The organism is Arenimonas soli (assembly GCF_014643775.1).
Classification (GTDB): domain Bacteria; phylum Pseudomonadota; class Gammaproteobacteria; order Xanthomonadales; family Xanthomonadaceae; genus Arenimonas; species Arenimonas soli.
Genome location: NZ_BMKC01000004.1, coordinates 110,861 through 167,916, shown reverse-complemented (window position 1 = coordinate 167,916; position 57,056 = coordinate 110,861). Strand labels below are relative to the sequence as shown.

General features: G+C 69.6%; 45 protein-coding genes (2 of these 45 running past the window's edge). 30 read left to right on the top strand and 15 right to left on the bottom strand.

The annotated features are described in order from the left end of the window. From IEX13_RS13970 to glmU, 6 genes are all read left to right on the top strand, one after another. Positions 1–260, top strand: partial view of a F0F1 ATP synthase subunit delta gene (locus IEX13_RS13970; RefSeq protein WP_188665760.1) — the 3' portion only. It extends 271 nt beyond the left edge of the window; 260 of the gene's 531 nt are visible here — the last part of the coding sequence; its start codon lies beyond the left edge, outside the window; its stop codon occupies positions 258–260. A 58-nt stretch (positions 261–318) separates the two neighbouring features. Then, positions 319–1,863, top strand: coding sequence for a F0F1 ATP synthase subunit alpha (gene atpA, locus IEX13_RS13965; protein ID WP_188665757.1), 1,545 nt, complete (start codon positions 319–321; stop codon positions 1,861–1,863). A 38-nt stretch (positions 1,864–1,901) separates the two neighbouring features. Beyond that, the gene (gene atpG / locus IEX13_RS13960; RefSeq protein WP_188665754.1) at positions 1,902–2,765 is read left to right on the top strand and encodes a F0F1 ATP synthase subunit gamma; all 864 of its coding nucleotides are present in this window, start codon (positions 1,902–1,904) and stop codon (positions 2,763–2,765) included. Positions 2,766–2,805: 40 nt separating this feature from the next. Beyond that, complete coding sequence (atpD, locus tag IEX13_RS13955; protein ID WP_188665750.1) at positions 2,806–4,215, top strand: F0F1 ATP synthase subunit beta; 1,410 nt, start codon at positions 2,806–2,808, stop codon at positions 4,213–4,215. A 12-nt stretch (positions 4,216–4,227) separates the two neighbouring features. Further along, the gene (locus IEX13_RS13950; protein ID WP_188665746.1) at positions 4,228–4,650 is read left to right on the top strand and encodes a F0F1 ATP synthase subunit epsilon; all 423 of its coding nucleotides are present in this window, start codon (positions 4,228–4,230) and stop codon (positions 4,648–4,650) included. A 136-nt stretch (positions 4,651–4,786) separates the two neighbouring features. Further along, complete coding sequence (glmU, locus tag IEX13_RS13945) at positions 4,787–6,154, top strand: bifunctional UDP-N-acetylglucosamine diphosphorylase/glucosamine-1-phosphate N-acetyltransferase GlmU (protein WP_188665744.1); 1,368 nt, start codon at positions 4,787–4,789, stop codon at positions 6,152–6,154. Here the strand turns inward: glmU and IEX13_RS13940 are convergent. From IEX13_RS13940 to IEX13_RS13915, 6 genes are read right to left on the bottom strand one after another with little or no spacing between them, the layout of a single operon-like run. Beyond that, positions 6,151–7,467, bottom strand: coding sequence for a sensor histidine kinase (locus IEX13_RS13940; protein WP_188665742.1), 1,317 nt, complete (start codon positions 7,465–7,467; stop codon positions 6,151–6,153). The genes glmU and IEX13_RS13940 overlap by 4 nt on opposite strands. Before the next feature lie 5 nt (positions 7,468–7,472). Next, the gene (locus tag IEX13_RS13935; RefSeq protein WP_188665740.1) at positions 7,473–8,834 is read right to left on the bottom strand and encodes a sigma-54-dependent transcriptional regulator; all 1,362 of its coding nucleotides are present in this window, start codon (positions 8,832–8,834) and stop codon (positions 7,473–7,475) included. Between the two features lie 15 nt (positions 8,835–8,849). After that, positions 8,850–10,076, bottom strand: coding sequence for an ABC transporter permease (locus IEX13_RS13930; RefSeq protein ID WP_188665738.1), 1,227 nt, complete (start codon positions 10,074–10,076; stop codon positions 8,850–8,852). Between the two features lie 12 nt (positions 10,077–10,088). Continuing rightward, complete coding sequence (locus IEX13_RS13925; protein WP_188665737.1) at positions 10,089–11,411, bottom strand: ABC transporter permease; 1,323 nt, start codon at positions 11,409–11,411, stop codon at positions 10,089–10,091. 10 nt (positions 11,412–11,421) lie between these two features. Next, positions 11,422–12,144 carry an ABC transporter ATP-binding protein gene (locus IEX13_RS13920; RefSeq protein WP_188665735.1) on the bottom strand — a complete coding sequence of 241 codons (723 nt, stop codon included), beginning with the start codon at positions 12,142–12,144 and terminating at the stop codon, positions 11,422–11,424. Between the two features lie 34 nt (positions 12,145–12,178). Then, positions 12,179–13,447, bottom strand: a complete 1,269-nt coding sequence (locus IEX13_RS13915) for an efflux RND transporter periplasmic adaptor subunit (protein WP_188665734.1) — start codon at positions 13,445–13,447, stop codon at positions 12,179–12,181. Between the two features lie 221 nt (positions 13,448–13,668). Between IEX13_RS13915 and glmS the strand changes: the two genes are divergently transcribed. Together glmS and IEX13_RS13905 are read left to right on the top strand one after the other, a co-directional pair. Then, positions 13,669–15,492, top strand: coding sequence for a glutamine--fructose-6-phosphate transaminase (isomerizing) (gene glmS / locus IEX13_RS13910; protein WP_188665732.1), 1,824 nt, complete (start codon positions 13,669–13,671; stop codon positions 15,490–15,492). Positions 15,493–15,502: 10 nt separating this feature from the next. Further along, the gene (locus tag IEX13_RS13905) at positions 15,503–15,679 is read left to right on the top strand and encodes an oxidoreductase-like domain-containing protein (protein WP_188665731.1); all 177 of its coding nucleotides are present in this window, start codon (positions 15,503–15,505) and stop codon (positions 15,677–15,679) included. Position 15,680: 1 nt separating this feature from the next. Here IEX13_RS13905 and IEX13_RS13900 read toward each other — a convergent pair whose 3' ends face one another. Then, positions 15,681–17,936 (bottom strand): amidohydrolase family protein, encoded by a 2,256-nt coding sequence (locus tag IEX13_RS13900; RefSeq protein ID WP_188665730.1) that lies wholly within the window; start codon positions 17,934–17,936, stop codon positions 15,681–15,683. Between the two features lie 272 nt (positions 17,937–18,208). Between IEX13_RS13900 and IEX13_RS13895 the strand changes: the two genes are divergently transcribed. Both IEX13_RS13895 and IEX13_RS13890 read left to right on the top strand, forming a co-directional pair. Beyond that, positions 18,209–18,733 carry a hypothetical protein gene (locus IEX13_RS13895; protein ID WP_229668564.1) on the top strand — a complete coding sequence of 175 codons (525 nt, stop codon included), beginning with the start codon at positions 18,209–18,211 and terminating at the stop codon, positions 18,731–18,733. 130 nt (positions 18,734–18,863) lie between these two features. Continuing rightward, positions 18,864–19,442 carry an LOG family protein gene (locus IEX13_RS13890; protein WP_188665729.1) on the top strand — a complete coding sequence of 193 codons (579 nt, stop codon included), beginning with the start codon at positions 18,864–18,866 and terminating at the stop codon, positions 19,440–19,442. Between the two features lie 4 nt (positions 19,443–19,446). On the opposite strand, the gene IEX13_RS13885 is transcribed toward IEX13_RS13890, so the two are convergent. Both IEX13_RS13885 and IEX13_RS13880 read right to left on the bottom strand, forming a co-directional pair. Continuing rightward, positions 19,447–19,836: a TfoX/Sxy family protein gene (locus IEX13_RS13885; RefSeq protein WP_188665728.1), complete on the bottom strand. Its 390-nt coding sequence runs from the start codon at positions 19,834–19,836 to the stop codon at positions 19,447–19,449. A 24-nt stretch (positions 19,837–19,860) separates the two neighbouring features. Continuing rightward, positions 19,861–20,349, bottom strand: a complete 489-nt coding sequence (locus tag IEX13_RS13880) for a GAF domain-containing protein (RefSeq protein ID WP_188665726.1) — start codon at positions 20,347–20,349, stop codon at positions 19,861–19,863. Between the two features lie 86 nt (positions 20,350–20,435). On the opposite strand from IEX13_RS13880, the gene bioD reads away from it, so the two are divergent. The 5 genes from bioD to IEX13_RS13855 all read left to right on the top strand — a co-directional run bounded on the left by bioD (position 20,436) and on the right by IEX13_RS13855 (position 27,208). Further along, a complete protein-coding gene (gene bioD / locus IEX13_RS13875) occupies positions 20,436–21,146 on the top strand; it encodes a dethiobiotin synthase (RefSeq protein ID WP_229668563.1) in 711 nt (236 codons plus the stop codon). Between the two features lie 157 nt (positions 21,147–21,303). Further along, positions 21,304–22,479 (top strand): efflux RND transporter periplasmic adaptor subunit, encoded by a 1,176-nt coding sequence (locus tag IEX13_RS13870; RefSeq protein WP_188665723.1) that lies wholly within the window; start codon positions 21,304–21,306, stop codon positions 22,477–22,479. 15 nt (positions 22,480–22,494) lie between these two features. After that, complete coding sequence (locus IEX13_RS13865) at positions 22,495–25,608, top strand: efflux RND transporter permease subunit (RefSeq protein ID WP_188665720.1); 3,114 nt, start codon at positions 22,495–22,497, stop codon at positions 25,606–25,608. After that, on the top strand, positions 25,605–26,234 hold the full coding sequence (locus IEX13_RS13860; RefSeq protein ID WP_188665718.1) for a TetR/AcrR family transcriptional regulator: 630 nt from the start codon (positions 25,605–25,607) through the stop codon (positions 26,232–26,234). The genes IEX13_RS13865 and IEX13_RS13860 overlap by 4 nt, the downstream gene beginning before the upstream one ends. Before the next feature lie 74 nt (positions 26,235–26,308). Continuing rightward, positions 26,309–27,208 (top strand): SDR family NAD(P)-dependent oxidoreductase, encoded by a 900-nt coding sequence (locus tag IEX13_RS13855; RefSeq protein WP_188665716.1) that lies wholly within the window; start codon positions 26,309–26,311, stop codon positions 27,206–27,208. Between the two features lies 1 nt (position 27,209). On the opposite strand, the gene queD is transcribed toward IEX13_RS13855, so the two are convergent. Together queD and IEX13_RS13845 are read right to left on the bottom strand one after the other, a co-directional pair. Then, positions 27,210–27,569 (bottom strand): 6-carboxytetrahydropterin synthase QueD, encoded by a 360-nt coding sequence (gene queD / locus IEX13_RS13850; RefSeq protein WP_188665714.1) that lies wholly within the window; start codon positions 27,567–27,569, stop codon positions 27,210–27,212. Between the two features lie 31 nt (positions 27,570–27,600). Then, positions 27,601–28,134 carry a hypothetical protein gene (locus IEX13_RS13845; protein ID WP_188665712.1) on the bottom strand — a complete coding sequence of 178 codons (534 nt, stop codon included), beginning with the start codon at positions 28,132–28,134 and terminating at the stop codon, positions 27,601–27,603. 220 nt (positions 28,135–28,354) lie between these two features. Between IEX13_RS13845 and recC the strand changes: the two genes are divergently transcribed. The 5 genes from recC to IEX13_RS13820 are packed head-to-tail and all read left to right on the top strand — an operon-like array spanning position 28,355 to position 40,182. Continuing rightward, positions 28,355–31,786 (top strand): exodeoxyribonuclease V subunit gamma, encoded by a 3,432-nt coding sequence (recC, locus tag IEX13_RS13840; protein ID WP_188665710.1) that lies wholly within the window; start codon positions 28,355–28,357, stop codon positions 31,784–31,786. Next, positions 31,783–35,304, top strand: a complete 3,522-nt coding sequence (locus IEX13_RS13835; protein ID WP_188665707.1) for a UvrD-helicase domain-containing protein — start codon at positions 31,783–31,785, stop codon at positions 35,302–35,304. The genes recC and IEX13_RS13835 overlap by 4 nt, the downstream gene beginning before the upstream one ends. Continuing rightward, a complete protein-coding gene (gene recD, locus IEX13_RS13830; RefSeq protein WP_188665704.1) occupies positions 35,301–37,019 on the top strand; it encodes an exodeoxyribonuclease V subunit alpha in 1,719 nt (572 codons plus the stop codon). Before IEX13_RS13835 ends, recD begins: the two co-directional genes overlap by 4 nt. A gap of 41 nt (positions 37,020–37,060) precedes the next feature. Next, the gene (locus IEX13_RS13825; RefSeq protein WP_188665700.1) at positions 37,061–38,125 is read left to right on the top strand and encodes an aromatic ring-hydroxylating oxygenase subunit alpha; all 1,065 of its coding nucleotides are present in this window, start codon (positions 37,061–37,063) and stop codon (positions 38,123–38,125) included. After that, complete coding sequence (locus IEX13_RS13820; RefSeq protein WP_188665695.1) at positions 38,125–40,182, top strand: oxidoreductase; 2,058 nt, start codon at positions 38,125–38,127, stop codon at positions 40,180–40,182. Before IEX13_RS13825 ends, IEX13_RS13820 begins: the two co-directional genes overlap by 1 nt. A gap of 50 nt (positions 40,183–40,232) precedes the next feature. Here IEX13_RS13820 and IEX13_RS13815 read toward each other — a convergent pair whose 3' ends face one another. Next, entirely contained in the window at positions 40,233–42,143 is a 1,911-nt protein-coding gene (locus IEX13_RS13815) for an alpha/beta hydrolase family protein (protein ID WP_188665694.1), read from the bottom strand. 117 nt (positions 42,144–42,260) lie between these two features. On the opposite strand from IEX13_RS13815, the gene acnD reads away from it, so the two are divergent. The 4 genes from acnD to IEX13_RS13795 all read left to right on the top strand — a co-directional run bounded on the left by acnD (position 42,261) and on the right by IEX13_RS13795 (position 47,907). Beyond that, a complete protein-coding gene (acnD, locus tag IEX13_RS13810; RefSeq protein WP_188665691.1) occupies positions 42,261–44,870 on the top strand; it encodes a Fe/S-dependent 2-methylisocitrate dehydratase AcnD in 2,610 nt (869 codons plus the stop codon). Between the two features lie 4 nt (positions 44,871–44,874). Next, entirely contained in the window at positions 44,875–46,065 is a 1,191-nt protein-coding gene (prpF, locus tag IEX13_RS13805) for a 2-methylaconitate cis-trans isomerase PrpF (protein WP_188665688.1), read from the top strand. A gap of 67 nt (positions 46,066–46,132) precedes the next feature. Beyond that, a complete protein-coding gene (locus IEX13_RS13800; protein WP_188665685.1) occupies positions 46,133–47,170 on the top strand; it encodes a hypothetical protein in 1,038 nt (345 codons plus the stop codon). Between the two features lie 47 nt (positions 47,171–47,217). Next, positions 47,218–47,907, top strand: a complete 690-nt coding sequence (locus IEX13_RS13795) for an SDR family oxidoreductase (protein WP_188665682.1) — start codon at positions 47,218–47,220, stop codon at positions 47,905–47,907. Between the two features lie 53 nt (positions 47,908–47,960). On the opposite strand, the gene IEX13_RS13790 is transcribed toward IEX13_RS13795, so the two are convergent. Beyond that, positions 47,961–48,458 (bottom strand): DUF3293 domain-containing protein, encoded by a 498-nt coding sequence (locus IEX13_RS13790; protein ID WP_188665679.1) that lies wholly within the window; start codon positions 48,456–48,458, stop codon positions 47,961–47,963. 74 nt (positions 48,459–48,532) lie between these two features. Here IEX13_RS13790 and IEX13_RS13785 point away from each other — a divergent pair, with 74 nt between their 5' ends. The 6 genes from IEX13_RS13785 (at position 48,533) to IEX13_RS13760 (ending at position 56,125) form a co-directional block, all read left to right on the top strand. Beyond that, positions 48,533–50,899 (top strand): alpha/beta hydrolase fold domain-containing protein, encoded by a 2,367-nt coding sequence (locus tag IEX13_RS13785; protein WP_188665676.1) that lies wholly within the window; start codon positions 48,533–48,535, stop codon positions 50,897–50,899. An 86-nt stretch (positions 50,900–50,985) separates the two neighbouring features. Continuing rightward, positions 50,986–51,660: an ABC transporter ATP-binding protein gene (locus IEX13_RS13780; protein WP_188665673.1), complete on the top strand. Its 675-nt coding sequence runs from the start codon at positions 50,986–50,988 to the stop codon at positions 51,658–51,660. Further along, a complete protein-coding gene (locus tag IEX13_RS13775) occupies positions 51,644–52,654 on the top strand; it encodes an HlyD family secretion protein (protein ID WP_188665670.1) in 1,011 nt (336 codons plus the stop codon). The genes IEX13_RS13780 and IEX13_RS13775 overlap by 17 nt, the downstream gene beginning before the upstream one ends. Continuing rightward, positions 52,651–53,616, top strand: a complete 966-nt coding sequence (locus tag IEX13_RS13770; RefSeq protein WP_188665667.1) for an HlyD family secretion protein — start codon at positions 52,651–52,653, stop codon at positions 53,614–53,616. Before IEX13_RS13775 ends, IEX13_RS13770 begins: the two co-directional genes overlap by 4 nt. Next, positions 53,613–54,875 (top strand): efflux RND transporter periplasmic adaptor subunit, encoded by a 1,263-nt coding sequence (locus tag IEX13_RS13765; RefSeq protein ID WP_188665664.1) that lies wholly within the window; start codon positions 53,613–53,615, stop codon positions 54,873–54,875. Before IEX13_RS13770 ends, IEX13_RS13765 begins: the two co-directional genes overlap by 4 nt. Continuing rightward, entirely contained in the window at positions 54,872–56,125 is a 1,254-nt protein-coding gene (locus tag IEX13_RS13760) for an ABC transporter permease (RefSeq protein ID WP_188665661.1), read from the top strand. Before IEX13_RS13765 ends, IEX13_RS13760 begins: the two co-directional genes overlap by 4 nt. An 18-nt stretch (positions 56,126–56,143) precedes the next feature. Here IEX13_RS13760 and IEX13_RS13755 read toward each other — a convergent pair whose 3' ends face one another. Both IEX13_RS13755 and IEX13_RS13750 read right to left on the bottom strand, forming a co-directional pair. Then, a complete protein-coding gene (locus tag IEX13_RS13755) occupies positions 56,144–56,815 on the bottom strand; it encodes a Fe2+-dependent dioxygenase (RefSeq protein ID WP_188665658.1) in 672 nt (223 codons plus the stop codon). A 30-nt stretch (positions 56,816–56,845) separates the two neighbouring features. Beyond that, on the bottom strand, positions 56,846–57,056 hold the 3' portion of the coding sequence (locus tag IEX13_RS13750; protein ID WP_188665655.1) for an Acg family FMN-binding oxidoreductase. It continues 755 nt past the right edge of the window; only the last 211 of its 966 coding nucleotides appear in the window; the start codon falls outside the window, past its right edge; the stop codon is at positions 56,846–56,848.

Sequence of the window (57,056 nt, the reverse complement as noted above, 5' to 3'; positions counted from 1 at the left end):
TCGCGGGCCTGTTCGACCAGCTGCGCGCCGACGCCGAGCGGGTGGTCAAGGCCACCGTCACCTCCGCCCAGCCGCTGGACGCCGCTGAACTGGAGATGCTGCGCAGCTCGCTGCGCAAGCGCTTCGGTCGCGAGGTCGAGCTGGCGACGGCGGTGGACGCCGGGCTCATCGGCGGCGCGGTCATCGATACCGGCGAGGTCGTTATCGACGGCTCGCTCCGCACCAAGCTGGCGCGCCTCGGCGCGGCGCTGGCGAACTGAACACGATTTTCCTTTGAACCAAGTGCCGGCCCAGGCCGGACGACCCAGGGATACCCCCATGCAGACGCTCAACCCGTCCGAAATCAGCGAACTGATCAAGTCCCGCATCGAGAAGGTCAAGCTGACCGCCGAAGCCCGCAACGAAGGCACCGTCACCTCGGTGTCCGACGGCATCGTGCGCATCCACGGCCTGGCCGATGCGATGCAGGGCGAAATGATCGAGCTGCCGAACAGCACCTACGCGCTGGCCCTGAACCTCGAGCGCGACTCGGTCGGCGCCGTCGTCCTGGGTGACTACGAGCACCTGCGCGAGGGTGACGTGGCCAAGACCACCGGCCGCATCCTGGAAGTGCCGATCGGCCCCGAGCTGCTGGGCCGCGTCGTCAACGCCCTGGGTGAGCCGATCGACGGCAAGGGCCCGATCGCCTCGTCGCTGACCGCGCCGGTGGAAAAGGTCGCGCCCGGCGTGATCGAGCGCCAGTCGGTGTCGCAGCCGGTGCAGACCGGCTACAAGTCGGTCGACGCCATGATCCCGATCGGCCGCGGCCAGCGCGAGCTGGTCATCGGCGACCGCCAGACCGGCAAGACCGCCCTGGCCATCGACGCCGTGATCAACCAGAAGGGCACCGGCATCAAGTGCGTCTACGTGGCCATCGGCCAGAAGGCCTCCACGATCGCCAACATCGTGCGCCGCCTGGAAGAAAACGGCGCCCTGGCGCACACCATCGTCGTCGCCGCTACGGCGTCCGAATCGGCCGCCATGCAGTACATCTCGGCCTACTCGGGCTGCACCATGGGCGAATACTTCCGCGACCGCGGCGAAGACGCGCTGATCGTTTACGACGACCTGTCCAAGCAGGCCGTGGCCTACCGCCAGATCTCCCTGCTGCTGCGCCGCCCGCCGGGCCGCGAAGCCTACCCGGGTGACGTGTTCTATCTCCACTCCCGCCTGCTCGAGCGCGCGGCCCGCGTGAACGAGGACTACGTCGAGAAGTTCACCAACGGCGCCGTCAAGGGCAAGACCGGCTCGCTGACCGCGCTGCCGATCATCGAAACCCAGGCCGGTGACGTTTCGGCGTTCGTGCCGACCAACGTGATCTCGATCACCGACGGCCAGATCTTCCTGGAAACCGACCTGTTCAACGCCGGCATCCGCCCGGCCGTGAACGCCGGCATCTCGGTGTCGCGCGTCGGTGGCGCGGCCCAGACCACGATCATGAAGAAGCTCTCGGGCGGTATCCGCATCTCGCTGGCGCAGTACCGCGAGCTGGCCGCGTTCGCCCAGTTCGCCTCGGACCTCGACGAAGCCACCCGCAAGCAGCTCGAGCGCGGCCAGCGCGTCACCGAGCTGATGAAGCAGAAGCAGTACGCGCCGATGTCGATCGCGCAGATGGCGCTGTCGATCTACGCCGTCAACGAGGGCTACCTGGACGACGTGCCGCTGAATAAGGTGCTGGCGTTCGAAGAAGGCCTGCACGCGCACATGACCAACACCCAGGGCGACCTGGAGAAGAAGATCGTCGAGTCCGGCGCCTGGGACAAGGACATCGAGGCGTCGTTCAAGACCCTTATCTCCGAGTTCAAGGCCACCGGCAGCTGGTAAGCCAGTCGAACCAGGCACAACGCAGCTAAGGAAGAAACATGGCAGGCGGCAGGGAAATCAAGACCAAGATCAAGAGCGTGCAGAACACCCGCAAGGTGACGCGCGCGCTCGAGATGGTCTCGGCGTCGAAGATCCGCAAGGCGCAGGACCGCATGAAGCAGTCCCGGCCCTACGCGCGACTGATGCGCCAGGTGATCGGCCACATCGCCAAGGCCAACACCGAGTACGTGCACCCGTTCATGGTCGAGCGCCAGGACGTCAAGCGCGTCGGTTACATCGTCGTGTCCACCGACCGCGGCCTGTGCGGCGGCCTGAACTCGCAGATGTTCCGCCGCATCCTGGCCGACATGCGCGAGTGGCAGGAAAAGGGCGTCGAGATCGACGTCGTGTGCATCGGCCAGAAGGCCACGGTGTTCTTCCGCCGCCTGAAGGTGAACCTGATCGGCTCGGTCACCCACCTGGGCGAAAAGCCCGAACTGGCCAAGCTGGTCGGCGTCATCAAGGTGATGCTCGACGGTTACACCGAAGGCAGGCTCGACCGGGTCTTCCTGAGCTACAACGACTTCATCAACACCATGGCGCAGAAGCCGCGCCAGGACCAGCTGCTGCCGCTGCCGCCGTCGGAATCGCTCGAGACCCGTCACGACTGGGACTACCTGTACGAGCCGGACGCCCAGGCGGTGCTCGAACACGTGCTGACGCGCTACGTCGAATCGCTGGTCTACCAGGCCGTGCTGGAAAACCTTGCTTCCGAACATGCGGCGCGCATGGTGGCCATGAAGTCGGCCTCCGACAACGCCAACAAGCTGATCGGCGACCTGCAGCTCGTCTACAACAAGGCGCGCCAGGCTGCGATCACCCAGGAAATCTCCGAAATCGTCGGCGGCGCCGCTGCAGTTTGACGCGACGCCCCAACCCAGTATCAGAACCGAGGAAACAGCAATGAGCCAGGGCAAGATTGTGCAGATCATCGGCGCGGTCGTGGACGTCGAGTTCCCGCGCGTGGATGTGCCGAAGGTCTACGACGCACTCAAGGTCGAAGGCACCGACATCACCCTCGAAGTCCAGCAGCAGCTGGGCGACGGCATCGTGCGCACCATTGCGCTCGGTTCCACCGACGGCCTCAAGCGCAACCTGGTTGCCATCAACACCGGCAAGGCCATCTCCGTGCCGGTCGGCAAGGAAACCCTGGGCCGCATCATGGACGTGCTGGGTCGCCCGATCGACGAAGCCGGTCCGGTCGACACCAAGGACAAGTGGGAAATCCACCGCGCCGCGCCGAGCTACGAGGACCAGTCCTCGGGCAACGAACTGCTGGAAACCGGCATCAAGGTCATCGACCTGATGTGCCCGTTCGCCAAGGGCGGCAAGGTCGGCCTGTTCGGCGGCGCCGGCGTCGGCAAGACCGTCAACATGATGGAGCTGATCAACAACATCGCCAAGCAGCACGCCGGCCTGTCGGTGTTCGCCGGCGTGGGTGAGCGCACCCGCGAAGGCAACGACTTCTACCACGAGATGAAGGACTCCAACGTCCTGGACAAGGTCGCGATGGTGTACGGCCAGATGAACGAGCCGCCGGGCAACCGCCTGCGCGTCGCGCTGACCGGCCTGACCATGGCCGAGTACTTCCGCGACGACATCGACCCGGCCACCGGCAAGGGTCGCGACATCCTGTTCTTCGTGGACAACATCTACCGCTACACCCTGGCCGGCACCGAGGTTTCGGCGCTGCTGGGCCGCATGCCGTCCGCCGTGGGTTACCAGCCGACGCTGGCCGAGGAAATGGGCGTGCTACAGGAGCGCATCACCTCGACCAAGACCGGCTCGATCACCTCGATCCAGGCCGTGTACGTGCCCGCCGATGACCTGACCGACCCGTCGCCGGCCACCACCTTCGCCCACCTCGACGCCACCGTCGTGCTGTCGCGAAACATCGCCTCGCTGGGTATCTACCCGGCCGTGGACCCGCTGGACTCGACCTCGCGCCAGCTGGACCCGAACGTGATCGGCAACGAACACTACGACACCGCGCGCCGCGTGCAGGCCACCTTGCAGAAGTACAAGGAGCTCAAGGACATCATCGCGATCCTGGGCATGGACGAGCTGTCCGAAGAAGACAAGCAGGCCGTGTCCCGCGCCCGCAAGATCGAGCGCTTCTTCTCCCAGCCCTTCCACGTGGCCGAAGTCTTCACCGGTTCGCCGGGCAAGTACGTCACGCTCAAGGAAACCATCCGCGGCTTCAAGATGATCGTGGACGGCGAGTGCGATTCGCTGCCCGAGCAGGCGTTCTACATGGTCGGCGGCATCGACGAAGCCTTCGAGAAGGCCAAGAAGATGGCGGCGGCGGCCTAAAGGAATCTATCCATGAGCACCATCCGTTGCGACATCGTCAGCGCCGAGGAAGAAATCTTCCAGGGTGACGTGCAGCTGGTCGTGGCCACCGGCGAGATGGGCGAGCTCGGCATCGCGCCGCGCCATGCGCCCCTGATCACCCGCCTCAAGCCCGGCCAGGTCCGCCTGACGCTGGCCGACGGCGCCGAGCAGTTCTTCTATGTCTCGGGCGGCATCCTCGAGGTGCAGCCGCAGGTGGTGACCATCCTCACCGACACCGCCATCCGCGCCGCGGACCTCGACGAGGCCCAGGCCAAGGCGGCCAAGGACGAGGCCGAGCGCATGCTGGCCAACCGCAGCGAAGCCATGGACCTGGCCGAAGCCCAGACCAAGCTGGCCGAGGCGATGGCCCAGCTGCAGGCGCTCGAGCGCCTGCGCAAGAACCTCAAGCACTGACCCGGCGGTTCCGGCCCCGCCGGACCCGACCCGCGACCGCGCCGGCCTCGTGCCGGCGCCGTCGTTTCCGGTGACGAAAAATTCCCGGCTGGCGGCCCGCGCGGGCGCGGCCGATACTAGGCCCACGGAGGAAACCATGAGCCAGTCCCTGCACGTGATCATCCTCGCCGCCGGCGAGGGCAAGCGCATGAAGTCGCGCACCCCGAAGGTCCTGCAGCCCATCGCCGGCCGGCCGATGCTGGGCCACGTGGTGGACACGGCCCGCGCCCTGGGCGCCGCCGGCATCCACGTGGTCTACGGCCACGGTGGCGACCGGGTGCGCGCCGCCTTCGCGGCGGACGACGACCTGCACTGGGCTGAACAGGCGCAGCAGCTGGGCACCGGCCATGCCGTCCAGCAGGCCATGCCCGGCGTGCCCGAAAGCGCGCGCGTGCTGGTGCTTTATGCCGACGTGCCGCTGATCACGGTGCAGACCCTGCGCGAACTACTCGACGCCGCCCGCGAACAGGCCGCCGTGCTGTGCGAAACCCTGGCCGACCCCAGTGGCTACGGCCGCGTGCTGCTCGACGGCAATGGCAACGTGCAGGCCATCGTCGAACACAAGGACGCCGATGAGGCCCAACGCGCCGTGAAGCTGGTGAACACCGGCGTGATCGCCGCGCCAGCCTCCGACCTGCGCCGCTGGCTGTCGCGCCTGGGCAACGACAACGCCCAGGGCGAGTACTACCTGACCGACATCTTCGCCATGGCCCGCGCCGACGGCCGCGCCGCCGCGCACACCCACTGCCGCATCCCCGGCGAAGCCGAGGGCGCCAACGACCCGGTGCAGCTGGCGCGGCTCGAGCGTGCCTTCCAGCGTCGCGCCGCCGAGGCGCTGATGCGCGAGGGCGTGCGCCTGGCCGACCCGGCCCGCTTCGACCAGCGCGGAACCGTCGAAACCGGCGCCGACGTCGAGATCGACGTGGACGTGGTGCTCGAGGGCCGCGTGGTGCTGGGCGAGGGCGTGCGCATCGGTCCCTTCTGCCGGCTGCGTGACGTCGAGCTGGGGCCGGGCAGCGTGGTCCGGGCCCACTGCGACCTCGAAGGCGTGGTCGCCGCCGCCGGCTGCACCCTGGGTCCGTTTGCGCGCCTGCGCCCCGGCACCGAGCTGGGCGAGGGCGTGAACATCGGCAACTTCGTCGAAACCAAGAAGACCAGCCTGGGCAACGGCAGCAAGGCCAACCACCTGAGCTACCTGGGCGACGCCCTGGTCGGCGCGAAGGTGAACATCGGCGCCGGCACCATCACCTGCAACTACGACGGCGTCAACAAGGCCACCACCACCATCGGCGATGGCGCCTTCGTCGGCTCCAACAGTTCGCTGGTGGCGCCGGTGGAAATCGGCGAGGGCGCGACCATCGGTGCCGGCAGCGTCATCACCAAGACCGCCCCGGCCGGCAAGCTGACCGTCGGCCGCGGCCGCCAGGCCACCATCGACGGCTGGCAGCGCCCCCGCAAGCGCTAGTCGTCGGCGACGGGCAAGACCAGCGACACCTGCAGGCCGCCGCCGTCGCGGTTGGAAAGCCCGATGCGGCCGCCGTGGGCTTCGGCGATCTCGCGCGCCAGCGCCAGGCCCAGGCCGGTGCCGCTGCGTTTGGTGGAATAAAACGGCACCAGGGCGTTGGCCAGCACCGCCTCGCCCATGCCGGTGCCGCGGTCGAGCACCTCGATGCGCAGCACGCCGCCGCCGCGACGCACGCGCAGCTGCACGTCTTCGGCCGTCGAGCCCGATTCGTGGGCATTCTTGAGCAGGTTCAGCAGGGCCTGCTCCATCTGCGGCACATCGACGCGCACCGAGCCCGGCGGCAGTTCGCCGTCGAGCCCGAAACTGATCTGGCTGCGCAGGCGGTCCACCAGCACCGTCCAGGGCGTGGCCTCGAGCCGGGGCGTGGGCAGCTTGGCGAAACGCGCGTAGCCGCGGATGAAACCCTCGAGGTGGCGCGCGCGCTCTTCGATCATGGCGAAGATCGCCTCGAGCTTTTCGGTTTGCCCGCGGCGGGTCAGTTCGGCGCCTGAATGCGCCAGCGATGCGACCGGCGCCAGCGAGTTGTTGAGCTCGTGGCTGATCACCCGGATCACCTTCTTCCAGGTCTGCACTTCCTGGCGGCGCAGTTCGGTGGTGAGCTGGCGCAGCAGCAGCAGTTCGTGCGGGCGGCCGTTGAGCCGGAAGCCGCGGCGGGCCAGGTGGTAGACGTCTTCCTCTTCGCCTTCGCCGACCGAAAACAGGCCGTCACCGCCGCGGGCCAGCGCCTCGGCAAGGGCCGATGGCGCCGCCTGCACCAGCGCTTCCAGGGCCAGGCCTTCGATCTTGCGTCCGTCGTTGAGCAGGCGGCGCGCCGCCAGATTGGCGTAGACCACATGGCCGCCGTCGGCGACCAGCAGCATGGCCACCGGCGTGTTCTGCACCATGGTGTCGAGCAGCAGTTCGCGCTGCACCAGGGCCAGGCGCTGTTCGCGCAGCACGCCGCCCAGTTCGTTGTGGGCCGCGACCAGGTCGCCGAGTTCGTCGCGATGCGGCCAGCGCAGTCCGAAGCTGAAGTCGCCGTCGCGGTAGCTGAGCGTCGTGCCGGCCAGCGCGCGGAACAGCGACAGCACCGGCCGCACCGCGCGACGCATCGCCCACATCGAGAGCAGCAGGCCCGCGGCCACGGCGACCAGGCCGGCCAGCAGCGGGCTGCCCAGCAGCGGCGCCAGCACCAGCGCCAACGCCACCGACACCGTCGCCACCCCGGCGCCGACCAGGGCCAGGATGCCGGCAATCGATCGGCGTGCGCGCATGCGGGTCAGGGCCGGGCGATGCCCAGGCGCTCCATGCGGCGGTACAGGGCCTGGCGGCTGAGTCCGAGCTCACTTGCGGCCTGCGCGACCACGCCCCCGGCGCGGGCCAGCGCCTGTTCGATGCTGCCGCGGTCGAGGTCGGCGTCGTTGCCCTGGGAAGCAGCCGCGGGCGCAGCCGCCACGGGCAGGCCAAGGTCGCCGGCCTGGATGACCGGGCCGGCGCTGAGCAGGCAGGCACGCTGCATCACGTTCTTGAGTTCGCGCACGTGGCCGGGCCAGGCGTGGCGCAGCAGGGCGTGCACCGCACCGTCGGACAGCGACTTGCCGGCGGCCAGGAAGGCCTGCGCCAGCGGCAGGATGTCGCGCGGGCGCTCGGCCAGTGGCGGGATGCGGATCTCGATGACGTTGAGCCGGTAGTACAGGTCTTCGCGGAAGCGGCCGTCGCGGATCATCGCCGGCAGGTCGGCATTGGTGGCGCTGATCACCCGCACCTTGACCTGCTTTTCGCGGTTCGAGCCCAGCCGGGTGAACCGGCCGGTCTCGAGCACGCGCAGAAGCTTCATCTGGCCTTCGGGCGGCAGGTTGCCGATTTCGTCCAGGAACAGGGTGCCGCCGTCGGCCGCCTCGAACTTGCCCTCGCGGGCCTTGCCGGCGCCGGTATAGGCACCGGCATCGGCGCCGAACAGTTCGGCTTCGATCAGCTCCGACGGCAGCGCGCCGCAGTTGAGCGTGACGAAGGGGCCGGACTTCACCGAAGAATTGGCCTGCAGGATCTCGGCGATCTTTTCCTTGCCCGACCCGTTCGGGCCGGTCACCAGCACCGGCACGTCGGCGCGGGCGACCTGGGTGGCCAGGCACAGCACGCGTTCCATCGCCGGGTCGGCCCAGACCAGGCCACGCAGGTCGTGGTCGCGTTCGAGTTCGCGGCGCTGGCGGTGGTCGCGGCGGGCGCATTCGGCCATGGCGCGCGAGGCCTGCCCCAGTTCGAGCAGGTTGCCCACGGTCGCCAGCAGCTTGCGGTCGTCCCAGGGCTTGGCCAGGTAATCGGCGGCGCCGGCCTTGACCAGGTCCACCGCGGCCTCGAGGTGGGTCCAGGCGGTGAGCAGGATCACCGGAAGGTCCGGGTGGGCCGCACGGATGGCCTTGAACAGCGCCTCGCCTTCTTCGCCCGAGGTGGTGTCCTGGGTGAAGTTCATGTCCTGGATCACCAGGTCCACGGGTTCGCTGGCCAGCAGCGCCAGGCCTTCTTCGGGCGAGGAGGCGCGCAGGGTGCGGTAGTCGTGCAGGGAAAACAGCACTTCCAGCGCGGCAGCCACCGACGGGTTGTCGTCGATGACCAGCAGGGTGGCGTGGGCGGATGGCGGCATGGGCCTAATCTACCTTCAGGCCGTGCGGGTGGCGATGGCCGGCGGCACCGCCGCCGCGCGCCAGGCCGGGCCCAGCACCGCCAGCAGTCCCAGGACCCACATGCCGGCCATGGTCAGGCCCAGGTAGGCCACCGGCAGGCGCGGCAGGTCCAGCTCCGAGACAAGGAAGTTGTTCAGGCCGATCGCCAGGGCGATGCCGGCGGCGATGCCGGCGGTGGTGATCATCAGGTTCTCGACCAGGAAGTAGCGCAGGATGTCCGCCTTGCGGGCGCCGATCGCGCGCCGTACGCCGATCTGCTTGCGTCGCTGGTTCACCCACAGGCTGGCCATGCCGACGATGCCCGAGGCGGTGATCAGCAGCAGGAAGAAGGTGACCGCGATCAGCAGCCCGGCCATCAGGCGTTCGCCGGCGTAGCGGCGTTCGCGCGATTCCGACAGCGTGCGGCGGCTGAGCAGGACGCGGTCGTTGCTCAGGCCCAGCAGCACCTTCTCGACCTCGGCCATCACCTGGTCGTGGCGGCCGGCCTCGGTGCGCACCGAATAGCGGGTGAAGGGGTCGAGGTAGCGCATGGGCATGATCAGGCTGTACTCGGCCGCGTCTCCCACGCTGGCCCACGGCGTCTGCAGCTTCTCCACCACGCCGATGACCTGCACCGGCGGATTGTCCGGGCCGCCCATGTAGATGGGCTTGCCCAACACCGAAGTGGCGTCGGGCCACAGGGCCTTCGCCATCTGCCGGGTGACGATAACCACGCTGGGCAGGTTGCGGTCGACCTGGGGATCGGACTCGATGTAGTCGCCGGCTTCGAAGTCGCGGCCTTCCACCAGGGTCAGGCCGAAGGTGTCGATGATCGACTCGGGCGTGAAGTACTGCGCCGCCGACGACACCGGCGAATCCTGCTGGTCGGTGGACGTGACGATGGGGCCGACGTTCCAGCCCGACTGGCCCAGCGGCACCTGGTTGGTCCAGGCTGCCGACACCACGCCCGGCACGGCGCGGATGGCCTCCATGTCGCGCAGCTGCATGCCGCGCACGTCGCTGATGGCCCGGTGCGGGTAGAAGCGCAGCTCGGAAACGTTGGCTTCGTCAGCGCCGCTGGGTCGCGCGGCCGTGGCCAGGCGGTCCTGGATGATGTACAGCGCGTTGCAGACGATGGCCAGGGTCAGCGCGACCTGGGCGGCGATCAGCAGCGGCGCGGTCTTGTTGCGCAGCATGGCCGAAAGGATGGGACGGATTTCCATGGCGGCGGGTCCTTACTGGCTCTTGAGCTGGAGGGCGGGCACCACCTGGCAGGCGCGCCAGGTGGGCAACAGGCCGGCGACGATGGCCGCGACCACGGACACCAGCACGGCGATGGCGAGCATCGGCACGTCCAGGTGGGTGAGCTGGGCGATGCCCGGGTTGAAGTCGCGGATGAAGGCCAGCGCGCCCAGCGTCAGCGCGATGCCGGTGCCGGCGCCGACCAGGCCGATCACGGCGGCTTCGGTCAGGTACTGCCGGAAGACTTCGCCACGCGAGGCGCCCAGCGCCCGGCGCACGCCGATCTCGCCCGGGCGGGCGCTGAACTTGGCCAGCAGCAGGCCGACGGTGTTCACCAGGCACACCAGCAGGAAGCCGAAGGCCAGCCAGGTCGAGGTGCGGGTGTCGTCGCTGACCACCTCGCGCTCGTCCAGCCATTCGCGCACGTTGAACAGGCGGTTGTTCACCGGCAGCTCGAAGCGGTTGAGGGCCTTCTGTTCGTTGACGTAGGCCACCAGGTAGTCGGCGTAGCGGTCGCGGTCGCCGGCCGATTCCAGTTCCACCCACATCTGCACCCAGTTGCACTCGCCCTCGACCAGGCCGCGGAAGCCGGGCGCGGGCGGGGTGGAGTTGCAGCTGATGCTGCCGTTGACCTGCAGTTCGCGGGCGATCGCGGTGCGCAGCGGCAGGTAGATGTCCTCGCTGGTGTCGAAGCTCTGGCTGCCGATCAGGCGGTAGAACTTCGGCAGCGGGTCCCAGGTGTCGATGACGCCGACGACCTGGTATTCGCTGTCGCTGGCGCGGATCGTCTGTCCGACGGGATTGACGCCTTCGCCGTAGACGCGTTCGGCCAGGCTGCGGCTGATCACCGCCACCTGGGTGCCGCGCTGGTCGTCGTCGGTCGACCAGGGCTGGCCGTGCACGAAGGGCACGTCGAACATCGCGAAGAAGTCGCGGCCCACGGCCAGGCCGTCGCTGAAGAAGGGCGGCAGGTCGGGGCGGCCGGAGTCGATCGGCGGGCTGACGCCGTAGATCGGGGTCTGGCGCACGGCTTCGCCCGCCTCCCACAGCGCCAGCGCGTCGCGCATGGTCAGCTGGGAGGGCGGCTCGCGGCCGGTGTCGGGGGCCGCGCCGTTGCCGGAGGGCCCGTTGTCGAGCAGGGGCACGAACAGGCGGTCGGACTTGTGCGGGATCGGGTCGCCGGACATGCCGCGCAGCAGGGTCAGCGTCGTCATCGACGCCGCCACGCCCACCGACAGGGTCAGCACCATCAGCGTGGTCAGCACCGGGTTGCGGCGCAGGCTGCGGAAGCCCAGGGCAAGGTAGTAGCCGAACATGGCGGGCTCCTCAGACGGTCGTGGCGTGGACGGCGGTGGCGCTGGCCAGGCTGCGCGCGGTTTCGTGGGTCAGGTCGCTGACCTGGCCGTCGATGATGTGCACGTTGCGGTGCGCGCGGGCCGCCAGTTCCGGGTCGTGGGTGACCATCAGGATGGTGGTGCCGCTGGCGTTGATCTCCTCGAGCAGTTCCATCACGCCGCGCGCCATCTGGGAGTCGAGGTTGCCGGTGGGTTCGTCGGCGAGCAGCAGCCGCGGCGAGCCGGCCAGGGCGCGGGCGATGGCCACGCGCTGCTGCTGGCCGCCGGAAAGTTCGGCCGGGTAGTGCTTCATGCGCGAGGCCAGGCCGACCTGGGCCAGGGCTTCCTCGATGCGTTTGCGGCGCTCGGCGGCGCCGAAACCGCGGTAGCGCAGCGGCACGTCGACGTTGTCGAACAGGTTCAGGTCCGGGATCAGGTTGAAGCCCTGGAAGATGAAGCCCAGCTTCTCGTTGCGCAGCTTCGAGCGCTGGCCGTCGTCCAGCCCGCGCACGTCGACGCCGTCGAGGAAGAACTCGCCGCCGGTGAACTCCTCGAGCAGGCCGGCGATGTTGAGGAAGGTGGTCTTGCCCGAACCCGAGGGGCCGGTGACGGCGACGAACTCGCCTTCCTTGACGTGGATGTCGAATCCACGCAGGGCATGGGTTTCGATCATGTGGGTTCGGTAGACCTTGCTCAGGTTGTTCATGCGCAGCATGGCGGGTTCCTCGGTCGCAGGTTCGTTGGAAGGGTCAGTCGTTGATGGCGACGCGCTCGGCGTCTTCGAAGGTGTCGGTGCCGGAAATCACGATGCGCTCGCCGGGCTGCACGCCCTCGAGGATCTCGACTTCGCCCACGCTGGTGGCGCCCAGCACGATCGGGCGGCGCACGGCGATGCCGTTTTCCACCACGTAGGCGGTGCGGCCACCCAGGGCTTCGACGAAGGGGCCGCGGGCGACCTTGATGACGTCGGGTTTTTCCTCGAACAGCACGCGGGCGCTGACGCGCTGGTTTTGGCGCAGGCCGGGCGGCTGTTCGCCGTCGAAGCGCACGCGCGCCAGCACCTGGTTGTTGACGACCTCGGGCGAGATCGCCGAGATGGTGCCGGTGGCCGCGGTGGCGCCGATGCGCACCTGTGCGGTCATGCCCAGGCCCAGGTCCTCGGCGTAGGACTCGGGCATCTCCAGCTCGACTTCCAGGCGGCTCAGGTCGACGACGGTCATCAGCGGCGTGTTGGCCACCACCACGGCGCGGTCGTTCACGCTGAGCGTGCCGATGACGCCGTCCACCGGGGAGCGCACATTGAGTTCGTCCACGCGGCGTTCGAGGTTCACGGTAAGCAGGCGCTGGCGTTCGAGCAGCTGCTCCTGGGTCTTGAGTCCCAGGCTGACGTCCTGGCCTTCGAGCTGGGCGGCGGTGCCGGCGTGCTGGCTGCGGATGTCGGCGCTGGCCATGGCGTCCTTGGCGCGCAGGTATTCGACTTCGGCGATGGCGCCCAGTTCGAAGCCGCGCTGGGCCCGCTGCAGGTCGCGCAGGGCGGCCAGCCGGGTCACTTCGGCATCGTCGGCCTCGCGCTTGGCCAGCAGGCTGGCCTTGCGGGCCAGGATGCGCTGGCGCGCGACTTCCGCTTCGAGCTGGGCCAGGGTGGCCTGCTCGCGCTGGAGTTCGTTCTGCAGTTCTGGTGAATCGATAACCGCCATCACGTCGCCCCGGGCCACGGTATCGCCGGCCAGGATCTTCAGGGTCACGGTGCCACCGGCCGGGGCATAGAGGGTGGGGCTGACGGCGGCCACGACGCGGCCGTTGGCCGTGGCATCGCGCACCAGCAGGCCACGCTGGACTTCGGCGATACGCAGCCGGTCGGCGGATACCGCGCCGGCGCTGCCCAGCCAGTCGCTGAGCAGCCAGCCCACCAGCAGCACCGCCGCCACCGCGGCGCCGGCGAGGTAGAGCGGGCGGCGGGAGCGGGGCGCCTGGGCCTGGGAAAGGCTGCGGTCCTGGGCGGAGGTGTCGCGGATCATCGGCAAAATCCCGTTGGTTCAGGTCTGCCTTGGATGATGCAACCACCGTGCCAATCAGTAAGCAATTGATTGTAAAGATATTGTCGGCTGTCCGCGGCGTCCGTTCGGCCCCTGGCCGGACGCCCGGCGGACACCGGCCCCGGACCTGCGAATCCGTCGCCCGCGGAAAGCCACTTGCTTCACTTAAACTTGCGGGTCTGTCACCAAGGAATGGATAGCCCATGTGTGGAATCGTCGGCATCAGCGCCAACCGGCCCATCGTCCAGCACCTGATCGCCGGGCTTGCCGCGCTTGAATACCGCGGCTATGACTCGGCCGGCGTGTCCCTGCTCACCGGCGACGGCATTTCCCGCCTGCGCGCCAAGGGCAAGGTGCGCGACCTGGTCGCCCTGCAGGCACAGACCGGCCTGGACGGATACTGCGGCATCGCCCACACCCGCTGGGCCACCCACGGCGTGCCCAGCGAAGACAACGCGCATCCGCACGTATCGGGCGACGTCAGCCTGGTGCACAACGGCATCATCGAAAACCACGCCGAACTGCGCGCCGAGCTGCAGGCCGAAGGTTTTGAATTCAGCTCCCAGACCGACACCGAAGTGGTGGCGCACCTGGTCGAGCGCGCGCAGCGCCAGGGCCTGTCCCTGCTGGCGGCGGTGCAGCAGGTCGTCAAGGGCCTGCATGGCGCCTACGCGATCGCGGCGATCTCGGCGCGCGAGCCCGGCACGGTGGTCGGCGCGCGGTTCGGTGCGCCGCTGATCGTCGGCCTGGGCGAAGGCGAACACTACCTGGCCTCCGACGTGCACGCGCTGCTGCCGCTGACCAAACGTTTCATGTACCTCGAGGAAGGCGACGTCGCCGAGGTCACCGTCGACGGCATCCGTCTCTTCGACGCCGACGGCAAGCCGGTCGGGCGCGAGGTCAAGGAATCGCACTTCAGCGCCGACGCGGTGGAGCGGGGCGAATACGCCCACTTCATGCTCAAGGAAATCCACGAGCAGCCGGTGGCCGTGGCCGATACGCTCGAGGGCCGCATCGCCGGCGGCAAGATCCTGACCCAGATCTTCGGCGTGGACGCCGAGCGCCTGCTGGCCGACACCCGGGCCGTGCACATCATCGCCTGCGGCACCAGCTACCACGCCGGCCTGGTGGCGCGTTACTGGATCGAACAGCTGGCGCGGGTGCCGTGCACGACGGAAATCGCCAGCGAATACCGCTACCGCGACCCGGTGGTCCACGAAGGCACGCTGTTCCTGACCATCTCCCAATCCGGCGAAACCGCCGACACCCTGGCCGCGCTCAAACTGGCCAAGGAACGCCCCTACCTGACCCGCATGGCCGTGTGCAACGTGCCCGAGTCGTCGATCGTGCGCGAGTCGGCCCTGGTGCTGATGACCCGCGCGGGCCCTGAAATCGGCGTGGCCTCGACCAAGGCCTTCACCACCCAACTGGTCGCGCTGGCGCTGTTTTCCCTGGCCCTGGCCAGGGCCAAGGGCCTGGACGACGAGCGTTATTTCGACGGCGTGCGCCAGCTCGAACACCTGCCCGGCCACATCGCCGAGGTGCTCAAGCTCGACGCCGAAATCAAGGACCTGGCCGAACAGTTCGTCGGCAAGCACCACGCGCTGTTCCTGGGCCGCGGCACGCACTGGCCGGTGGCCATGGAAGGCGCGCTCAAGCTCAAGGAAATCAGCTACATCCACGCCGAGGCCTATGCCGCCGGCGAGCTCAAGCACGGCCCGCTGGCCCTGGTGGACGAAGACATGCCGGTCATCGCGGTGGCGCCCAACGACCGCCTGATCGACAAGCTCAAGTCCAACCTCGAGGAAGTGCGCGCCCGCGGCGGCGTGCTCTACGCCTTCGTCGACGAAACCGTGGCCCATGGCCTGGACGCCGCGCGCGTGGTCATCCTGCCGGCCTCGGGCGAGATCGCCGCGCCCATCATCTCCACCATCCCGCTGCAGCTGCTCAGCTACCACGTGGCCGTACAGCGCGGCACCGACGTCGACCAGCCGCGCAACCTGGCCAAGTCGGTAACGGTGGAATGAGCGCGGGCGGGTGAACAGCACGCCGCCCAGGCATGACCCGCGCCCGGTCGAACCCGAGCGGCCGCTGCCTGTGGACTGCTGCGACGGCGGCTGCGCGGTCTGCGTGTTCGACAGCTACGCTCAGGACATGGACCACTACCGGGAACTGCTGGCGCAGTGGAAGGCGCGGCACCCGGAAGCGGACTGAGTCAGTCCGCTTCCTGTGCGCCGAGGCGGCCTTCCAGGCCCTGCCGCAGTTCCGCCGGGTCATGGCGGTGTCCTTCCCGGAACACCCACTTCATCCGGCGGATGTTGGCCGGATCGGCGGCCGGGTCGCCGTCGAGCACCAGCAGGTCGGCGTCGAACCCGGGTTTGAGCTGGCCCTTGCTGGCGCCCAGGCCCAGCGCCCGGGCGCCGTTGCCGCTCATGATGCGGACGATGTCCGGCAGCGCGAAGCCTGCTTCGGACAGCAGCTCGAAATTTCGCTGGTCGCCAAAGCCTGGCAGCACATGGCGGCCGGTGTCCGGACCCGCCAGCAGGATGCCGCCAGCGGCTACGAAGCGCCGTTCGAAGGCCATCAGTTTGGCCAGCAGCGCGGGTGTGTAGGCGGCATTGGCCTGGCCGGCGGCCAACTGTTCCTGCCGGCGCTGGTAGTCCTCGCGAAAGCGAGGTGCCAGGTAGGCCAGCGCCTGCGCTTCGCCCTGCGGGCGATGCGGAAAGTGGGATTCGATGATCGCCAGCGTCGAGGTCAGCTTCGTGCCGTTTTCCACCAGCGTCCGGATCAGCGTATCCAGGCGCGCATCGTCGGGGTCGAGCGCGGCGATGGACGCCAGCGGCGAGCGGCAATCACCCGGGTCCTTGCCGGCAAGGAAGTCGGTGCTCGACAGGAAGCCGTGTTCGATGCGATCCACGCCGATCTTCGACGCTTCGGCGTAGGTCAGCGAGCACAGGTGGGCGGAGACGCTGCGCCGGCGCGCATGCGCCGCCTCGACGACGGCGGCGGCGATCCCGGGCTGTACGTGTCGGTAGAGCTTGAAGCTGTGTACGCCCAGGTCGGCCCAGCGGTTGACGAACGCGCGGGCCTCGTCCGCATTGCCGGGCTTGTCCATCGGGGCATTGCCGCCCGGCCCGGTGACGTAGGGCGCCGACGCCAGCAGGCGCGGGCCAACGGCGTCGCCCGCTTCGATGGCTTCGGCAAGGGCGAGTTCGGCCCGCGCATCCGCGCTGCCTGCGGTCTGGATGGTGGTGACGCCGGCGGCGAGGTAGAGCCGTGTCGCCGCCTCGCCCAGGAAGGGCGCCCCCGGCAGGTGCAGGTGGTTGTGGACGCCGACCAGGCCCGGCAGCACCCAACGGCCCTGCAGATCGAGGACGCGGTCGCCGGGTTGGCGCGCCAACGCGTCGGTGGGCGCGACATCGACGATGCGGCCGCCGCGGATCCTCAGCCCCATCCCGGCGCGCGAAGGCAGGCCGTCGCCGGCCTGCAGCGTGGCGTTGACCAGCAACCAGTCGCCCGTTGGCGTCGCGCCGGCGAGCAGGCCGCGCGAGACGAACAATGCCCGCAGCGCATCCTCGTCTTCCAGCGGATGCACGAGCGATCGCGGGGAACGACCGGAAACATGCGCCAGCGCGGCCACGCGGCCCTGGCCATTGAACAGGGTCTCAGGCACCTGTTCCGCGATCGGATCGGCATAGGCTTCGGTGGCCGGGATGATGTCCCAGCCATCGGCACGCAGGGCGGCCACCAGGTCGGTGATGAACAGCGCCGCCAGGTCGTTTTCGTGCAGCAGCAGGACGTGCGCCGGTGACCGGCCGAGGCTGTCGCGCGCGATGTCGTCGTAAAAGCGCGCGGCGTCCACCAGGGTCTCGACGTAGAGGTCCCGCAGGGCATCGAGGTCGAAGTCCGGGTCGGCGGCCCGGGCTTCGGCGGCCAGCGCGTCCAGGTACCAATCGTAGTTGTCGATGGTGACGTAGCCGTTGCGCAGGCCCATCGCGGCCAGGCCTTCGCGCACCGCGTCGCGCTGACCGGCGTCGTGGCCTTCGTCGAGGAAGGGGTAGCGGAAGAAGCGGGGCGCTTCGCCCAGTCCGGCCAGCGCCACGTTGGCGCGCCCGGCGTCGGCCAGGTAGTCAGCCGCCGACATCCGGCGCAGCCACCCGTGTCCGTGCGAATGGTTGGCCAGCACGTGGCCGGCGTCGGCGTAGGCCCGCAGCCGTGCGCCGGCGCCGGGCGTGTCCTCCAGCCTCTGCGTGGTGGCGAAGACCATGGCGCCCCGCACCCCGGCGGCGTCGAGCCCGTCGATGAGCCGGCGGGTTCGTGCTTCGCCGGTGAGGAAGGCGCCATCCGGGCGCGGCGCATCGTCGAAGCTGATCGCCAGTCGCCGGCCGGTTGCCGCCACCTCCGCGGCCGATGCCGGCAGCGGGCAGGCCAGAAGGAACAGCAAGGGCAGGATCAGGAGCAGTCGTGGCATCGGTGGGTCACCTTCGCGGCGGGAAAGCCATGACGCTAGCCGCCACCGGGCGATGCCGCCACCCCCGGTCGTCGCGGTCGTGCATTAAGCGGGTTGGCCGGGGCTTATGCACGCACCGCGCGGCCACGAAGCGGACGTCGGCATCCGGGTCCTGCGGTTTTCCCCATGATTCCGCATCCCCGGAGCGGGTGGCCGGGTGGCACGGTAGTTGCAGCGCTTCCAACGGGGCCGCGTCGTTCCGACGCGTGCCTCCCCCCCAATGGAGATGTCGCATGAACAACTACAACGACAAGATGGACAAGCAGGACGCAAAGGACCGCAATCTCGACCCGATCAGCAAGGCGCCGGGTTCGCATCCGGTCGGTACGGGCGTGGGTGCTGTCGCCGGCGGTGCCTCGGGCGCCGCCGTGGGTGCCGTGGCCGGGCCGGTAGGCATGGTGGCGGGTGCCGCCGTGGGCGCGGTTGTGGGCGGGCTCGCCGGCAAGGGTGTCGCCGAAGGCCTCAACCCCACCGAGGAAGAAGCGCATTGGCGCGCGCAGTACGCCAGCGAGTCCTACTATGACAAGGGCCGCAGCTATGACGACTATGCGCCTGCCTATCGCACGGGCTACGAAGGCCGTGGCCTGTACGCGGGCAAGCGTTTCGAGGACGTCGAAACCCAGCTCGAGAACGACTTCGTCGCGACGCGTGGCCAGTCCACGCTCGAATGGGCCCAGGCCCGCCAGGCCAGCCGTGCTGCCTGGGACCGCGTGGACCAGGCAGGTGCCGGCCGCGGCAACGGCAGCTCCGCGTACTGAATGAGTGTTTCAAGCGGCGGGGCGATCTTTATCGCCCCGCTTTTTTTCGCCTGCGGCCCGCGCGCACCGCCGCCGCCCGGCGGCCCTGCGGTGGCACAATAGCGGCCCCCAGCCGTCCCGGATGCCCGCCATGCGCGTCTGCGTTTACGCCGCCTCCAGCGCCCGCGTGGCGCCCGAATTCCACGCCGCCGCCCGCCAGCTTGGCGAAACCCTCGCGGCCAACGGCTGCAGCATCGTTTATGGCGGCGGCTCGCAGGGCCTGATGGGTTCGCTGGCCGACGGCGCACTGTCGAAGGGCGGCGAGGTGATTGGCATCCTGCCGAAGTTCATGGCCGACCTCGAATGGGGCCACCCAGGCCTGACCCAGCTGGAGCTGGTGGAGGACATGCGCGAGCGCAAGCACAGGCTGCTCACCGGATCCGATGCGGTCGTCGCGTTGCCCGGTGGCTGCGGCACGCTCGAGGAGCTGTTCGAGGCGATCACGCTCAAGCGCCTGGGCATCTACTTCAGCCCGATCCTGCTGCTCAACGTGCGCGGCTTCTACGCGCCGCTGCAGGGCTTCATGGAATCGGTGATCGCCGAGCGGTTCATGAACCCCGAACACGCGGCGATGTGGTCGCTGGTGGACCGGGTCGAGGACGTGCTGCCGACCATCCGGGCGACGCCGGCCTGGCGCGAGGACGCGCGTGACTACGCGGTGGTGCGCTAGGCGATCAGTCGTCGCGCGACGACGAGGGGTCGTCGAAGCCGTAACCCGGGCCGGGCATGTCGGCTTCGTCTTCGCCGTCCAGGTGCACGGTTTTCACCGGCGCGGCGGCCGGCATGCGCTTGTTCTTGGGCAGCGGCAGCTTGGCGACCTCGTCACCGGCGGCCAGCACCAGTTCGCTGCGGCGTTCGTCCGGGATTTCCTGCCAGTGGCAGCCCAGGATCGCGCCTTCCAGCGCGTAGAGCAGGTTGAGGCTGGGCTTGAAGCCGGCGCGCTTGACCCGCACGAAAGCCGCCAGCGCACCCACCGATTCCAGGTCTTCCTGGCTCCGGATGCCCGTCTGGCGCAGCCAGGCGGCCGACTTCGGGCCGATGTTGCGCAGTTTGGTTCCACTCATGCCTGTGTCCTGTCCCCGGCGATGTCAGGCGGGGCCCAACGTCTGGATGAACGCAGCAGCGATCGATTCGAGGCCAGCCTGGTCGTCGGCGTCGAAGCGATCGGTCACCGGGCTGTCGAGGTCGAACACGCCCACCAGCGCGTCGCCGTGGTACAGCGGCACCACCAGTTCCGACCGCGAGGCGGCGTCGCAGGGGATGTGCCCCGGGAAGGCCTCGACGTCGGCGATGCGCTGGGTCTGCCGGGTCTGGGCGGCGGTGCCGCAGACACCGCGGCCCAGGGCGATGCGCACGCAGGCCGGGTGGCCCTGGAAGGGGCCGACCACCAGTTCCTTGCCGTCGTAGAAATAAAACCCGACCCAGTTGAGCTGCGGCAGCGCGTGGTAGACCAGGGCCGACAGGTTGGCGGCGTTGGCGATCCGGTCCGGCTCGCCGTGCATCAGGCCGCGGGCTTGTTCAAGCAGCTGTGCGTACTGTTCGGCCTTGCTGCCGGTGAGGCTGGACTGCGCGAACATCGGCGCTCCATGGTTCGGGGTCGGGGCGTTATTGTATGGCCTCGCGCAGGCACGCGCGGGAGGACACTCATGCTATGCAGCGTTGAATGCGGCGCACACCCGGTGGCGCGATGAGCGGGCAGGGCTTCGACCACGGTTGTTTCGTCACCGGCACCGACACCGGCGCCGGCAAGACCTTCGCGTCCACTGTGCTGCTGCACGCCATGCGCCGTGACGGCCGCCCGGCCGTGGGCATGAAGCCGGTCGCCAGCGGCTGCGAGCGCAGCCACGAAGGCTGGCGCAACGAAGACGCCCTGGCGCTGCAGGCCGCCAGCGAGCCCAGGCCCGACTACCAGCTGGTCAATCCCTACGCCCTGCCCGAACCGACCGCGCCGCAGATCGCCGCCGCGATGGCCGGCGTGCAGGTCGAGCTGCCGACCCTGCTGGCCGCCTACACGGCGCTGTCGGCCCAGGCCGGTGGCCGCGTGCTGGTGGAAGGCGTGGGCGGCTGGCTGGCGCCGCTGGCCGACGGCCTGGAGCAGGCCGACCTGGCCCGGGCCCTCAAGCTGCCGGTGGTGCTGGTGGTGGGCCTGCGCCTGGGTTGTCTGAACCATGCGCGGCTGACGGCCCGGGCCGTGCTGGCCGATGGTTGCCGGCTGGCCGGATGGATCGGCAACCAGGTCGAGGCCCCGGGCCCGCATGCGGCGGCCTACCTGGACCTGCTGCGGGCCGCCCTGCCGGGCCCCTGCCTGGGCGTGCTGCCCTACGCGCCCGGGTCGGCGCCGGCCGGACTGGCCGCGAAGCTGTCGCTGGGCTGAACCGCCCTCCCGGAAAGAGGCCAAAACCCCCGGAACCAGGCCATCAGTTGGCTTGACAGCGGCCGATTCAAACCTAGAATGACCGTTCACTCTTTTCCGCTCGCGCCGGCTCCCCGGCCTGCGACCGACCCCGCTTTCCTTCTCCACGAGGCATCCCATGTCCGCGTCCGCCCGTTCCCGGCGTCCCCTGGCGCTTGTCGCCGCCGTCGCCAGCCTGCTGCTGGCCGCCTGCTCCGAAGAGCCGGCCCCCAGGCAGATGCCCACGCCCGAAGTCACCGTGGTCACGCTCAAGGCCCAGCCCGTGCCGCTGACCCGCGACCTGGCCGGCCGCACCGTGCCCTTCGTGGTCGCCGAAGTGCGGCCGCAGGCCACCGGCATCGTCGAACAGCGCCTGTTCGAGGAAGGCAGCCTGGTGAAGGAAGGCCAGGTGCTCTACCAGCTTGACGATGCGACCTATCGCGCCGCCCGCGCCGCCGCGGCCGCCAACCTGGCCCGCGCCCGGGCCTCGGCCAACTCGGCGCGCCTGGCGGCCAACCGGTCCACCGAACTGGTGGCGCAGAAGCTGGTGGCCCAGCAGGACCACGAGCGCACCCTGGCCGCCGCCGCCGAAGCCGCCGCCGACGTCGCCGCCTACCAGGCCGCGCTGCAGGCCGCGGACGTCAACCTGGGCTACACCCGCATCACCGCGCCGATCTCCGGCCGCGCCGGCAAGTCCAGCGTCACCCAGGGCGCACTGGTCACCGCCAACCAGGAAACCGCGCTGGTGACGGTGCAACAGCTCGATCCGATCTACGTGGACCTGTCGCAGTCGGCGTCGGAGCTGATGCAGCTGCGCCAGGACGTCGAGGCCGGCCGCATTCAACAGACCACCGTCGAAGCGAAGATCCTGCTCGAGGACGGCACGCCCTATGCCCACGCCGGCGTGCTGGAGTTCACCGACGTCACCGTTGACCCGGGCACCGGCAGCTACTCGCTGCGCGTGCGCGTGCCCAACCCCGACAACCTGCTGCTGCCGGGCATGTACGTGCGCGCCGTGGTCGAGCTGGGCACCCGCCCGGACGGCATCCTGGCGCCACAGCAGGGCATCAGCCGCGACGCCAAGGGCAATGCCACCGCGCTGGTGGTCACCGCCGAAGGCAAGGTCGAACCGCGCGTGGTCAGCACCCGCCGCACGGTCGGCGACCAGTGGCTGGTCGACGACGGCCTGCAGGCCGGCGACCGCGTGATCATCGAGGGCCTGCAGAAGGTCCGGCCGGGCGGCGAGGCCACGGCCGTCGAAGCCGGCGCCGCCGCCACTCCCGACGACGCGGCCCCGCCCGCGCCGGCCGAATAAGCCGAGGTCCCGACCATGGCAAGGTTCTTCATCGATCGCCCGATCTTCGCCTGGGTGATCGCCATCATCATCATGCTCGCCGGCGGCCTGGCGCTGACCCAGCTGCCGATCTCGCGCTATCCAACGATCGCGCCGCCGACGATCACCATCAACGCCAGCTACCCGGGCGCGTCGGCGCAGGCCGCGGAAAACTCGGTCACCCAGATCATCGAACAGGCCATGACCGGCCTCGACGGCCTGGACTACCTTTCCTCGACCAGTGATTCCAACGGCTCGGTGTCGGTGACCCTGACCTTCGAAACCGGCACCGACCCGGACATCGCCCAGGTGCAGGTGCAGAACAAGCTGCAGCTGGCCACTTCGCTGCTGCCGGGCATCGTGCAGCAGCAGGGCATTTCGGTGAACAAGGCCTCCAGCGGCTTCCTGCAGGTGCTGGGGTTTGTTTCCGAAGACGGTTCGATGGACCGCAACGACATCTCCGACTACGTGTCGGCCAGCATCGTCGATCCGCTCAGCCGCGTGCCGGGCGTGGGCAGCGTGCAGGTGTTCGGCGGCAAGTACGCCATGCGCATCTGGCTCGACCCGGGCAAGCTCAACAGCTACCAGCTGGCGCCCAGCGACGTGGTGTCGGCCATCCAGGCGCAGAACGCCCAGGTGGCCGTCGGCCAGCTCGGCGGCACGCCGGCCATCGATGGCCAGCAGATCAATGCCACCATCACCGCCCAGGACCGCCTGCAGACGCCGGAACAGTTCCGCGCCATCGTCGTGCGCGCCAATACCGACGGCTCGGTGCTGCGCCTTGGCGACATCGCCCGGGTCGAAATCGGTTCGGAAAGTTATTCGGTGATCAGCCGCTACAACGGCAAGCCGGCCTCGGGCATCGCGATTTCGCTGGCGACCAATGCCAACGCCCTGTCCACCGCCGACGGCGTCGCCGCGCTGATCGAGCAGATGAAGCCCAGCTTCCCGCCGGGCCTGAGGGTGGTCATTCCCTTCGACACCACGCCTTTCGTGCGCGCGTCCATCACCGAAGTGGTCAAGATCCTGCTCGAGGCCTTCGTGCTCGTGTTCCTGGTGATCTTCCTGTTCCTGCAGAACTTCCGCGCCACCCTGATCCCCACCATCGCCATCCCGGTGGTGTTGCTGGGCACGCTGGCGATCCTGCTGGCGCTGGGCTTCTCGATAAACATGCTGACCATGTTCGCGATGGTGCTGGCGATCGGGCTGCTGGTCGACGACGCCATCGTGGTGGTCGAAAACGTCGAGCGCGTGATGAGCGAAGAAGGCCTGTCCCCGGTCGAAGCCACGCGCAAGTCCATGGACCAGATCACCGGCGCCCTGGTCGGCATAGGCCTGGTGCTGGCGGCCGTGTTCGTCCCCATGGCTTTCCTCACCGGCTCCACGGGCGTGATCTATCGCCAGTTCACGGCCACGATCGTGTCCGCCATGGGCCTGTCGGTGCTGGTGGCGATCATCCTGACGCCGGCGCTGTGCGCAACGCTGCTCAAGCCGCTCAGGAAGGGCGAACACCACGGCGAAAGGGGTTTCTTCAAGTGGTTCAACAACCGCTTCGATGCCGGCAACAAGCGCTACCAGGGTTTCGTCGGCACCATGCTGCGCCGCGGCGGCCGCTTCCTGGCCCTCTATGCGCTGCTGGCGCTGGCGATGCTGTTCGTGTTCGCGCGCGTGCCCTCGTCCTTCCTGCCCGACGAAGACCAGGGCGTGGCCTTCACCATCGTGCAGACGCCGGTGGGCGCCACCCAGCAGCGCACCCAGAAGGTGATGGAGCAGGTCGAGAAGCATTACCTTGAAAACGAAGCCGACATCATCGAATCCACCTTCGCCGTGCAGGGCTTCAGCTTCGCCGGCAGCGGCCAGAACAACGGCATGGTGTTCGTGAAGCTCAAGGACTGGGACGAACGAACCAGCGACGAAGCCAGCGTCACCGCGATGGTGGGCCGCGCCATGGGCGCCTTCAGCCAGATCAAGGACGCCATGGTGTTCGCGCTGGCGCCGCCGCCGGTGACCGAGCTGGGCACCACGGGTGGCTTCAACCTGTATCTCAAGGACAACCAGAACCAGGGCCACGAGGCGCTGATGGCCGCGCGCAACCAGCTGCTGGGCCTGGCCTCGCAAAGTGCGCTGCTGACCCAGGTGCGCCCGAACGGCCAGGAAGACTCGCCGCAGTTCCGCCTGGACGTGGACAACGACAAGGCCGCGGCGCTGGGCGTGTCGGTGGCCGAGATCAACAGCACGCTGTCGGTGGCCTGGGGGGGTCGCTACATCGACGACTTCATCGACCGCGGCCGGGTCAAGCGCGTGTACCTGCAGGCCGACGCGCCGTATCGCATGGTGCCCGAGGACTTCAACCTCTGGTACGTGCGCAACAAGCAGGGCGAGATGGTGCCGTTCTCCTCGTTCGCCACCTGGCACTGGGAATACGGCTCGCCGCGACTTGAGCGCTACAACGGCGTGCCGGCGGTGAACGTCACCGGCATGGCCGGCCAGGGCGTGAGCTCGGGCGACGCCATGGCCGAGATGGAGCGCCTGGCCCAAGAGCTGCCGCAGGGTTTTGCCCTTGAGTGGTCGGGCGCGTCCTACCAGGAGCGCGTGGCCGATGCGCAGGTGCCGCTGCTGTACGCGCTGTCGCTGCTGATCGTCTTCCTGTGCCTGGCGGCGCTGTACGAAAGCTGGACCATCCCGACCTCGGTGCTGCTGGTGGTGCCGCTGGGCATCCTGGGCACGGTGCTGTTCACCTGGATGCGCGGGCTTGAACGCGACGTCTACTTCCAGGTCGGCATGCTCACCACGGTGGGCCTGTCGAGCAAGAACGCCGTGCTGATCATCGAGTTCGCCAAGGCCAACGTCGAGAAGGGCATGGACCTGGTCGAAGGCACGCTGGCCGCGATCCGCGACCGCCTGCGCCCGATCCTGATGACCTCCATCGCCTTCGGCTTCGGCGTGCTGCCCCTGGCCATCGCCAGCGGCGCCGGTTCGGGCGCGCAGCGCGCGATCGGCACCGGCGTCATCGGCGGCATGCTCAGCGGAACCTTCCTGGGCATCTTCTTCATTCCCCTGTTCTTCGTGATGGTGCGGCGCGTGTTCTACCGCAAGGAAGCCAGGCGATGAGCCCGATGCCGGCCGGCGGCGGCGCCAAGGCCAAGGCGCGCCAGGAAGCGCAGCGCGAGCGCATCCTGGAAGCGGCCCGCACCTGTTTTTCCGAGGGCGGCTTCCACGGCACCGGCATGGCGGCGATCGCGCGCGCGGCCGGCATGAGCCAGGGCCTGATCTACCGCTATTTCACCAACAAGGCGGCGATCATCCGCGCCATCACCGACGAGCAGCGCGAGGAGCGCCGCGAGGCACTGGCCGGCATCGCCACCTGTTCGGAGCTGGTGGACAAGCTGCTCGAGAAGATCGATGCCTGGCGGGAAAGCGGCCCGGGCGCCAGCATCGAAGGCGCCTTCGATGCCGCGCTGTTCCTTGAAGTCTCGGCCGAAGCCACGCGCGACGCCGACATCGCCGCGGTGGTCACGGCCCAGGAGCCGCAGATCTGGATCGATTTCGAAGACCTGGTCCGGCGCAGCGCCATCGCCGCCGGCAAGCCGCTGGAGGCCGACGCGGTGCGCCGCCGCACCGTGGTGATGCGGTGCCTGGTGGACGGCCTGATCCTTTGTTACGTGCGCGACCCGCAGCAGGACCGCGACGTATTGCGCCACAGCCTGCAGGAAGCGATCACCGCCCTGTGCCTGTAGGGCCGGCCCGCCCGCTTGCCCGCCGGCCCGGCCAGGCCTACTCTGGCTTCCGACCACCCGCAGGAGCCCGCGCCATGCGTTGTTCGCTGATCGGCCTGTTGTCCGCTGCCCTTGTTGTGCTGCTCCCGCTGGGTGCGGTCGCCCAGGAGCCCGTTTCCTACGCCGGCAAGACCGTGCTGGTCACCGGTTCCACCGACGGCCTGGGCCGCGAACTGGCGCGCAGCTTTGCCGCCGAAGGCGCCCACGTCATCGTGCACGGCCGCAATGCCGATCGTGGCCAGGCGCTGGTGGACGAAATCACTGCTTCCGGAAAAGGTTCAGCCCGTTTCATCGCCGGTGATTTTTCCTCGATGCAGGCGGTGCGTGAGTTCGCCGACGCCGTCGCCGTGTCGACGCCGAAACTCGACCTTCTGGTCAACAACGCCGGCGTCGCCTTCAACGATGGCCAGCGCCGCACCAGCCAGGACGGCCACGAACTGCAGTTCGCCGTGAACTACCTGGCCGGCTGGGTGCTGGTGCACGAGCTGCGGCCGGCGCTGAAGGCCGCCGCGCCCTCGCGCATCATCAATGTGTCGTCAGGGAGTTCGGCGCCGATCGATTTCGACGACGTGATGCTCGAAACCGAAGGCGCCGCCGCCCGCGGCTACGGGCAAAGCAAGCAGGCCCAGGCGACCATGACCAAGGCACTGGCGCCGGCCTTCCTGGCCGACGGCATCACCATGATCTCGCTGCACCCGGCCACGTTGATGAATACGACCATGGTCAAGGGCATCGGCATCCCGCCGCGCACCACGGTGCAGGAAGGCGTGGACCATGTGATGGGGCTGGCCCGGGCACCGACGCTTGAGGCCGGGGCCTTCTACCTGGAAGGGGGCGAGCCGCGCGACACCATGGACCCGCAGGGCCAGGATCCCGAGGCGCAGGCGAAGCTGCTGGCGCTCAGCGCCGAACTGACCGGGGTGCCGGCCGACTGATTCAGCCCGGCCCGGTATACCTGCACCCCGAGGTGCAGGTTTCGTGCACCACCACGGCCGACAGGCCGGGCAGGGCCGGCTGCAGCTTGTCCCAGATCCAGATGGCGAGGTTTTCGCTGGTGGGGTTCTCCAGGCCGGCGACGTCGTTGAGGTAATGGTGGTCGAGCTGGTCGTAGAGCGGCTTGAACGCCGCCTTGATGTCGCCGAAGTCCATCACCCAGCCGGTGTCGGCGCCGACCTCGCCAGACACATGCAGTTCGACCCGGAAGCTGTGGCCGTGCACGCGCGCGCACTTGTGGCCGGCCGGCACGTTGGGCAGCCGGTGCGCGGCTTCGAGGGTGAAGCTCTTGAAGATGTCCATGGCCGGCATTGTAGCCCCGGCCACCGCGGACTCAGCGGACCGCGAGTACGTCGTCGGTTTCACCGCTGGTGGCCATGCCGTAGTCGAAGGCGCTGACGCGGCCGTCCAGGTCCACCGACAGGCTGAAGGAGACGAAGCGGGTTTCCCGGCCATCGAGCTGGGCCAGGCCGGAACCTTCGAAGCGCCGACCGCCCCGGTCCAGCCGGGTGGCCTGGGCCGAGACCAGAGAAAACGCCACCTTGGTGCCGGCCAGGTCGGCGCGCAGCTGTTCCTGCACCGACGCCTGCACGGTCCAGCCCGGCGTCACCGTTGCCCGCGCAGCGCCGCCGGCGAGCGGGGAATCCGGCGCGCGGGTGGTGGAAGCCGCGCCGGCATGGCCCGCCAGCACCAGCGCCAGCCCGGCGGCGGCCGCCAGCTTGCCCAGACCGATCGGGGGCGGCACCTGGCCACGCGCGGGGGCGGGCACCGCGGCGACCGCGGCCACGGCCGCGGGGCGGCGGGCGAACGCTTGGGCGGCCCAGACCAGGTCGGCTTCGGTCAGGTCTTCACGGATCAGCAAGGTCATGGCCAGGTTCCAGTGAGGGGCAGGTAGGAAAGACAGCAGCATTCGTGCCAAGCACTCCAGTAAACGCAAGTTATTGATTCGACGTGACAGTCTTTCGGGGCGGGATGCCCTGACGGGCAAATCGCCCTTCACGGCCTTGCGAAATGCAAGGGCGGCGCGGTCTCGCGTCCTGCGACGCCGGCCGGGCAGTCTGGCCAGGGCAATCGGCTAGGCTGTGCGGATGCAAGGGGACTGGAAACAACGCGCCAGCGAGGGGATCACGGTGTTCCGGGCCAGCCGGCTCGAGGCGCTGCTCGAACCCCTGGATTACCTGCTGAGCACCCAGGCGCCGGCCTCGCCGCTGGCGCCGCAGACGGTGGTGGCCGCGCACCCGGGCATGCGCCAGTGGCTGGCCGGGGCGCTGGCTGGCGAACGCGACCTGGGCAGCATCGTCGCCAACCTCGACATCGTGCTGCCCACGACCTTCCTGGACGGGCTGGCCCGCCAGGTGCTGGGCGAGAACGCCGTGTCGCCGCGCGGCTGGCGCCGCGAATGGCTGCGCTGGCGGGTGCATGAACTGCTCGAATCGCCGTCCGATCCCGCCCTGCAGGCCTATCTCACCGGTCCTGACCGCGCTCTGCGCCGGTTCCAGCTGGCCGACCGGCTGGCGCGCATCTACATCCAGTACATGGCCTACCGGCCGGACTGGCTCGACGACTGGGGTTACTCGCGGGACACCTTCGACGGGGCCGGCTTCCATCCCGGCCTGTGGCGGCAGCTGCGCCAGGCGCTCAAGGAGCCCCATCGCGGTGAACGCCTGATGGAGCTTGGCGCCAGGCTTCGTGCCGGCGGCGTCGAGGTGGGCGCCACCGACCCGCTGCACGTATTCGGCCTGAGCCACATGGCCCCCGCTGAGCTGGCGGTGCTGCAGGCGCTGGCCGTGCACCGGCCGGTGGTGTTCTACCTGCCCGATCCCTGTCGCGAGTACTGGGCGGGCCTGCGCAGCGAACGCGCGCGGCTGCTCGAGCTCGCCGCCGATCCGCATGGCGAGGACGCCACGGCCTATTTCCTCGACCAGGGCCACCCGCTGCTGGCGGCCTGGGGGCGGCTGGGCCAGCACTTCATGCTCAGCATCCAGCAGCTGGAAGCCTCGCTGGACATCCGCCATTTTCGCGACGAACGCGAAGGCGACGACAGCCCGGTCCGCCTGCTCGACCGCACCCAGCAAAGCCTGCGCACGCTCGACCCGGCGCTGATGGCCAGCGACGGGCGTTCGCGCGAAAAACGACTTCAGGACCGCAGCCTGCGCGTGCACGCCTGCCATTCGCGCCTGCGCGAACTCGAAGCCCTGCGCGACGCCCTGCTGCGCGAGCGCGCCGAAAACAAAAAGCTCGAGCCCGCCGACATCGTGGTGATGGCGCCCGACATCGGCGCTTACCTGCCGCTGCTGCCGGCCGTGTTCGGCGAACCCGGCCGCGCCGAAGGCCCGCTGCCCTACCACCTGGCCGACGTGCCGATGGCGCGGGCGCAGCCGCTGTTCTCCGCCTTCCGGCAGCTGCTGGCGATGCCGAGCTCGCGCCTGACCGCGCCCGAGCTGGTGGATTTCCTGGCCCAGCCGCCGGTGCTGCGGCGCCTGGGCCTGGACGAAGGCGATCTCGACACGCTGACGCAATGGCTGGCGCGGGCCCGCGCCGCCTGGGGCCTGGACGGCGCCACGCGTGCGGCGCTGGGCGTGCCGCCGACCGAACCGCACACACTGGCCTGGGCCATGGACCGCCTGGTGGCCGGCTTCATCCACGGCAACGAGGCCGACGACGACATACTGCGCCTGCCCGACAACGACGCGCTGGTGCCGGTATCCGGCGTGGCCGGCAGCGCCAGCACGGCGCTGGGCGCGCTCGACCACCTGCTGCAGCAGCTGGCCGGCCTGCGCGCGGACGTAGCGGCCGAACGAACGGCGTCGGAATGGGCGCGCCGGCTGGAAGACCGGCTGGACGCCCTGTTCCTGCCCGATTTCGACGACCCGCGCGGTCCCGAGGCCATGGACCAGCTGCGCGCGCTGTTGCGTTCGCTGGCCAGCGAGCCGGGCGAGCTCGGGCTCGACCCGGTGCTGGCCTTCCCGGTGGTGAAGCAGTGGCTGGAAGAGCGCCTCTCGTCCGTGCCCGAACGCCAGCGTTTCCTGGCCGGCGGCATCACCGTTTGCGGCATGGTGCCGCAGCGCGCCATTCCCTTCCGCGTGGTCGCCGTGCTGGGCCTGAACGAAGGCGAATACCCGCGCAGCGATGCGGACGCCGGCCTGGACCCGATCGGCCGCCCCGGCCTGCGTCGCCTGGGCGACCGTGACGTGCGCAGCGACGACCGCTATCTGTTCCTGGAAACCCTGATGTCGGCGCGCGACGCCCTGCACCTGAGCTACGTCGCCTTCGACCAGGTCGGCGGCAGCGCGCGCAACCCGGCGGCACCGCTGGCCGAACTGATGGCGGCACTGCCGCCCGGCGACAAGGACGAAGCCGGCGAGCCGCGGGCACCCACCTGGCGCGTCGACCACAAGTTGCAGCCGTTCCACGCCGACTATTTCAACGACAGCGATCCGCGCCTGTTCTCCTTCAGTGCCGGCTTTGCCGCCATGGTCGGTGACGAGGCTGGCGCCATGACCCTGCTGTCGGACGCCGCGCCACCGCCGGATGCCGACGTCCGCGAAGTCTCGATGGCCGAACTGCGGCGCTACTTCCGCGACCCCGCCCGCGTGCAGCTGGCCGATCGCCTGGGCGCGCGCCTGGACGCGCTCGACGACGGTGGCCTGACCGAGGACGAGCCGCTGGAAGCGCGCATGGAACGGCTCGATTCGCCGGCGCGTGCGCTCTGCCTGCATTTCCTCTCTCATCCCGACGCATCGCGCGACGTGTCGGCGCCGGAAGCGATGCAGCTGGCCGGGCTGCTGCCGGCCGGTCGCCTGGGCGAGGCCGCCTGGCAGAAGGAGCTCGACGCGGCGCTGGCCGTGGACGCCACCGCGCGCGAACGCGATGAACTCAAGCCGCTGCTGGCCGCCGGCCTGCCGCCGCCGACGCCGCTGCCGATGCGCCGCGACTTTGGCCGCTTCCATGTCACCGGTGACCTGGGCACTGGTTACGACGGCGGCGATGTGCTGTACGTGCTCGACGTTTTCCCCAATCGGGAAAAGGAAAACGCCCTGGACCTGCGCGAACGCCTGCCGCTGTTCCTGGCCTGGGCGATGGTGCGGCTGGCGCCGGAGAACGCAGGGCGGGCGGTGCATCTTTGCGCGCTGGTGCAGAAGGAAGCCGGCAGGTCCAGGGACTGCAATTGGCAGGCGGGCATCGCGCGCTGGGACAGCGACTACCTGCGCGCGCCCGACAAGACGCCGTTCCTCGAAGATCTCGAAGCGAACGTGCTTGAACTGCTGGAACTCTGGGCGCACCCGGCCACGCATCCGGCCTGGTACTTCCCGCGCGCTGCCGCGGCGCTGGCCATCCGCCAGAAGGACGATGCCGCCGAAGGGGCCTGGCAGGCCGAGCGCGGCTACGCCCCGGGCTACGCACGCCTGTTGGGTCGGGGCCTGGACTTCGAAGAAGGCACGCCACACTTCGAACGGCTCAAGGCTGGCGCCGACGACCTGATGCGGCTGATCACGCCGGGCGGGGAGGGCGCTCAATGAGTGGGCTGATCCGCGTCCGCCACTGGTCGGAGCTGCCGCTGGACGCGCCCGGCCGGTCGCTGGTGGAAGCCAGCGCAGGCACCGGCAAGACCTGGACCATCGCGGTGCTGTACCTGCGGCTGCTGCTGGAGCCGGCCAAGGCATTCACCGTCGACCAGCTGGTGGTCACCACCTTCACCGACGCCGCCGCGCAGGAGCTGCGTGAACGCCTGCGCCAGGCGCTGCGCGACGCGCTGGCGCTGGCCGACGCCACCCGTGCCGGCAACCCGGCGCCGGAAGCGCCGGACGACAGCGAAGCGTGGTTGCTGCAGCGTTGGGCCGACGGCGAGTCCCTTGCCGAAGATCGCCGCCGCCTGCGCCTGGCGCTGGCCGATTTCGATCGCGCGCCGGTCGGCACGCTGCACGGCCTGTGCCAGCGCATCCTGGTCGAGCACCCGTTCGACAGCGGCAGCCGCTTCGAAGTGGGCGAGCCCACGTCGGGGCAGGCGCTGTCCGAAGAACTGGCGCGCGACGCCTGGCGCGTGCTGCACCAGGGTGGCGGCAAGGTGCCGGCAGGCTTCGACCTTGATGCGCTCAAGCTCTCCACGTTCACGAAACAGCTCAGGCAGCTGATGGCGCCTGGCGTACGGATCGATGTGATCGAACTGGCGCAGGTTCGCGCAGCCTTGCCGGTGGACTTCACCCAAGGCCTGCGCGAACTCGCGGACGACAAGGCGACCTACGTCCCGAAGAAGACCGCGCTTGCTGCGGCCATGCGCGAGCTGGCTCAATTCCTGGACGGTGAAGATGAGTCGCTTCGAACAAGCGCACTGCCTTACCTGCGCAAGATCGCGCTCGAAGAGTTCGTGATCCCCGAACGGATCGCCGATTTCGACGGGCATTCTGCGATACAGGCACTTCGACAGCACCTGCCGGCCATCGAGGCCGCGCTTGAGGCGCCAACGCTTCGCTTCTGGCAGCAGCAGGCCGAACAGACCCGGCAGTGGCGTGACGAACGCCTGGCCGCACGCGGCCAGGTCACCTTCGACGAAATGATCCGGCGCGCCCACGCCGCCATAGTCGCCAACCCGGCGCTGGCCGACGCGCTGTTCGACGCCTGGCCGGTGGCGCTGGTGGACGAGTTCCAGGACACCGACGCACAGCAGTACGGCATCCTCGACCGCCTCTATCGCGACGCCGACGGCATGCAGCGCGGCCGCCTGGTGATGATCGGTGACCCCAAGCAGGCGATCTACGGGTTCCGCGGCGGCGACATCCACGCCTACCGACGGGCCCGCGGTGACGCCCAGCACCTGCTGGAACTGGGTACCAACCACCGCAGTTCGCGGAATTATGTGCAGGCAGTGAACCAATGGTACGCCGCCGGCAGCGAGACGCTTGGCCGATCCGGCAGCGATGACGTGCAGTACCGGGAGGTCAGCGCCAGCGATCGCCGCGACGCGGCGCCGTACAGCATCAACGGCGAGCCGCTGGCCTGTCCGCTGCAGGTGCACTACCGCGACCCGGCACCCGACGGCCAGCCCAGGCGCCGCCGGGATGCGCTGGTCGCCTGCGCCAACCGGATCGCCGCGATGCTGGCATCGGGCGAACACCGCATTGGCGACAAGCCGCTGCAGCCCGGCGACATCGCCGTGCTCGTGCCCACCAACCGCGACATCGCCAGCCTGCGCGCCCTGCTGCAGGCGCGTCGCGTGCCCTGCGTCGGAGGCGCCCGTGACAGCGTCTTCGCCGGCGACATGGCGTTCGAGCTGCACCTGCTGCTGGTCGCGGTGCTCGACGCCGACAACGAACCGGCCCTGCGCGCCGCGCTGCTTACCCGGCTGTGGGGCGGCGACCTGGCGATGCTGGCCACGCTCGATGCCCACTCGCCGCTTTGGCCCGCCATCTCGGTGCGCCTGGCCGCGCTGCGCGAACGCTGGCGGCGCGAGGGCGTACTCGGCCTCACCCGTCAGCTGGCGCAGGAAGCGGCCCCGCGATTGCTGGCGACGCCCCGCGGCGAACGCGAACTCACCGACCTGCACCACCTGGGCGAGCTACTGCAGCAACGGGCCGAACGTGGCGGTGGTCCACGCGAGCTGCTGGCCTGGCTGGGCGACCAGCGCCGCGACGAAGGCGATGCCGACAGCGCCGACGAGCGCCAACCCCGGCTGGAGTCGGATGCGAAGCGCGTGCAGCTGATGACCCTGCATCGCAGCAAGGGCCTGGAGTTCAACGTGGTCTTCCTGCCGCTGATGTGGGCCCAGGGCGGCGGCGTCCAGCACCGTCCTTACCTGGTGCCGCTGCCGGAGGGCGGCCGGCGCGCCGCCTTCGACGAGGCCGCGAAGCTGGCCGCGAAGTGGGAGGGACAGGACGAACGCTTCCGCACCCTGTACGTCGCGCTGACCCGGGCCATCCATGCCTGCCATGTTTACGCCCTGGATCCGGAACGCACGGCGTCCAACAGCAAGACGCCCAGGGCCGATCCCGACCGCGCGCCACTCGACGCCATGGTGGCGCGTGTGCTCGACGACAGCGCCACCGGGTCGATGCCGCAGGTGGCGTGGCACGAAGACGACTGGTCGGGCGACGACGCTTCGTTGCCGCCCACGCCCGTGGATGTGTCGCGGCGCACGGTGCCCGACCCCCCGGCGGACGCGCCGCTGCGCCAGCGCCTGAGCTTCTCGACGCTGGTGAGCGGGCATCGCGCCGCGCCCACCGAAGAAGCCCCGGCCGACGATGAGCCACTTGCCAGCGAAGCACCCAACATCGAAGCGGGCGACGACGCCGCGCATCCCGAGCTTTTGGCGCTGGCCAGCGTGCGCGGCCCGGCCTTCGGCAATGCCCTGCATGCCGCCTTCGAGCATCGCCGCCAGGGCGAACCGCTTTTCGAACAGCAGCCGCTGCTGCATCGCGAACTCGACGCCTACGGCGTGCGCCCGAACGAAGTCCCCTTCGACACCCTGGTGCCGGCGCTGGCGCGGCGCATGGACGACGCCCTGGCGGCCGGGCTGCTGCCCGGCCTCAGCCTTGGAGCAGTGTCCCCGCAACGCCAGCGCGCCGAAATGGCCTTCCACTTCCGTCTCGACGCCGCCCGCCTGTCGCGCCTGCGCGACGCCTGCGCCGCGCATGGCGATCCGGGCCTGGTGCCGCCGCTCGCGGTCGACCGCCTGCGCGGGCTGATGACCGGCAAGATCGACCTCGTGTTCGAACACGAGGGTCGTTTCCACGTGCTCGACTACAAGGGCAACTGGTTGGGCGACCGCGTGGCCGACTACACCGGTGCGCCACTGCGTGCGGCGATGGACCACAGCCACTACCGGCTCCAGGCCCTGCTCTACACGCTGGCGCTGCACCGCTTCCTGCGTCAGCGTTTGCCGGACTATGCGCCGGCGACGCATCTTGGCGAGTTCATCTACCTGTTCGTGCGCGCCGCGGGTCTGGGTCCCGGTGCCGGCGTGTATGCCGAGCGTTTCCCCGACGCCCTGGTTGCCGACGTTGACGCTGCGTTCGCGGAAGCCGACAAGGAAGCCACCGCATGACCGCGCCCCGCTACGAAGCGCGTCCGCCGATCGTCGGCAGCGAGGGCCCGTTGCACGAACGCGCCCTGGCGCGGGCGCTCGCCCGCTGGGTGCTGGGCCATGGCGGCAGCGAACAGCTGGCGGTGCTGGCCGGTCGCGCGGCAGTGGCGGAACTCGCCGGCGACACCGCACTGGCGCCGCTGGACCAGGTCGTTCGCGCAGCCCTGCGCCGCGAGCCGCTGGTCGGCGACGGCAGTACGCCGTCGTCCTTCGTGCTCGATGCCGACGGCCGGTTCTTCCTGTGGCGCAACCACCAGCACGAAGGCGACGTGGCGGCGGCCATCGCTGCCCGCCGCGCAGCGGGCACGCCCTTGCCCCTGGCGGACGAGCTGCTGTCGGCGCTCTTCCCCGGCGGGGATGCCGGGCTCGATGGTGCGCAGCGCGCCGCGGTGAGCGGCGTCGGTGGCCGCCGGTTCTTCGTGCTTACCGGCGGCCCGGGTACCGGCAAGACCACCACCGTGCTGCGCATGCTGCTGCGCCTGCAGCGCGACGGCGTGGCGGGCGAGGGCATCGCGGTGGCGGCACCCACCGGCAAGGCCGCGCAGCGCCTGGTGCAGTCGCTGCGTCAGGAGTCCGCGCGGCTGCGCGATCATCTGTCGGCCGACTGGCAGCCGGCGCTCGACGCGCTGCCGACCACCGAGGCTCTGACCGTGCATCGCCTGCTCGGCTGGTCGCCCGCCGTCAACGCGTACCGACGTGGGCCCGAATCGCCGATCGAGGCGGGCATCGTCGTGGTCGACGAAGCCTCCATGCTCGACCTGTCGCAGCTGCGTGCCCTGCTGCGCGCGCTGCGCGAGGACGCGGTGCTGGTGCTGGTGGGTGACGCCGACCAGCTGAACCCGGTCGGCGCCGGTTCGGTACTGATGGACCTGGTCGCCGTGCTGGAGGCGCAAGGCGCCGTCGACATCGTGCGCCTGCGCCACAGCTTCCGTGCCGACGCCATGTTGCAGCCGGTCAATGCCGCGGTGCGCGAGGGCGATGGCGAGGCCTTCGCTGCGGCACTGGCTTCGGCCGGCGATCGCGCCAACCTGCGCACCGTTGAAACCGCTGCCGCCGTCGCCCGCGAAGCCCGGCGCTGGGCCGACGGTTTGGCCGAAGCCGGCCCGCCAGCGGGGGCGGACGAGCCCACCGACGCCAGCGCCGCGCTGCGGCAACTAGCCGATCGGCAGCTGCTGTGCGCACTGCGCGATGGTCCCTATGGTGCCGACGCCCTCAACGCCGCCATCGAAAGCCACCTGCGCCTGCGCTGGCAGGTGGCCGCGGACACTGTCTGGTATCCGGGGCGCGTGGTCATGATCACCCGCAACCATTACGGCGCCGGCCTCTTCAACGGCGACCTGGGCCTGTGCCTGCGCGACGGCAGGGGCCGGCTTAAGGTCTGGTTTGAAAGCGAGGCCGGTGCCAGGGCATTTGCCCCGGGCGCGCTGCCCGCCCACGACCCGGCCTGGGCCATCACCATCCACAAAAGCCAGGGCAGCGAATACGGCCACGTCGCCGTGCTGCTGCCGCCCGATCCCGAGCACCGCATCCTGTCGCGGCAGTTGCTATACACCGGTCTGTCGCGGGCCAAACGTTCGGTGGAAGTCTGGGGGCCGCAGGCCAGCCTCGACGCCGCGCTGGCAAGGGCGGTGCGGCGCGCCGGCGGCTTGGCCGCGCGGCTGGAACGCCTGGGCTGAAGCTGTCCCGCGAAAGGGTTGCGCCGGCTTACACTGCCGACATGGACGCGAACCTGCCGCCGCTGGAAACCGCCACCGCGCTGCCCGCCCGCCACTACGCGGGCGAGGCGGCCTTCCTGCGCGACCAGCGCGCGGTCTTCCCGCGCAGCTGGCAGCTGGTGGCGCATGCCGACCAGCTGGCTGACGCCGGAGACCATGTGGTCGACCAGGTCGGCCGGCTGCCGGTGATCGTGGTGCGTGGTGCCGATGGCCTGCTGCGCGGCTTCGCCAATGTCTGCCGGCACCGCGCCGGCCCGCTGGCCCTGTGCAATGGCAAGGGCGCCCGGGCCCTGCACTGCAAGTACCACGGCTGGACCTACACGCTGGAAGGCCAGCTGCGCTCGGCGCCGGAAATGCAGGGCGCCGCGGATTTCGACGTGGCCGACCTCCGCCTTCCGGCGCTGCGCGTCGCCGAGTGGCAAAGCCTGGTCTTCGTGGCGGCCAGTGACGACGTCCCCGACTTCCAGGATGTCTACGGCGGCATCGCCGAACGCATCGCGCCGATTGATCTCGCCGCGCTGCGTTTCGCCCGCCGCGACCACTACGACCTGGCCTGCGACTGGAAGGTGTACGTGGACAACTTCCTCGAGGGCTACCACCTGCCGCACGTGCATCCGGGCCTGTCGAAGGTGCTGGACTACCGCGCCTACGACACGCAGCTGCAGCCCTGGAAGTCGCTGCAGCACTCACCCCTGCGCGACGCCGGCGGCGCCAATGCCTACGGCGAGGGCGAAGCCTTCTACTGGTTCGTGTACCCGAACGTGATGCTCAACATCCTGCCCGGCCGCCTGCAGACCAACCGCGTGCTGGCGCGGGGGCCGGGGCGCTGCCGGGTGGAGTTCGACTACTACTACGCGCCGGGTCCGGCCGGCGAGGCCCTGGCCGCGGCCGACCGTGAGTTCAGCGACGAGGTGCAGGCCGAGGACATCGCCATCTGCGAAGCGGTGCAGCGCGGCCTGGATTCGGGCAGCTACGAGGCGGGGCGGCTGTGCCCGAAGCGCGAATCGGCGCTGTGGCATTTCCACAACCAGCTGCGTGCGGCCTATGCCGCCGACGGGCCCGACTGATGCGCGACCCCCGCTACGATCCGCTGTTCGAACCGATCCGGATTGGCCCGGTGACCGCGAAGAACCGCTTCTTCCAGGTACCGCACTGCAACGGCATGGGCCACGCCATGCCGCTGGCGCACGCCGCCATGCGCGAAGTGAAGGCCGAAGGCGGCTGGGCGGTGGTGTCGACAGAAGAATGCGAGATCCACCCCAGCTCCGACCTCACGCCCTATGTCGAGGCGCGGCTGTGGGACGACCGCGACATCCCGGCGCTGGCGCTGATGTGCGAGAAGGTGCATGCCTTTGGTGCGCTGGCGGCGGTGGAACTGACCCACAACGGCCCGGCGGCCTCGAACCTGTTCTCGCGCGAGGTGCTGCTGGCGCCGTCGCACCAGCCCACCAAATACGGCTATCCGCACCAGGCCCGGGCCATGGACAAGGCCGACATCCGCGACTACCGCCGCTGGCACCGCGAAGCGGCCGTGCGCGGCATGAAAGCCGGCATGGACATCGTGTACGTGTACGCCGCGCACGACCTGTCGCTGGCCATGCATTTCCTGCAGCGCCGCCGAAACCAGCGCACGGACGAATACGGCGGTTCGCTCGAGAACCGCGTGCGCCTGCTGCACGAGCTGCTTGAAGACACCCGCGACGCCGTCGGCCACCGCTGTGGCGTGGCGCTGCGCTTCGCCACCGAAGAAATGCTGGGCCCCGGCGGCGTCGAACTGGCCGAGGCGCGCGATATCGTGGCGATGCTGGCCGAGCTGCCCGACCTGTGGGACGTGAACGTATCGGCCTGGTACAACGACTCGCTGCCTTCGCGCTTCGGCGGCGAAGGCGCGCAGGAACCCTTCGTCGATTTCGTCAAGAAGACCACCAGCAAACCGGTGGTCGGCGTCGGCAGGTTTACTTCACCCGACACCATGGTGTCGCAGTTGCGCCGGGGCGTGATCGACATCATCGGCGCCGCGCGCCCGTCCATCGCCGACCCCTTCCTGCCGCGCAAGATCGAAGAAGGCCGGCCCGAGGACATCCGCGAATGCATCGGCTGCAATGTCTGCGTGTCGGGCGACAACACCGTTTCGCCGATCCGCTGCACCCAGAACCCCAGCATGGGCGAGGAGTGGCGCAAGGGCTGGCATCCCGAACGCATCGCGCCTGCGCGCAAACCCGCGAAGGTGCTGGTGGTCGGCGCCGGCCCGGCGGGCCTGGAAGCGGCGCGCGCGCTGGGGCAGCGTGGATTCGGGGTGTCGCTGGCCGAGGCCTCGAAGGAACTGGGCGGCCGCGTCAGCCGCGAAGCTCGCCTGCCCGGCCTGGCCGAGTGGGCCCGCGTGCGCGATTGGCGGCTGGGCCAGATCAACAAGTTGCCGAACGTCGCGACTTATCTCGACTCGCGTCTCGAGCCGGCCGACGTACTCGAATTCGGCGCCGAGCACGTAGTCATCGCCACCGGCGCCCGCTGGCGTCGCGACGGCTTCGGCCGCAGCCACGGGCTGGGCATCGCGGGCTTCGAAAGCAATCCGAAGGTATTCACGCCCGACGACCTGATGGACGGCCGCCTGCCCGAAGGCGAGGTCGTGGTGTTCGACGACGACGGCGGCTACCACGCCACCGTGGCTGCCGAACTGCTGGCCAAGTCTGGCCGGCGCGTGCACTTCGTCACGCCCGAGGACGTGGTCGCGCCCTGGGGCCAGTTCACGCTGGAGTACCGGCACGTGCGCAAGCGCCTGGCGGCGCTGGGGGTGCAGGTGCATGTCTCGAAGGTGATTGCCAGCTACGAAGGCCGCACGCTGCGGGTCGAGGACACCTGGTCTGGCGAGGTGCTGGAACTGCCCGCGGACGCCGTGGTGTCGGTCACCGCGCGGATTCCCGACGACGCGCTGTTCCAGGCGCTTGGCGGGCGCGAAGCCGCCCAGGGCGATGCGGGGGCGTTTTCCCTGCATCGCATCGGCGACTGCGAGGCGCCCGGTCTGATCGCGCACGCCGTGTACGCGGGGCATGCACTGGCACAGGGGCTGGGCGAGCCGGAAGAGGGGGGCGTGCGGTTTCGCCGCCACTTCCATCACGCGAGCTGACCGTCCCCTCTCCCCAGTCCCTCTCCCGCTAGGGGAGGGGAGCTTCGGAGTTATCGGTTGCCGGCGGTGTGCTTGTCGAGGAAGGCCAGCAGCTTTTCGTAGTAGGCCACCTTGCGGTCGAGGTCGACGAAACCGTGGCCTTCCTTTTCTTCCACGATGGTCACCTCCGGCGGATTGCCGGCTTCGGCCAGTTGGTCGCGCATGAACTCGAACTGGTCGATCGGGGCGCGCACGTCCATCTTGCCGTGGGCCAGCAGCACCGGCACCTTGATGCGCGCGGCGTTGTAGGCCGGTGACTGCATGCGCTGGGCTTCGGGGCCCTCGGGCATCACGCGGGCCATGAACTTGCGGCCCAGGTCCGATTCGCTGGTGTCGCCGGACTTGAACATCAGCGGGATGCTGTAAACGCCGACGTAGCCGGCCGTGCACTGCAGCGCGTCCGGCGCCAGCGCCGCCGCCTGCAGCGCCGAAAACGCACCATAGGAAGCGCCGTAGGCGCAGACCCGGCGCGGGTCTGCGATGCCCTGGGCAACCGCCCAGCCCAGGCCGTCGAGCAGGTCGCGCACCATCGCATCGCCCCACTGGCCGTAGCCCGCGGTCCGGAAGCGGCTGCCGTAGCCGTCCGAGCCGCGGAAGTTGAGCTGCAGCACCGCGTAGCCGCGGCTGGCAAGCAGCTGTGCTTCCGGGTCGAAACCCCAGCGATCGCGCACGCCATGCGGACCGCCGTGCGGCATCAGCACCAGCGGCAGGCCCTTGGCCTCGCGGCCCGGCGGAAGGGTGAGGTAACCGTGCAGTTCCAGTCCGTCGCGTGCCTTGAACGACACCGGCTGCATCGCGGCCATGGTGTCGGGCTTGATCCAGGAACGTTGCGCCAGCAGGAAGCGGGCACGGCCGGTCTGGGTGTCGAACAGGAAATATTCGCCCGGGTTGCGGTCGCCGTAGACGCGCACCAGGTACAGGCGGTCGTCCTTGCTGCGGCCCTCGAAGCTGAGCGCCTGGCCCGGGAATGCCGCCACCAGGCCGGCATAAACCTTGGCCACCGTCGAGTCCTTGTCCACGAAGCGGTAGTCCAGGCGGCCATCCTGGTAGGCCGCAGCCACCGGGCCGGCATCGCCCATCAGCAGGCCTTCGGGTTCGACTGTCCGCGAGGGCAGCACCGGCGTGGTTTCGCCACTGTCCATGTGCACCGCATCGATGCGGTGCGGTTCACCCTGGTCGCTGGCGGCCAGGAAAACCAGGTTGCGTTCTTCATCGATGGCCAGCGGAATGCGCTCGGGTTCGCCTTCGTCCCAGATCTTCAGCGGCGCCCAGCGGTCCTTGCGGCGCACGTAGGCGCCGGACTTTCCGTGGATGCGTTCGCCCCAGATGTAGCGCGGGTTGTTCTTGCTGTCGTAGACGATGCCCTGCACCACGCGCAGCGGCGTGAGGACCTTCATCGGGTTGCGCGGCCACTGCCCGCGCAGCGGGATGCGCATCACGTAGGTGGAATCCCCCGAGTAGTAGGACACCAGGATGCGCTCGGGGTCATCGGGCAGCAGGTCGACGATGCCGCCGAAGCCGCCGATCAGCGGCGTCGGGTCGCTGCCGTCGGCCTGGCCGACATACCAGCGGGTCAGGAAGACGAAGCGCAGGTCGTCGAGCAGGCTGCCGGTGAGCTTGTCGACCGAGAACAGGAACTGGTTTTCATCCTTCCAGCGCAGCGAGGACACGTAGTCGTCCTCGCCCAGCTGCAGGTTCACCACCGGCGCCAGGTCGGCGACCCGTAGCACCACCAGCGACCATTGTTCGTCCCGGCGCACCGTGGCCAGCAGGTGCTTGCCGTCGGGTGAAAGCGCCATGTCGCTGAACTCGGGCGACTGGAAGAAGTCGCGGATCGGCAGCGGCGCCGGCACCGCAGGGGCGGCCAGGGCCGGCGGGCAGGGCAGGATCAGGGCGAACAGGACGACAAGCACGAAGCGCATGGGCAGGGCCTTCCGGATGCGAGACGGCGGCAATATTAGCCGCTGCCGCGGGCCAGGGGTGCCTGGCCCCGCCACATTCCGGATAATGGCCGGCTTCACGCACCCGAGCCTTCCGCCATGAACTCCAGCTTCCGCAAGCCGCTGCCCGGCACGTCCCTTGATTATTTCGACGCCCGCGAGGCCGTCGAGGCCCTGCAGCCGGGCGCCTGGGACGGTCTGCCCTACGTGTCGCGGGTGCTGGCGGAAAACCTGGTGCGGCGCTGCGAGCCGGCGAGCCTGGATGCTTCGTTGCGCCAGCTGATCGAGCGCAAGCGCGACCTGGATTTCCCCTGGTTCCCGGCACGCGTGGTCTGCCACGACATCCTGGGCCAGACCGCGCTGGTGGACCTGGCCGGGCTGCGCGACGCCATCGCCGACCAGGGCGGCGACCCGGCGCAGGTGAACCCGGTGGTGCCGGTGCAGCTGATCGTCGACCACTCGCTGGCGGTGGAATGTGGGGGCTTCGACCCCGAGGCGTTCACGAAGAACCGCGCGATCGAGGACCGCCGCAACGCCGACCGCTTCCATTTCATCGACTGGACCAAGCTGGCGTTCAAGAACGTGGACGTGATCCCGCCGGGCAACGGGATCATGCACCAGATCAACCTCGAGAAAATGTCGCCGGTGATCGGCGTACTCGATGGCGTGGCCTATCCCGACACCTGCGTCGGCACCGACAGCCACACGCCGCACGTGGACGCGCTGGGCGTGATCGCCATCGGCGTCGGTGGCCTGGAAGCGGAAAGCGTGATGCTGGGCCGCGCGTCCTGGATGCGCCTGCCCGACATCATCGGCGTCGAGCTCACCGGCAAGCCGGGCCCGGGCATCACCGCCACCGACGTGGTGCTGTCGCTCACCCAGTTCCTGCGCCAGCAGAAGGTCGTGGGTGCCTGGCTCGAGTTCCACGGCGAGGGCGCGGCGGCGCTGACCCTGGGCGACCGCGCCACGATTTCCAACATGGCGCCCGAGTACGGCGCCACCGCGGCGATGTTCTTCATTGACGACAACACGCTCGACTACCTGCGCCTGACCGGCCGCACTGATGAACAGGTGGCTCTGGTCGAGAACTACGCGAAGACCACCGGCCTGTGGGCCGATGCGCTGGTTGGCGCGCGCTACGAACGATCGCTGCAGTTCGATCTTTCCAGCGTGGTGCGCACCATGGCCGGCCCGTCCAACCCGCATGCCCGCGTCGCCACCAGCGAACTGGCGGCGAAGGGGATTTCCGGCAGCCTCGAGGCCGGGCGTGCCCAGGAAGCCCAGGGCCTGATGCCCGACGGCGCGGTGATCATTGCCGCCATCACCTCGTGCACGAATACTTCGAACCCGCGCAACGTCATCGCCGCCGGCCTGCTGGCGAAAAAGGCCAATGCGCTGGGCCTGGTGCGCAAGCCCTGGGTGAAGAGTTCGCTGGCGCCGGGTTCGAAGACCGTGGCGCTGTACCTGGAAGAGGCCGGCCTGAAGCACGAGCTGGAAAAACTCGGCTTTGGCATCGTCGCCTTCGCCTGCACCACCTGCAACGGCATGTCCGGCGCGCTGGATCCGAAAATCCAGCAGGAAATCATCGACCGCGACCTCTATGCCACGGCCGTGCTCAGCGGCAACCGCAACTTCGATGGCCGCATCCATCCCTACGCCAAGCAGGCCTTCCTGGCTTCGCCGGCGCTGGTGGTGGCCTACGCCATCGCCGGCACCATCCGCTTCGACATCGAGAAGGATGCGCTGGGCCATGACGCCGACGGCAAGCCGGTGACCCTGAAGGACCTGTGGCCCAGCGACGCCGAGATTGATGCTTTGGTGAAATCGGCGGTGAAGCCCGAGCAGTTCCGCAGCGTCTACGAGCCGATGTTCAGGATTGCGGTGGAGTCAGGTGAAAAGGTGGCGCCGCTGTACGATTGGCGCCCGCAGAGCACCTACATCCGGCGCCCGCCGTACTGGGAAGGCGCGCTGGCCCGGCCGCGCACGCTCACCGGCATGCGCCCGCTGGCGCTGCTGGGCGACAACATCACCACCGACCACCTCTCGCCCTCGAACGCGATCATGGCCTCGAGCGCGGCCGGCGAATACCTGGCGAAGATGGGCCTGCCGGAAGAAGACTTCAATTCCTACGCCACGCACCGCGGCGACCACCTGACCGCGCAGCGCGCCACCTTCGCCAACCCGAAGCTGTTCAACGAAATGGTGCTCGAGGACGGCAAGGTGAAGCAGGGTTCGCTGGCGCGCCTGGAGCCGGAAGGCAAGGTGACGCGCATGTGGGAAGCGATCGAAACCTACATGGACCGCCGCCAGCCGCTGATCATCGTGGCCGGCGCCGACTACGGCCAGGGCTCCAGCCGCGACTGGGCCGCCAAGGGCGTGCGCCTGGCCGGCGTCGAGGCGATCGCCGCCGAAGGCTTCGAGCGCATCCACCGCACTAACCTGATCGGCATGGGCGTGCTGCCGCTGGAGTTCGAAGCCGGCACCACCCGCAAGACGCTCGGCCTGGACGGCACCGAAACCTACGACGTCACCGGCGACCGCACCCCGGGCGCGACGCTGACCCTGGTCGTGAACCGCCGTGACGGCAGCCGCGTCGAGGTGCCGGTCACCTGCCGCCTCGACACCGCCGAGGAGGTTTCGATCTACGAAGCTGGTGGCGTGCTGCAGCGCTTCGCCCAGGACTTCCTCGAATCCACCCAGGCCGCCTGACGCCATGACCCACGCACCCCAACTGAAGATTCCGGCCACCTACCTGCGCGGCGGCACCTCCAAAGGCGTGTTCTTCCGCCTCGAAGACCTTCCCGAAGCCGCGCGCGTGCCCGGCGCGGCGCGCGACGCCTTGCTGATGCGCGTCATCGGTTCGCCCGACCCTTATGGCAAGCACACCGACGGCATGGGCGGCGCCACCAGCAGCACCAGCAAGTGCGTGATCATCAGCCAGGCCAGCCAGCCCGGCCACGACGTCGATTACCTCTACGGCCAGGTGTCCATCGACACCGCCTTCGTGGACTGGTCGGGCAACTGCGGCAACCTCAGCACCGCGGTCGGCCCGTTCGCCATCGCCAACGGCTTCATCGACAAGGCGCGCATGCCTGAAAACGGCGTGTTCCCGGTCAAGGTCTGGCAGGCCAACATCGGCAAGACCATCATCTGCCACGTGCCCATCACGAATGGAGAAGTGCAGGAAACCGGCGACTTTGAACTGGACGGCGTCACCTTCCCTGCCGCCGAGATCGTGCTCGAATTCATGGATCCGGCCGATGACGGCGAAGAGGGCGGCGCGCTGTTCCCGACCGGCAACCTCGTGGACACACTCGAAGTGCCAGGTGTCGGCAGCTTCGACGCCACGATGATCAACTCCGGCATCCCGACCATCTTCGTGCGTGCGAAAGACATCGGCTACATCGGCACCGAGCTGCAGGACGCCATCAACGGCGACCCGGCCGCCTTGGCGCGTTTTGAAGCGATACGTGCCCACGGCGCTGTGCGCATGGGGCTCATCGGCGACGTTTCCGAGGCCCCGAAGCGCCAGCACACGCCCAAGATCGCCTTCGTCGCCCCGCCCACCGACCACGTCGCCAGCAGCGGCAAACCCATTGCCGCCGCCGACATCGACCTGTGCGTGCGCGCGCTGTCGATGGGCAAGCTGCACCACGCCATGATGGGCACCTGCGCGGTCGCCATCGGCACCGCCGCGGCGATTCCCGGCACCCTGGTGAACGAAGCCGCCGGCGGCGGCGACCGCCAGGCCGTGCGCTTCGGCCACCCCAGCGGCACCCTGCGCGTGGGCGCCGAAGCCACGCAGGTGGACGGCCAGTGGCAGGTGCGCAAGGCCATCATGAGCCGCAGCGCGCGCGTGCTGATGGAAGGAAAGGTACGAGTACCGCCGGGTACGGGCACCTGACCCCCTCGGCGCGGGCCGGCCGTTAAACTGGGCGCCCGTTCCAGATCCCTCCAGAAGGAAACCAGGAATGTCCACCTCGATGTCGCTTCATGCCGCCATCCTGCTGGCGGCCAGTTCGGCGGTCTTTGCGCAAGCTGCGCCCGAGCCTCTTTACGAGAAGGAGCTAAAGGCAGCCCAGGACCATCGTTTCGGATGTTTCGGCCAAGGCAGGGATGATGCCTGCGCTGCGATGGTGGCGGGCTACGAGCGCGCCATGAATGCACCGGACGCCACGGACGCCGTGCGCCATGCCCTGTTCGGGCGCCGCCTGCAGGTGGTGGCGGTCCGGGGGTCGAAGCTACGGGAAGCTGGGGACGTCGAGGCCGCCCTTCGGGTCCTGGAGCCGGGGTATGCGGCGATGGTCGGGCATTACGAGGGCGGCAAGCACTTCCACACTGTCATTGAAAACCTGCGCTTGCAGCAGGAGATGGTGCTGGCACTGGCATCGGCCGGCCGCACCGCCGAGGCCGAGGGCCTGCTGTCCGCCGCGCGGTCCGCCGCCGACTCGGTTTACGCGCAGCGCGCCCAGGCGGTGGGCAACAAGTCTGCGACCGAGCTGGTGTACCAGGCCTTTGTCGGCAGCGAGACGCTGGAGGCGGCCATAGGCGAATTCTTTCGGGACCAATCGCGTGCCGCGGATGCGGGCGGACAGGCGGGGGCTCGACGTGCGCTGGCCCTGGCGGCATACCAGCGCGCGGAGCAGTGGCTGCGCCGGAAAGTGGAGGCGGGCGTGCGCGGCGGCATGGACATCCGCGGCGACCTGCGCCTTTCGGAATTCCAGCTCGAGCAAGCCTCGCTACACCTGGATGGCGGCGCGAAAAAGGAAGCCGAAGACAACTTCCTGTCTGCGTCTGCGGTTTGCCTTTACCTGAATGATGACGACGTTGCCAACTTCAACCTCAGCCCGTTGCAGGGCGCGGAAGTGAACATTGCATCCTCGTACTGCCAGCGCGCCAGGCTCGGCTGGGGCCTCGCCACCGGCGAGGCGCAGAAGGAAATCGGCGAGGCAGTGGACAAGATGGTCGAGCAGCAGCTGGAGATCATGCGCGAGGCCGCCGGAAGCTGAGCGTGCGCGTCGGTTAAGATCGACGGGACGAATTGCAGGAGAACCTAATGTCCCTCAACGGAAAAACCATCGCCGTCACCGGCGCCTTCGGCAGCCTGGGCACCGCCGTCGTGAAAGCGCTGCTGGAGCAGGGCGCCACGGTCGCCGCGATCGACCTGGCCGACGCGCCGCGCGAGCCCAAGGCCCTGGGCGCCGCGCACCTGCACGGCGGCGTCGATCTTTCGGACGCGAAGGCCACCGGCGCGGCCTTCGACGCCATCGCCAACCAGCACGGCGGCCTGCACGGCCTGGTCAACATCGCCGGCGGTTTCGCCTGGGAAAAGGTGCAGGACGGTTCCACCGACACCTGGGACCGCATGTACCAGATGAACGTGCGCACGGCCGTGGCCGCCAGCCAGGCGGCGCTGCGCCACCTTCCCGACGGCGGCCGCATCGTCAACATCGGTGCCAACGGCGCGGTGAAGGCCGGCGCCGGCATGGGCGCCTACGCGGCGTCGAAGTCGGGCGTGATGCGTTTCACCGAAGCCCTGGCCGAAGAACTCAAGGGCCGCGGCATCACCGTCAACGCACTGCTGCCCAGCATCATCGACACGCCGGCCAACCGCGCCGACATGCCCGACGCCGATTTCAGCGCCTGGGTGCAGCCCGCGCAGCTGGCCGACGCCATCGTCTTCCTTTTGTCGGACAAGGCCAGCGCCATCACCGGCGCACTGGTGCCGGTGGTCGGGCGGGTCTGAGCCCGATTGCCGCCCCGCTGCCGGGCGCGTGCTGGCGGTTCTGAAGGCCCGGCCTAGTCGCGGGGGCCCGGCACCACGTCGGCCGGCCAGCATGGGACTTCGCCGCTGCTGGCCAGGGGGTAATGGCAGCCGGCGAGATGGGCGGTGCCGTCGGCCGTGATGCGCACCCAGGCGGCCTGGCGGAACTGGCGCGACAGCCGGTCAAGGGTGTCGTCGCCGCCGCCGAGCACCAGGAATCCGGGCTCGTTCCAGGCCCCGTCCTCGCTGCCGCCGTCCGAGGCCACGCGCACCAGGCCGAGGCCGTCGATCGCCGCGCGCAGGGCCTCGTTCGCCGCTGCGTTTTCCGCGTCGGGCTTTTGCTGGCCAAAGGGATTTTCGCCGGTGACCAGGCCCCCGTGGCTGACACCGTGCCGGGCCATCAGGGCGGCCATGGCCGGGTTGGGCTGGCCGATGCGCAGCGCGATCACCTCGCCGTCGCCGTGCACGCGATATACCGCGTCGGCGAAACTTTGCATCATCACGGCGGGGGGCGGATAACGCGGCGCGTCCATGTTGGCGAGTTTACCCCTGTCGCTGTCCGGCATACCTTGCCTATGCTGTTCACCACCCTTGCGAAGGCGACCCGATGGCTTCCCCCGACGCGCTGCGCGCAGCCCTGCTCAGGACGACGCTGCGGCTGTTGGTGAAGCCGGTATTGAACCCGCGCTTTTCCCCGGCCTTCCAGCGCCGCTGGATGGGCGCCCTGTCGGGCATCGGGCGCTTGCCGCGCGGGCTGGCAAGCACACCGGGCACCCTGGGCGGCGTGCCTTGCGACACCTGGCACGACCCGCGCGCCGCGGCCGTTCGTGATGGCGCGGTGCTGTTCCTGCACGGCGGCGGCTACACCACCGGTTCCTCGCGCACGCACCGCTGCCTGGCGGCGTGGCTGGCGCACGGCAGCGGCGTGCCGGTGCACGTGCTTGATTACCGGTTGGCGCCCGAGCACCCGTTCCCCGCCGCACTGGATGACGCGCTGGCCGCGTACGACGAACTCGCTGCGCGCGGGCCGGTGGTGCTGGCCGGTGATTCCGCCGGTGGCGGCCTCGCCCTGGCGCTGGCGCTGAAGCTGCGCGACCTGGGCCAGCCGCCACCCGCGGCGCTGGCGCTGTTGGCACCGTTGGTCGACCTGCGGGCGGACACGCCGTTGCCGCCAGTGCCCGGCGAAGCGCTGCTCAGCGAGGCCTGGGCCCGTGCCAATGCCCGCAACTATGCCGGCAACGACCTCGCCAACCCGCTGGTATCGCCGCTGCTGGCCGACCTGCGCGGCCTGCCGCCGACGCTCGTGCAGTTCGGCGGCGACGACAGGCTGTGCCCACAGGCGGAAGGCCTGGTTATGGCGCTCGAGTCCGCCGGCGTGGACGTACGCCGCGACTTCAACCCGGGCCGCTGGCACGTCTTCCAGCTCCATGCCGGCCAGCTGCCGAGTGCGAATGCGGCGGTGGCGCGCCTGGCGCAGTTCATCACCCGACAACTGGACGCCTTGCCGTCGAAACCGGCGCCGCGCCGCCACCACACCCTTATCCTGGGCGCCGGCATGTCGGGCCTGTGCGCCGCCATCAACCTTCAGAAAGAAGGCCTGCACGACTTCGTGATGCTCGAACAGAGCGACGGCATCGGCGGCACCTGGTGGGACAACCGCTACCCGGGCGCGCAGGTGGACGTGCCGGCGCCGGCGTATGCGTTTTCCTTCGCGCCCAATCCACGCTGGCGCCAGCGTTTCGCCGACGCGCCCGAGATCCAGGCCTACCAGCAGGCCCTGGCGGAAAAGCACGGCCTGTCCGCGCGCCTGCGCCTGGGCACGCGGCTGGCCGAGGCAGGTTTCGACGAAGACAGCGGGATGTGGCATTTCCGCACCGAACGCGGCGAACGGATAGAAGCCCGCTACTTCATCTGCAGCACCGGCCCGCTGAGCCAACCGCGCTGGCCGGACATCCCGGGCCTGGACGATTTCCAGGGTCACCGCCTGCACAGCGCACGCTGGGACCCCGGCGTGCCGCTGCAGGGCAAACGCGTGGGCGTCATCGGCACCGGCTCGACCGCCGTGCAGCTGATCCCGCCGGTGGCGGCGCAGGCGGCGCGGACGTTCGTATTCCAGCGCACCGCGAACTGGGTGCTGCCGCGGCTCGAGCGGCGCTATCGCTGGTTCGACCGCTGGCTGGCGCGGGTGCCACCGCTGGCGGCCGGCGTGCGGCGGTTCTGGGTGGCTTTCCTGGAACTGGGCCGGCGCGGCTTCGAAGAAGGCAGCCTCATGCGCCGGCTGATGCTGTGGCAGGCGCGCCGGCACCTGCAGGGCCAGGTGGCCGACCCGGCCCTGCGCGCCGCACTCGTGCCGGACTACCCGCTGGGCTGCAAGCGCATTATCTACGCCAACGACTACTACCCGACCTTCGCGCAGGGCAAGGCCGAGCTGGTGACGGCGGGCATCGAAAGCATCACCGCCACCGGCATCCGCTGCACCGACGGCAGCGAGCGCGAACTCGACGTGCTGGTCTGCGCCACCGGATTTGAAACCGTGCACCTGCTGCAGTCGGTGCGCATCACCGGACGCGGCGGCCAGGCCCTGGAACATGCCTGGCGCGACGGCCCCGAGGCCTGGCACGGCATCAGCGTGGCCGGCTTTCCGAACCTGTTCCTGCTGCTGGGCCCCAACACCGCCACCGGCCACACCTCGACCCTGCTCTACATCGAGCCCGCCGTGCGCCACGCCATCGCCTGCATGCGCGCCGTTGAAGCCGGCGGCCACCGCGCCATCGAAGTGCGCGAGCACGTCATGCGTGCCCACAACGCCGACATCCAGCGCCGCCTGTCCGGCTCGGTCTGGGCCCAGTGCCGCAGCTGGTACCGCATGGACAACGGCAAGGTGGTGGCGATCTTCCCGGGCTATACCGCCGAATACGCCCGCGCGGTGGCCCGCCCGGATCCGGTCGCGTACCGGCTGGACGGCGGTCCTTGAGCGGGCAAGGAATTTTCGGGCTTGCGCGATGGCGCCGGTTCACGCATAAGAACCGGTCACAGTGACGACGTCGGCACCGGCACCGGATGATCCACATCGAAGGCATCACCCGCACCTATTCGGTGGAGGGTCAGCACATACCGGCCCTGGCGGGCGTGGACCTGCACATCGGCCGCGGCGAGCACGTGGCCATTACCGGCGCCTCGGGCTCGGGCAAGTCCACCCTGCTCAATATCCTGGGCTGCCTGGACCAGCCCAGCGCCGGCCGCTACCGCCTTGAAGACGCCGACGTCTCGGCGCTCGACGACGACGCCCTGAGCGAGCTGCGCAACCGCCGCATCGGCTTCGTCTTCCAGTCCTTCCACCTGCTGCCGCGGCTCACGGTGCTGGAAAACGTGCTGCTGCCGCTGCGCTATTGCCTGGAACCCGTGCCCGGCGTCGAAGAACACGCCCGCCACCTGCTCGACCGCGTCGGCTTGGCCGACCGCATGGCGCACCGCCCGCAGCAGCTTTCCGGCGGCCAGCAGCAGCGCGCCGCCGTGGCCCGGGCCCTGCTGCTCAAGCCGGCCCTGCTGCTGGCCGACGAGCCCACCGGCAACCTCGATTCCAAGTCGGCGGCCGACGTGCTGGGCCTGTTCGACGAACTGCACCGCGGTGGCCAGACCCTGGTGCTGGTGACCCACGACCCCGACGTGGCCGAACGCGCGCCGCGCCACGTGCGCCTGCGCGACGGCAAGGTGGACCATGACTCGGGGCGCTGAGCTGCTGCTGGCCCTGACCCTGGTGGCCGGCCCGGCGCTGGCCCGGGACGCCGCGGCGCCGGCCAGCGAACCGCGCACGGTGGTCATCACCGGCCAGGTGCGCGCCCCGGACGCGGAAATCATCTACGCGCCCATGTCCGAATCGAGCCCGGTGACCCTGCGCTACCTGGCGCCGGATGGGTCCGAAGTAAAACCCGGCGACCCGCTGGTGCGCATCGATCCGGGTGGCGCGCTGTCGCAGCAGGAATCGCTGAAGGCGCAGATCGCCCAGGCCCATGCCCGCATCGACAAGGAGCTGGCCGAGCTGGCCGTGCGCGAAGTGGACGCCGAGCTGGCCCTGGTGGACGCCGAGGCCGCCCTGGCCAAGGCCGAGGTCGATGCCGCCATCCCGGCCGACTACATCGCCCGCATCGACGCCGACCGCTACCAGGGCGAGCGAGAACGCGCCCGCCGCGAACTGGTCCTGAAAAAGGAAGAACTCGAGGCCGCCCGCACCGCCGCCGCCCGCCGCCGCAGCGACGGCGACCTGGAAATCTCCAAGCTGCAGACCGACCTCGACTACGCCAGCGCGGTGATTTCGATGGCCGAGCAGCGCGCCGAGGGCACGGGCGTGGTCACCTTCTATTTCAACGCCTGGACCGGCCAGCGCTACGAAGAAGGCAGTTCCACCAATGCCGGCCAGGCCATCGGCGAAGTGGTGCGCCCCGGCGCGCTGGGCGTGCGCGCCTACGCGCTGGAACCCGACCGCCGCGGCCTGCAGGTCGGCCAGCCGGTGCAACTGCAGTTCGACGCCGTGCGCGGCAAGTCGCTGTCCGGGCACATCATCAGCATCGGCGGCACGCCCCAGGCCAAGGCCGAATGGGGCGGCGGGCGCTATTTCGTCATCGATGTTTCGCTGCCGGAAGAACACACGCTGCCGCTGCGCCCGGGCATGAGCGTGCGCGTCTCGGCCGTGCCCGGCCAGGCGCCGGTGGCCACGGAGGCCGCGCCATGAAGCGCGCCGCTTGCCTGCTGCTGTTGCTGCTTTCGCCGCTGGCCGCGGCCGAAACCCTGCAGCTCGACGGCGAGATCGCCGCGCTCGACAGCGCCAGCGTCGCGCCGCCCACGGTGCGCAACGTCTGGAACTTCCAGATCACCCAGCTGGCCACCGACGGCAGCATGCTCAAGGCCGGCCAGCCGGTGGTCACCTTCGACGGCAACGAACTGCAGCGTCGCCTGGTCGAAGCGCAGGGCCAGCTCAAGCAAAAACAAAGCGAACAGGCCAAGCTGCTGCTCGACCTGGCCGAACGCGAGCGCACCGACCGCCTGGCCACCGCCGAACAGGACGCCAACCTGCAAAAGGCCGAGCGCAAGGCCGAACAGCCCGCCGACCTGATCCGCTCCGTGGACTACCGCAAGCTGGTGATCGAACGCGAACAGGCCGCGCGCCGGCAGGCGCTGATGCAGCGCAAGGAAGTGCTGGCCCGCCGACTGCGCGACGCCGAACGGGCGCTGGTGGCCTCCGACGTCGCCCGCGCCCAGTCCGACGTGGACGAACTCACCCGCGCCCTGGCCTCGCTGTCGGTGCCGGCACCGCGCGACGGCGTGGTGGTGGTGAAGTCGAACTGGCGCGGCGAGCGCTACGAAATCGGCAGCCAGGTCTTTATGGGCCAGTCGGTGGCGGAAATGCCCGACCCCGGCACCCTGGTCGTGCGCGCCACCGTCGCCGAACGCGACATGCTGCGCCTGGCCGAAGGCCTGCCGGCGCGCATCCGCCTGCAGGGCGGCGCCGGCCAGCGCCTGCAGGGCAAGGTGGCGGAAATGGGTCGTGCGGTGCGCAGCAAGTCGCGGCTCTCGCCGGTTCCGGTGCTCGACGTGCTGGTGCACCTGCAAGGCGATACCTCCGAGCTCAAGGCCGGCATGCCGGTGGTGGTTGAAGTGGACGTGCCCGACATCGGCACCGGGGTGGCGCCATGAAGCGCCTGTTGTCCGCCACTGCGGCCATGCTGATGCTCGCCGCCTGCGGCGACACGGCGCCCGGCGGCCAGGCCACCGAAACCGTGGCCGCGGCCCCGGTCGAATTCTGGGTGCGCGCCGAAGGCGAGCTCAAGGCCGCCAAGGCCACGCCGCTGCGCGTGCCCGGCACCAACTGGGCGCGCCGGCAGCTGGTCTGGGTGCTGCCCGACGGCAGCCCGGTGAAAGCCGGCGACGTGGTCGCACGCTTCGAGGCGCCGCAGTCCAAGCTGCAGCTCGACAAGGCCCTGATCGACCTGCAGCGCAACGCCCTGGCGCGCGCAGGCAAGGAGTCCGAGCTCGACGTCGGCCTGGGCCGCGTGGACGTCGAACTGGCCCAGGCCGAATCGGCCCTGGCCATCGCCCGCCGTTATGCCCGCGCCGATTTCGCGGCCATCGCCCGCAACACCATCCTCGACGCCGTGCAGGACGAACAGTTCCTGGGCGAAAAAACCGGCGTGCTGCGCTGGCGCCAGGACCAGTCCAGCCAGCGCGGCGAAGCCGAGCTCAACGTGCTGGGCGTGCAGCGCGGCAGCCTGCAGGCCGACGTGGACACCAAGCGCGAAGACCTGTCGGCGCTGGAACTGCGCGCCGCCCACGACGGCATCTTCATGCTGGTGCAAGGATGGAGCGGCGAACCGCCGCGCGTGGGCGAGCAGCTTTGGGCCAGCGGCGAATTCGCCACCCTGCCGGACGTGGAAACCCTGGAAGTCGAACTGCGCCTGCCGCAGCAGGAAGCCCAGGGCCTGGCGCTGGGCCAGAAAGTGGAGCTGGCGCCGCTGGGCCACCCGGCCCAGCAGACCATCGGCGAGATCACCTGGATCGCCAGCGCGCCGCGCGCGGTCAGCCGCCAGAATCCGGCAAAGTTCGTCTCTGCCAAGGCCAGCGTGCCGGCCGACGCCGCCCGCCAATACGCCTGGGTGCCCGGCCAGGCCTTCACCGGCCGCATCATCCTGCTCGTCGCCGACGCGGCGATCACCGTGCCCAACGTGGCGCTGTCGGGCAACGGCGGGCAGGCTGAAGTAAACGTGCTTGAAGACGGCGAACCAACGCCGCGCCCGGTGGTGGTCGGCGTGCGCGGCCCTTCGCGCACGCAGGTGGTCGAAGGCCTGGCCGTGGGCGACCGCGTGCTGCTGGCCACGGCCGATGCCTTGCCGGACCCGGACGCCGACGAGTCCGAAACCACCGACGACGCCGCCGGAAGAACCGGGGCCGCGCCATGATCCGCTGGCACCACCTCAACGACCGCCTGGCCTGGCGCGAGGCTTTCGAGGAACTCAGCCGGCGCAAGCTGCGCACCGGCCTGACCCTGCTGGGCCTGGTGTTCGGTGTTGGTTCCATCGTCGCCATGCAGGCGGTGGGCGAGGGCAGCCGCCGCGAAGCGCTGCGCCTGGTCGAAGGCCTGGGCCTGACCAACCTGGTGGTGGAGGCCAAGACCTTCGACGAAACCACCCTGCGCGAACAGCGTACGCGCAGCCTGGGCCTGACCCGCGCCGACGCCCAGGCCGCGCTCGACGTGGTGCCCGGCGCCATCGCCATGGCCACCGAAAAACGCCTGCGCACCGATTCGGTGGCCAGCGACCACGCCAGCGCCGACGCCCAGGCCAGCGCGATTTCGCCCAGCTTCTTCGAGCTCGGCTCCCTGCGCATCGGCGAAGGCCGGGCGCTGACGGACGACGATGATGCCGCCCTGGCCGCCGTCGCCGTGCTTGGCCACCAGGCCGCGCGCAGCCTGTTCCCGCAGGGCGGTGCCGTCGGCCAGTACGTGAAGGTCAACCACGCCTGGCTGGAAGTGGTGGGCGTGCTGGCCGACCGCGACCTCAGCGCCGACCGTTTCCAGGGCGTGCCGCTGGGCCTGGAAAGCAACCGCGTGTTCGTGCCGATGGCCAGCGGCCTGGCGCGTTTCCGCCTGCAGCCGATGGAAGACGAAGTCGACCGCCTGCTGGTGCGCGTGGATGCGCCCGAACGCATCGACCAGGGCGCGCAGGTGCTGGCCGCGCTGCTCGAACAGCGCCACGCCGGCGCCGACGACTACACCCTGGTCATCCCGGCCCAGCTGTTCGCCCAGCACCAGCAGACCCAGCGCATCTTCCGCGTGGTGATGAGCGCCATCGCCGGCGTCAGCCTGCTGGTGGGCGGCATCGGCATCATGAACATCATGCTGGCGAACGTGCTTGAACGCCGGCGCGAAGTCGGTTTGCTGCGGGCCCTGGGCGCGCGCAAGGCCGACGTGGTGGCGCAGTTCCTGCGCGAGGCGGCGGTCATCTGCGTGGCGGGCGCCCTGCTGGGCGTGGCCTTCGGCATCGCGCTGGCCTACGGCATCGCGGCGCTGGCCGGCTGGGGCGTGGCCTGGGCGCCGGTGCCCATCGTCGTGGCCGTGCTGCTGTGTACCGGCGTCGGACTGGCGTTTGGCGTTTACCCGGCCAAGCAGGCGGCGGAGCTGGATCCGATCGCCTCGCTGCGCACCGAATAACCCGGCACGACGGACGCCTCAGGGTTCGGCGTAGCGCCGCAGCAGGTTGGAATAGGTCTTGCTGATCAGGTCCATGGCGCGCTGCGCGTCTGGTTTGCCGACCAGCTGTTCGCGCGCCTCGGACAGGTCGTAAAGCAGTTCGCGAACGGCCGGGTCGCGCACCAGGCTTTGCACCCAGCCGACCACCGCCAGGCGTTCGCCCGATTCGACCGGGCGTACGCGGTGCAGCTGGCCGGTGGCGTAGCAGATGGCCGAGCGGGCCGGCAGCTTGAAGGCGGATTCACCGCTGCCCGATTCGAAGGCCAGTTCGCCGCCTTTGTAGCTGTCGGGCTCGTTGAGGAACAGGGTGAACGAAACGTCGCTGCGCACGTGGTTGGGTTCGGCCATGATCGGCGCGTCCACGTGCATGCCGTAGGCCATGCCGGGCTGGTAGCGGCTGACCAGCATCGCCGCCAGCCGCCGAGGCTGCGCGGCGCCCATGAAGGCGTCGTTGCGGCCCAGGGCCTGCATCACCAGCCCGGCGATCTTCTTCATCACCGGGTGGTCCCAGGGAATCTGCTGGTTGTTCTTGGCCTTGTGCAGCAGTTCCCCGGCCGTGCTCTTGCCTTCGGTGAACCCGGCCCCGGCGACCAGCTGCTTTATCAGCGTCAGTTCTTCGGGGGTGATCAGGTCGGGAAGGGTCAGGATCATCGGCCAAGTGTAATCGCCCGGACCCTGAAATCAACGAAAGGCAGCTTCGATCACCTCTTCCACGGGCCGGCGCATCGAGCGTGGCATCGCCGGGCCCCGGCCAACCCGCACCACCAGGTCCGGGCGGCGCCCGCTAATGCCCAGGTAAGCGGCGAACTGCGAACGCAGCGCCGGCACTTCCACGGGCTGGTTGATGAAGGCGGTGACCAGGCCCAGCGCCGTCGCCTGCAGGGCGAACCGT

What these genes read in the sequence shown, in the direction of transcription:
- atpA (WP_188665757.1), top strand. Translation starts at nt 319, where the DNA reads ATGCAGACGCTCAACCCGTCCGAAATCAGCGAACTGATCAAGTCCCGC.
- atpG (WP_188665754.1), top strand. Translation starts at nt 1,902, where the DNA reads ATGGCAGGCGGCAGGGAAATCAAGACCAAGATCAAGAGCGTGCAGAAC.
- atpD (WP_188665750.1), top strand. Translation starts at nt 2,806, where the DNA reads ATGAGCCAGGGCAAGATTGTGCAGATCATCGGCGCGGTCGTGGACGTC.
- IEX13_RS13950 (WP_188665746.1), top strand. Translation starts at nt 4,228, where the DNA reads ATGAGCACCATCCGTTGCGACATCGTCAGCGCCGAGGAAGAAATCTTC.
- glmU (WP_188665744.1), top strand. Translation starts at nt 4,787, where the DNA reads ATGAGCCAGTCCCTGCACGTGATCATCCTCGCCGCCGGCGAGGGCAAG.
- IEX13_RS13940 (WP_188665742.1), bottom strand. Translation starts at nt 7,467, where the DNA reads ATGCGCGCACGCCGATCGATTGCCGGCATCCTGGCCCTGGTCGGCGCC.
- IEX13_RS13935 (WP_188665740.1), bottom strand. Translation starts at nt 8,834, where the DNA reads ATGCCGCCATCCGCCCACGCCACCCTGCTGGTCATCGACGACAACCCG.
- IEX13_RS13930 (WP_188665738.1), bottom strand. Translation starts at nt 10,076, where the DNA reads ATGGAAATCCGTCCCATCCTTTCGGCCATGCTGCGCAACAAGACCGCG.
- IEX13_RS13925 (WP_188665737.1), bottom strand. Translation starts at nt 11,411, where the DNA reads ATGTTCGGCTACTACCTTGCCCTGGGCTTCCGCAGCCTGCGCCGCAAC.
- IEX13_RS13920 (WP_188665735.1), bottom strand. Translation starts at nt 12,144, where the DNA reads ATGCTGCGCATGAACAACCTGAGCAAGGTCTACCGAACCCACATGATC.
- IEX13_RS13915 (WP_188665734.1), bottom strand. Translation starts at nt 13,447, where the DNA reads ATGATCCGCGACACCTCCGCCCAGGACCGCAGCCTTTCCCAGGCCCAG.
- glmS (WP_188665732.1), top strand. Translation starts at nt 13,669, where the DNA reads ATGTGTGGAATCGTCGGCATCAGCGCCAACCGGCCCATCGTCCAGCAC.
- IEX13_RS13900 (WP_188665730.1), bottom strand. Translation starts at nt 17,936, where the DNA reads ATGCCACGACTGCTCCTGATCCTGCCCTTGCTGTTCCTTCTGGCCTGC.
- IEX13_RS13895 (WP_229668564.1), top strand. Translation starts at nt 18,209, where the DNA reads ATGAACAACTACAACGACAAGATGGACAAGCAGGACGCAAAGGACCGC.
- IEX13_RS13890 (WP_188665729.1), top strand. Translation starts at nt 18,864, where the DNA reads ATGCGCGTCTGCGTTTACGCCGCCTCCAGCGCCCGCGTGGCGCCCGAA.
- IEX13_RS13885 (WP_188665728.1), bottom strand. Translation starts at nt 19,836, where the DNA reads ATGAGTGGAACCAAACTGCGCAACATCGGCCCGAAGTCGGCCGCCTGG.
- IEX13_RS13880 (WP_188665726.1), bottom strand. Translation starts at nt 20,349, where the DNA reads ATGTTCGCGCAGTCCAGCCTCACCGGCAGCAAGGCCGAACAGTACGCA.
- bioD (WP_229668563.1), top strand. Translation starts at nt 20,436, where the DNA reads ATGCGGCGCACACCCGGTGGCGCGATGAGCGGGCAGGGCTTCGACCAC.
- IEX13_RS13870 (WP_188665723.1), top strand. Translation starts at nt 21,304, where the DNA reads ATGTCCGCGTCCGCCCGTTCCCGGCGTCCCCTGGCGCTTGTCGCCGCC.
- IEX13_RS13865 (WP_188665720.1), top strand. Translation starts at nt 22,495, where the DNA reads ATGGCAAGGTTCTTCATCGATCGCCCGATCTTCGCCTGGGTGATCGCC.
- IEX13_RS13860 (WP_188665718.1), top strand. Translation starts at nt 25,605, where the DNA reads ATGAGCCCGATGCCGGCCGGCGGCGGCGCCAAGGCCAAGGCGCGCCAG.
- IEX13_RS13855 (WP_188665716.1), top strand. Translation starts at nt 26,309, where the DNA reads ATGCGTTGTTCGCTGATCGGCCTGTTGTCCGCTGCCCTTGTTGTGCTG.
- queD (WP_188665714.1), bottom strand. Translation starts at nt 27,569, where the DNA reads ATGGACATCTTCAAGAGCTTCACCCTCGAAGCCGCGCACCGGCTGCCC.
- IEX13_RS13845 (WP_188665712.1), bottom strand. Translation starts at nt 28,134, where the DNA reads ATGACCTTGCTGATCCGTGAAGACCTGACCGAAGCCGACCTGGTCTGG.
- recC (WP_188665710.1), top strand. Translation starts at nt 28,355, where the DNA reads ATGCAAGGGGACTGGAAACAACGCGCCAGCGAGGGGATCACGGTGTTC.
- IEX13_RS13835 (WP_188665707.1), top strand. Translation starts at nt 31,783, where the DNA reads ATGAGTGGGCTGATCCGCGTCCGCCACTGGTCGGAGCTGCCGCTGGAC.
- recD (WP_188665704.1), top strand. Translation starts at nt 35,301, where the DNA reads ATGACCGCGCCCCGCTACGAAGCGCGTCCGCCGATCGTCGGCAGCGAG.
- IEX13_RS13825 (WP_188665700.1), top strand. Translation starts at nt 37,061, where the DNA reads ATGGACGCGAACCTGCCGCCGCTGGAAACCGCCACCGCGCTGCCCGCC.
- IEX13_RS13820 (WP_188665695.1), top strand. Translation starts at nt 38,125, where the DNA reads ATGCGCGACCCCCGCTACGATCCGCTGTTCGAACCGATCCGGATTGGC.
- IEX13_RS13815 (WP_188665694.1), bottom strand. Translation starts at nt 42,143, where the DNA reads ATGCGCTTCGTGCTTGTCGTCCTGTTCGCCCTGATCCTGCCCTGCCCG.
- acnD (WP_188665691.1), top strand. Translation starts at nt 42,261, where the DNA reads ATGAACTCCAGCTTCCGCAAGCCGCTGCCCGGCACGTCCCTTGATTAT.
- prpF (WP_188665688.1), top strand. Translation starts at nt 44,875, where the DNA reads ATGACCCACGCACCCCAACTGAAGATTCCGGCCACCTACCTGCGCGGC.
- IEX13_RS13800 (WP_188665685.1), top strand. Translation starts at nt 46,133, where the DNA reads ATGTCCACCTCGATGTCGCTTCATGCCGCCATCCTGCTGGCGGCCAGT.
- IEX13_RS13795 (WP_188665682.1), top strand. Translation starts at nt 47,218, where the DNA reads ATGTCCCTCAACGGAAAAACCATCGCCGTCACCGGCGCCTTCGGCAGC.
- IEX13_RS13790 (WP_188665679.1), bottom strand. Translation starts at nt 48,458, where the DNA reads ATGGACGCGCCGCGTTATCCGCCCCCCGCCGTGATGATGCAAAGTTTC.
- IEX13_RS13785 (WP_188665676.1), top strand. Translation starts at nt 48,533, where the DNA reads ATGGCTTCCCCCGACGCGCTGCGCGCAGCCCTGCTCAGGACGACGCTG.
- IEX13_RS13780 (WP_188665673.1), top strand. Translation starts at nt 50,986, where the DNA reads ATGATCCACATCGAAGGCATCACCCGCACCTATTCGGTGGAGGGTCAG.
- IEX13_RS13775 (WP_188665670.1), top strand. Translation starts at nt 51,644, where the DNA reads ATGACTCGGGGCGCTGAGCTGCTGCTGGCCCTGACCCTGGTGGCCGGC.
- IEX13_RS13770 (WP_188665667.1), top strand. Translation starts at nt 52,651, where the DNA reads ATGAAGCGCGCCGCTTGCCTGCTGCTGTTGCTGCTTTCGCCGCTGGCC.
- IEX13_RS13765 (WP_188665664.1), top strand. Translation starts at nt 53,613, where the DNA reads ATGAAGCGCCTGTTGTCCGCCACTGCGGCCATGCTGATGCTCGCCGCC.
- IEX13_RS13760 (WP_188665661.1), top strand. Translation starts at nt 54,872, where the DNA reads ATGATCCGCTGGCACCACCTCAACGACCGCCTGGCCTGGCGCGAGGCT.
- IEX13_RS13755 (WP_188665658.1), bottom strand. Translation starts at nt 56,815, where the DNA reads ATGATCCTGACCCTTCCCGACCTGATCACCCCCGAAGAACTGACGCTG.